This is a genomic window from Streptomyces sp. R302 (genome assembly GCF_012927245.1).
Lineage (GTDB): Bacteria > Actinomycetota > Actinomycetes > Streptomycetales > Streptomycetaceae > Streptomyces.
This window is the reverse complement of record NZ_JABBGE010000009.1, coordinates 283,301-340,482: the sequence shown is the minus strand read 5'-3', so window position 1 is coordinate 340,482 and position 57,182 is coordinate 283,301. Positions and strand designations below refer to the sequence as shown.

The 57,182-nt window shown below is 73.2% G+C and carries 47 protein-coding genes, 1 tRNA gene and 1 pseudogene (1 of these 49 cut by a window edge); 17 read left to right on the top strand and 32 right to left on the bottom strand.

The window, feature by feature from the left end:
* On the bottom strand, window positions 1–1,263 hold the 5' end (the start) of the coding sequence (locus HHL19_RS27960; protein ID WP_169093115.1) for a BTAD domain-containing putative transcriptional regulator. Its footprint begins 1,800 nt before the window's first position; only the first 1,263 of its 3,063 coding nucleotides appear in the window; its start codon is at window positions 1,261–1,263; its stop codon lies off the left edge, out of view.
* 677 nt (window positions 1,264–1,940) lie between these two features.
* Window positions 1,941–3,578 (bottom strand): serine/threonine-protein kinase, encoded by a 1,638-nt coding sequence (locus HHL19_RS27955; RefSeq protein WP_169117483.1) that lies wholly within the window; start codon window positions 3,576–3,578, stop codon window positions 1,941–1,943.
* A gap of 402 nt (window positions 3,579–3,980) precedes the next feature.
* Between HHL19_RS27955 and HHL19_RS27950 the strand changes: the two genes are divergently transcribed.
* From HHL19_RS27950 to HHL19_RS27940, 3 genes and pseudogenes are all read left to right on the top strand, one after another.
* Window positions 3,981–4,301, top strand: coding sequence for a hypothetical protein (locus HHL19_RS27950; protein ID WP_346768410.1), 321 nt, complete (start codon window positions 3,981–3,983; stop codon window positions 4,299–4,301).
* A gap of 7 nt (window positions 4,302–4,308) precedes the next feature.
* Complete coding sequence (locus tag HHL19_RS27945; RefSeq protein WP_169093112.1) at window positions 4,309–4,539, top strand: hypothetical protein; 231 nt, start codon at window positions 4,309–4,311, stop codon at window positions 4,537–4,539.
* 382 nt (window positions 4,540–4,921) lie between these two features.
* Window positions 4,922–5,364, top strand: a pseudogene (locus HHL19_RS27940) (methyltransferase domain-containing protein); the annotation flags it as partial.
* Window positions 5,365–5,608: 244 nt separating this feature from the next.
* On the opposite strand, the gene HHL19_RS27935 reads toward HHL19_RS27940, so the two are convergent.
* Window positions 5,609–6,604: a hypothetical protein gene (locus HHL19_RS27935; RefSeq protein ID WP_169093111.1), complete on the bottom strand. Its 996-nt coding sequence runs from the start codon at window positions 6,602–6,604 to the stop codon at window positions 5,609–5,611.
* 457 nt (window positions 6,605–7,061) lie between these two features.
* On the opposite strand from HHL19_RS27935, the gene HHL19_RS27930 reads away from it, so the two are divergent.
* Window positions 7,062–7,988, top strand: a complete 927-nt coding sequence (locus HHL19_RS27930) for a hypothetical protein (RefSeq protein ID WP_169093110.1) — start codon at window positions 7,062–7,064, stop codon at window positions 7,986–7,988.
* Window positions 7,985–9,424, top strand: coding sequence for a hypothetical protein (locus HHL19_RS27925; protein ID WP_169093109.1), 1,440 nt, complete (start codon window positions 7,985–7,987; stop codon window positions 9,422–9,424). The genes HHL19_RS27930 and HHL19_RS27925 overlap by 4 nt, the downstream gene beginning before the upstream one ends.
* Window positions 9,425–9,524: 100 nt before the next feature.
* On the opposite strand, the gene HHL19_RS27920 is transcribed toward HHL19_RS27925, so the two are convergent.
* The 11 genes from HHL19_RS27920 to HHL19_RS27870 all read right to left on the bottom strand — a co-directional run bounded on the left by HHL19_RS27920 (window position 9,525) and on the right by HHL19_RS27870 (window position 25,371).
* Window positions 9,525–9,598, bottom strand: a tRNA-Thr gene (locus HHL19_RS27920).
* Between the two features lie 96 nt (window positions 9,599–9,694).
* On the bottom strand, window positions 9,695–11,254 hold the full coding sequence (locus HHL19_RS27915; protein ID WP_169093108.1) for an alpha/beta hydrolase: 1,560 nt from the start codon (window positions 11,252–11,254) through the stop codon (window positions 9,695–9,697).
* Between the two features lie 153 nt (window positions 11,255–11,407).
* Window positions 11,408–12,610 (bottom strand): DNA polymerase III subunit delta', encoded by a 1,203-nt coding sequence (locus HHL19_RS27910; protein ID WP_169093107.1) that lies wholly within the window; start codon window positions 12,608–12,610, stop codon window positions 11,408–11,410.
* A gap of 100 nt (window positions 12,611–12,710) precedes the next feature.
* Window positions 12,711–15,947, bottom strand: a complete 3,237-nt coding sequence (gene tmk / locus HHL19_RS27905) for a dTMP kinase (RefSeq protein ID WP_169093106.1) — start codon at window positions 15,945–15,947, stop codon at window positions 12,711–12,713.
* Window positions 15,948–16,078: 131 nt separating this feature from the next.
* A complete protein-coding gene (topA, locus tag HHL19_RS27900; protein ID WP_169093105.1) occupies window positions 16,079–18,910 on the bottom strand; it encodes a type I DNA topoisomerase in 2,832 nt (943 codons plus the stop codon).
* A gap of 238 nt (window positions 18,911–19,148) precedes the next feature.
* Window positions 19,149–19,346 (bottom strand): hypothetical protein, encoded by a 198-nt coding sequence (locus tag HHL19_RS27895; RefSeq protein ID WP_169093104.1) that lies wholly within the window; start codon window positions 19,344–19,346, stop codon window positions 19,149–19,151.
* 151 nt (window positions 19,347–19,497) lie between these two features.
* Window positions 19,498–21,060 (bottom strand): methyltransferase, encoded by a 1,563-nt coding sequence (locus tag HHL19_RS27890; protein ID WP_169093103.1) that lies wholly within the window; start codon window positions 21,058–21,060, stop codon window positions 19,498–19,500.
* Between the two features lie 174 nt (window positions 21,061–21,234).
* Window positions 21,235–21,888, bottom strand: a complete 654-nt coding sequence (locus tag HHL19_RS27885; RefSeq protein WP_169093102.1) for a small secreted protein — start codon at window positions 21,886–21,888, stop codon at window positions 21,235–21,237.
* A 162-nt stretch (window positions 21,889–22,050) separates the two neighbouring features.
* Window positions 22,051–24,384, bottom strand: coding sequence for a sodium-translocating pyrophosphatase (locus tag HHL19_RS27880; RefSeq protein WP_169093101.1), 2,334 nt, complete (start codon window positions 24,382–24,384; stop codon window positions 22,051–22,053).
* 164 nt (window positions 24,385–24,548) lie between these two features.
* Complete coding sequence (locus tag HHL19_RS27875; RefSeq protein WP_169093100.1) at window positions 24,549–25,004, bottom strand: ATP-binding protein; 456 nt, start codon at window positions 25,002–25,004, stop codon at window positions 24,549–24,551.
* 13 nt (window positions 25,005–25,017) lie between these two features.
* Window positions 25,018–25,371: an STAS domain-containing protein gene (locus HHL19_RS27870; protein ID WP_030749286.1), complete on the bottom strand. Its 354-nt coding sequence runs from the start codon at window positions 25,369–25,371 to the stop codon at window positions 25,018–25,020.
* Between the two features lie 80 nt (window positions 25,372–25,451).
* On the opposite strand from HHL19_RS27870, the gene HHL19_RS27865 reads away from it, so the two are divergent.
* Window positions 25,452–27,914 (top strand): DEAD/DEAH box helicase, encoded by a 2,463-nt coding sequence (locus tag HHL19_RS27865; protein ID WP_169093099.1) that lies wholly within the window; start codon window positions 25,452–25,454, stop codon window positions 27,912–27,914.
* Here HHL19_RS27865 and HHL19_RS27860 read toward each other — a convergent pair.
* From HHL19_RS27860 to ssd, 7 genes are read right to left on the bottom strand one after another with little or no spacing between them, the layout of a single operon-like run.
* Window positions 27,911–28,390 (bottom strand): Rv3654c family TadE-like protein, encoded by a 480-nt coding sequence (locus HHL19_RS27860; RefSeq protein WP_169093098.1) that lies wholly within the window; start codon window positions 28,388–28,390, stop codon window positions 27,911–27,913. The genes HHL19_RS27865 and HHL19_RS27860 overlap by 4 nt on opposite strands.
* Window positions 28,387–28,776 (bottom strand): TadE family type IV pilus minor pilin, encoded by a 390-nt coding sequence (locus HHL19_RS27855; protein WP_169093097.1) that lies wholly within the window; start codon window positions 28,774–28,776, stop codon window positions 28,387–28,389. The genes HHL19_RS27860 and HHL19_RS27855 overlap by 4 nt, the downstream gene beginning before the upstream one ends.
* On the bottom strand, window positions 28,763–28,975 hold the full coding sequence (locus HHL19_RS27850) for a DUF4244 domain-containing protein (protein ID WP_206325213.1): 213 nt from the start codon (window positions 28,973–28,975) through the stop codon (window positions 28,763–28,765). The genes HHL19_RS27855 and HHL19_RS27850 overlap by 14 nt, the downstream gene beginning before the upstream one ends.
* 51 nt (window positions 28,976–29,026) lie before the next feature.
* Window positions 29,027–29,842, bottom strand: a complete 816-nt coding sequence (locus tag HHL19_RS27845; RefSeq protein WP_169093095.1) for a type II secretion system F family protein — start codon at window positions 29,840–29,842, stop codon at window positions 29,027–29,029.
* Window positions 29,832–30,704, bottom strand: coding sequence for a type II secretion system F family protein (locus HHL19_RS27840; protein ID WP_346768411.1), 873 nt, complete (start codon window positions 30,702–30,704; stop codon window positions 29,832–29,834). The genes HHL19_RS27845 and HHL19_RS27840 overlap by 11 nt, the downstream gene beginning before the upstream one ends.
* Window positions 30,701–31,909 (bottom strand): TadA family conjugal transfer-associated ATPase, encoded by a 1,209-nt coding sequence (locus HHL19_RS27835; protein ID WP_206325178.1) that lies wholly within the window; start codon window positions 31,907–31,909, stop codon window positions 30,701–30,703. Before HHL19_RS27835 ends, HHL19_RS27840 begins: the two co-directional genes overlap by 4 nt.
* Entirely contained in the window at window positions 31,906–33,051 is a 1,146-nt protein-coding gene (gene ssd / locus HHL19_RS27830; protein WP_169093094.1) for a septum site-determining protein Ssd, read from the bottom strand. The genes HHL19_RS27835 and ssd overlap by 4 nt, the downstream gene beginning before the upstream one ends.
* Before the next feature lie 450 nt (window positions 33,052–33,501).
* Here ssd and HHL19_RS27825 point away from each other — a divergent pair, with 450 nt between their 5' ends.
* Window positions 33,502–34,356, top strand: coding sequence for an HAD-IB family hydrolase (locus tag HHL19_RS27825; protein ID WP_169093093.1), 855 nt, complete (start codon window positions 33,502–33,504; stop codon window positions 34,354–34,356).
* Between the two features lie 347 nt (window positions 34,357–34,703).
* Here the strand turns inward: HHL19_RS27825 and HHL19_RS27820 are convergent, their stop codons facing one another.
* Entirely contained in the window at window positions 34,704–35,522 is an 819-nt protein-coding gene (locus HHL19_RS27820; protein ID WP_169093092.1) for a Fic family protein, read from the bottom strand.
* Between the two features lie 102 nt (window positions 35,523–35,624).
* Between HHL19_RS27820 and HHL19_RS27815 the strand changes: the two genes are divergently transcribed.
* The gene (locus HHL19_RS27815) at window positions 35,625–36,608 is read left to right on the top strand and encodes an ATP-binding protein (RefSeq protein WP_169093091.1); all 984 of its coding nucleotides are present in this window, start codon (window positions 35,625–35,627) and stop codon (window positions 36,606–36,608) included.
* A 78-nt stretch (window positions 36,609–36,686) separates the two neighbouring features.
* Here HHL19_RS27815 and HHL19_RS27810 read toward each other — a convergent pair whose 3' ends face one another.
* On the bottom strand, window positions 36,687–37,988 hold the full coding sequence (locus tag HHL19_RS27810; RefSeq protein WP_169093090.1) for a hypothetical protein: 1,302 nt from the start codon (window positions 37,986–37,988) through the stop codon (window positions 36,687–36,689).
* Window positions 37,989–38,215: 227 nt separating this feature from the next.
* Between HHL19_RS27810 and HHL19_RS27805 the strand changes: the two genes are divergently transcribed.
* From HHL19_RS27805 to HHL19_RS37770, 6 genes are all read left to right on the top strand, one after another.
* Window positions 38,216–40,603 (top strand): SulP family inorganic anion transporter, encoded by a 2,388-nt coding sequence (locus HHL19_RS27805; protein ID WP_169093089.1) that lies wholly within the window; start codon window positions 38,216–38,218, stop codon window positions 40,601–40,603.
* Between the two features lie 195 nt (window positions 40,604–40,798).
* A complete protein-coding gene (acs, locus tag HHL19_RS27800) occupies window positions 40,799–42,754 on the top strand; it encodes an acetate--CoA ligase (protein ID WP_169093088.1) in 1,956 nt (651 codons plus the stop codon).
* A 230-nt stretch (window positions 42,755–42,984) separates the two neighbouring features.
* Window positions 42,985–44,379 carry a Na+/H+ antiporter NhaA gene (gene nhaA, locus HHL19_RS27795; protein ID WP_169093227.1) on the top strand — a complete coding sequence of 465 codons (1,395 nt, stop codon included), beginning with the start codon at window positions 42,985–42,987 and terminating at the stop codon, window positions 44,377–44,379.
* Between the two features lie 54 nt (window positions 44,380–44,433).
* Complete coding sequence (locus HHL19_RS27790; RefSeq protein ID WP_169093087.1) at window positions 44,434–44,931, top strand: phage holin family protein; 498 nt, start codon at window positions 44,434–44,436, stop codon at window positions 44,929–44,931.
* The gene (locus HHL19_RS27785; RefSeq protein WP_169093086.1) at window positions 44,928–45,863 is read left to right on the top strand and encodes an alpha/beta hydrolase; all 936 of its coding nucleotides are present in this window, start codon (window positions 44,928–44,930) and stop codon (window positions 45,861–45,863) included. Before HHL19_RS27790 ends, HHL19_RS27785 begins: the two co-directional genes overlap by 4 nt.
* Before the next feature lie 180 nt (window positions 45,864–46,043).
* The gene (locus tag HHL19_RS37770; protein WP_169093085.1) at window positions 46,044–46,235 is read left to right on the top strand and encodes a hypothetical protein; all 192 of its coding nucleotides are present in this window, start codon (window positions 46,044–46,046) and stop codon (window positions 46,233–46,235) included.
* A 15-nt stretch (window positions 46,236–46,250) separates the two neighbouring features.
* Here HHL19_RS37770 and HHL19_RS27775 read toward each other — a convergent pair whose 3' ends face one another.
* From HHL19_RS27775 to nth, 3 genes are all read right to left on the bottom strand, one after another.
* Window positions 46,251–47,450: a MarP family serine protease gene (locus tag HHL19_RS27775; protein WP_169093084.1), complete on the bottom strand. Its 1,200-nt coding sequence runs from the start codon at window positions 47,448–47,450 to the stop codon at window positions 46,251–46,253.
* Between the two features lie 68 nt (window positions 47,451–47,518).
* Entirely contained in the window at window positions 47,519–48,223 is a 705-nt protein-coding gene (locus tag HHL19_RS27770; protein ID WP_169093083.1) for a CoA pyrophosphatase, read from the bottom strand.
* Window positions 48,224–48,311: 88 nt separating this feature from the next.
* Window positions 48,312–49,301 (bottom strand): endonuclease III, encoded by a 990-nt coding sequence (nth, locus tag HHL19_RS27765; RefSeq protein WP_346768424.1) that lies wholly within the window; start codon window positions 49,299–49,301, stop codon window positions 48,312–48,314.
* A 432-nt stretch (window positions 49,302–49,733) separates the two neighbouring features.
* Between nth and HHL19_RS27760 the strand changes: the two genes are divergently transcribed.
* Entirely contained in the window at window positions 49,734–50,408 is a 675-nt protein-coding gene (locus tag HHL19_RS27760) for a Crp/Fnr family transcriptional regulator (protein WP_030495802.1), read from the top strand.
* A 72-nt stretch (window positions 50,409–50,480) separates the two neighbouring features.
* On the opposite strand, the gene HHL19_RS27755 is transcribed toward HHL19_RS27760, so the two are convergent.
* The 5 genes from HHL19_RS27755 to HHL19_RS27735 form a co-directional block, all read right to left on the bottom strand.
* On the bottom strand, window positions 50,481–51,368 hold the full coding sequence (locus HHL19_RS27755) for a prohibitin family protein (protein WP_169093081.1): 888 nt from the start codon (window positions 51,366–51,368) through the stop codon (window positions 50,481–50,483).
* 186 nt (window positions 51,369–51,554) lie between these two features.
* Complete coding sequence (locus tag HHL19_RS27750; RefSeq protein WP_169093080.1) at window positions 51,555–52,385, bottom strand: MBL fold metallo-hydrolase; 831 nt, start codon at window positions 52,383–52,385, stop codon at window positions 51,555–51,557.
* Window positions 52,382–53,245, bottom strand: a complete 864-nt coding sequence (locus HHL19_RS27745; RefSeq protein WP_169093079.1) for an NUDIX hydrolase — start codon at window positions 53,243–53,245, stop codon at window positions 52,382–52,384. Before HHL19_RS27745 ends, HHL19_RS27750 begins: the two co-directional genes overlap by 4 nt.
* Before the next feature lie 108 nt (window positions 53,246–53,353).
* Window positions 53,354–53,824, bottom strand: coding sequence for a RidA family protein (locus HHL19_RS27740; RefSeq protein ID WP_169093078.1), 471 nt, complete (start codon window positions 53,822–53,824; stop codon window positions 53,354–53,356).
* Window positions 53,821–53,979: a DUF4177 domain-containing protein gene (locus tag HHL19_RS27735; protein WP_169093077.1), complete on the bottom strand. Its 159-nt coding sequence runs from the start codon at window positions 53,977–53,979 to the stop codon at window positions 53,821–53,823. Before HHL19_RS27735 ends, HHL19_RS27740 begins: the two co-directional genes overlap by 4 nt.
* A 122-nt stretch (window positions 53,980–54,101) precedes the next feature.
* On the opposite strand from HHL19_RS27735, the gene HHL19_RS27730 reads away from it, so the two are divergent.
* Window positions 54,102–55,067 (top strand): ArsA-related P-loop ATPase, encoded by a 966-nt coding sequence (locus HHL19_RS27730; RefSeq protein WP_169093076.1) that lies wholly within the window; start codon window positions 54,102–54,104, stop codon window positions 55,065–55,067.
* Window positions 55,064–56,485 (top strand): ArsA family ATPase, encoded by a 1,422-nt coding sequence (locus HHL19_RS27725; RefSeq protein ID WP_169093075.1) that lies wholly within the window; start codon window positions 55,064–55,066, stop codon window positions 56,483–56,485. The genes HHL19_RS27730 and HHL19_RS27725 overlap by 4 nt, the downstream gene beginning before the upstream one ends.
* 34 nt (window positions 56,486–56,519) lie before the next feature.
* On the opposite strand, the gene HHL19_RS27720 is transcribed toward HHL19_RS27725, so the two are convergent.
* A complete protein-coding gene (locus tag HHL19_RS27720) occupies window positions 56,520–56,864 on the bottom strand; it encodes a WhiB family transcriptional regulator (protein WP_030749207.1) in 345 nt (114 codons plus the stop codon).
* Between the last annotated feature and the right edge of the window lie 318 nt (window positions 56,865–57,182).

Genomic DNA, 57,182 nt, shown 5'->3' with positions numbered 1-57,182 from the left:
CTGGACCTGAGCGGCGTCGGAGGCGTTGTCGAGCAGCACCAGCATCCGGCGCCCCGCCAGTGCGGACCGCCATGTGGCGGTCCGGCCGGGCAGGTCCTCGGGTATGTGCTCGCTCGGCGTGCCGATCGCGCGCAGCAGGATGTCCAGTGCTGTCGATGCCGGTATGGGGAGCTGCTCACCGGGGGTGAACCCGCGCAGGTCCACATAGAGTTGCCCGTCGGGGAACTCCTCGGTCAGCTGGTGAGCGGCGCGTACGGCCAAGGAGGTCTTGCCCGCGCCGCCCATCCCGTCGATGGCCACGACCCGGGCGCTGTGCTCATCCGGCAGCGTCTCGGCCCGGACCCGGCTGAGCAGGACTGCCAGTTCCTTGTCCCGGCCCGTGAAATCCGGCAGCGCATACGGCAGTGTGGAAACCGGACCGCGTTGCTCAGCCGGCGTTCCGGAGGCAATGACGGGGGCACCCTCCTGCGGGGGTGTCAGCTCCGGACTCTCCCGCAGGATCCCCTCGTACAGCTTGACCAGTCGGGACCCCGGATCGATGCCGAGCTCGTCGACGAGCAACTCGCGTACCTTCCGGTACTCCTCCAGGGCTTCCGCCTGTCGTCCCGAGCGGTACAGGGCCAGCATGAGCTGGCCGCGCAGCGTCTCACGCAAGGGGTGCGCGTCGACGAGTGCCCGCAGACTCGCGACGAGCTCGCTGCTCGCGCCGAGTTCGAGGCGCAGTTCGTAGAGCTGTTCGGCTGCGGCGAGACGGCGCTCCTCCAGCGCGGTCGCCGCGCGGCCGATCACCGGGCCGCCCTCGCCCGCGAGGACGGGTCCACGCCACAGATCGAGAGCGCCCTGCAGCTCCGCGCAGGCATCGGTGAGCCTCCCGACGGCCACGGCTTGTGCCGCTGTCAGGATCCGTGCGTCGAAATCGAGAAGATCGAGCTGGCCGGCCGACGTGATCACCCGGTAGCCCGGGCCGTCCGTGCTGATCATCTCCCTGCCGGACGGCAGGCGTCGGCGGAGATCGGCGACAGCCTTGCGCACCTGGTGCGACGCGGTCGCAGGAGGGTCCTCCTCCCAGACGGCCTCAACCAGTCTGGCAATCGGTACGACCCGCCCGGGTTCGAGGAGCAGGGTGGCCAGAACTCGCTCTTGGATGGTTCCACCGAGACGCACTCGTATGTCACCGGCCCATACCTCAAGCGAGCCGAGTACATGGAACCTGGGTTCCTGTGCGGACGGAAACCCATTCTTTCCCGAGCCTGCGACTGTCATCGATCCTCTATCGCCCATGCAAATACCCCAGGTCAAAGGCTTGGTTCGGGGATCATAAGCCATCTGCCGCGCCGGTTGACAGCACTTAGCGGGTGTCTCATATGGCGGTCCACGGGGCCGAGGCAGGGCTTCAACGTAGTCGTGTGACGTCCTTGTTGTGATCCCGCGAGGCCGAGGAGGACGAGGCTCCGGGTGGCGTCGCGGGCGTTGCTGCGCGGCGATATTCATAACGCTGGCGAGTTTCAGACTATCGATGGCTGAAATATGTCAGGTCGCCATCGCGCGCGATGCGCTGTCGGTCCGCAACGGGGAGGCGTTCTCGGCCATCCCGTGAAAAGGCGCAGAGAACCGCGCCCGCCGCAAGGCGACGAAGGCCGCGATCGAAGCAATGCCGCCCTTCCACCGCGCCACAGGCCCTGCCCGCAAGCCTTCCGCCGATCCGGCTGCACGATCTGCGGCACGACGCGGCCACCCTCAGCTCGCCACCGGCACCGACACGGAGACCGCGTCCGACACCCTAGAGCACAGCGACTCCCGCGCCACGCAAGGCCGAGGCCGAGGCCGAGCACACAGCGGCCAGAAAACCCCAGGTCACAGACTGTGTGACGCCAGGCGCTCCATCTGCCCGCCGAAGCGCTTGCGCCTCGCCTCCCCGACGGTGCGCCTCGAAAGCAAGATCACCTACCTGTCCTGCCCGACGCCCCCGGGGCGGCCCGACGGACGGTGCGGGATCCGACCGGCTGACGGAAGGGCAGTAGGACGGTCAGCACGGCGGACGTGGCCATCCACGTAAGGACACCGAGAAGGACGGCGGTCAAGACCGGCAACTGCGTGCCGACGAGGAGTCCGGTCGTGAGCGTGGCGTCCACCATGCCGACACTGACCGCCATCTGCACTTCGGCGGGGTGCCGAGTGAACGTTTTGCTCAGCCTTCGCACGAGCGGCTTCTGCACCCCCCACAGGAGGGGGCACATCACCCAGCTCAGGATCAGCACGCCCCACCAGGGCATGGACGAGATGGTCAGAAGCAGCAGGCAGGAGATCACGGTCACGCCCATGGAGACGGAGAACCCACCTGCCCCGCCCGCGTCTTCGGCGGTGAGCTCGTCGAACTTCAGCCCGAGGGCCAGGAGCAGGGCTGCACCGATGGTGACCGGGATCGCCCAGGTCACGGACCAAGAGGCGAAAGCGACCAGTTGAAGCCCCACCAAGGCGCTTCCTGCCAGCACGCTGCGTCCCATGGCGGCAGACCCTGCCGCCTGCGGCTCCGCGGGTGCGGCTGTCGGCTCCGGCGAAGCGTCGATCGGCGCGGGCTCGCGTCGGGCCGGCACGGCGGCTTCCGGCGCGGGGGCGGGGGCGGGGGCCGCGTCGGGAACGGTCGGCGGGTGCGGCGTTGCAGGCTGCGACCGCCACGCGGTCATGGTCGGGGTGGAGGAGAACTCCGGAGCGACCGCTGAAGGTGAGGTGGGATGGTGGCGCTGTGCGGGTGCCGCGAGCAGCGTTTCGATAGCGTCGATGACGTGGGCGGCATCGGCGGGCCTGTCGGCGGCCTCCTTTGCCAGAAGGTGTAGGACGACCTCGTCCACCGTGGCGGGGATGGAGGGGCGGAGACTGCTGGGTGCTTCGGGCTGCCGAGTCAGGTGCTGGTGGAGGACGGCCAGCGGCGCTCCGGTGAAGGGTGGCTGACCGGTCAGGAGGGTGTAGAGCAGGCAGCCGACGGCGTAGAGGTCGGCTGCGGGGCCGATGTTCCGGTCACCTCGAGCCTGCTCGGGAGCCATGTAGGCAGCCGTCCCTATGGCGTGGCCGGTGCCGGTGAGAGCGAGGTCCTCGTAGAGGTGCTTGGCGATCCCGAAGTCGAGGATCTTGACGGCGCCTCCGGACAGGAGCATGGCGTTCGCGGGCTTGATGTCCCGGTGGACGAGGCCGGCGCGGTGGGCGGTGGCCAGGCCGGTGCACACCTGCAGGGTCCAGTCGAGAGCGTCCCGCACCGGGGGCGGGGCTCCCTGGGAGATGACCTCTTCCAGGGATTGCCCCTCGATGAGTTCCATGACGAGGAACGGTGCGCGGCCCTGGTCAGGGCCGGTGCGGCCGAAGTCGTGGATGGTCACGATATGCGGGCTGCTGAGGTTGCCGGCGGCCCTTGCCTCTGCAGCGAACCGCTCGACGTTGGCGGACACCGGGTCGGCGCCTGTCAACAGTTTCACCGCTACCGGGCGGCCGACCCGTTCGTCGAAGGCTCGCCACACCTGGCCCATGCCACCAGCGCCCAGGACTGATTCCAGGCGGTACCGACCGTCCAGCTTCGCTCCGTGCATGCCCACCCCGTCACGGTCTGAGAGCGCAGTTGGTCTGGGTGCGCTCCACCGGCCGTGCACTCTATCGAGCTGCGGTCCCTGAACCGCCCCCGCGATTCGAACCTCGCGCAACCGACCTTGGCCCCCTATCCATACGGTCGGTCAGCAAGCCAACCTGTTGATCACTCTTCGTAGTGGACCATCGCGTTGAGGCGAAACACGGGCTGGTCAGAGGCGTTCTCCGCTCTGCAGGGACACTCACCCAAAGGAGCATCAAGCATGCTTACCCGGCTCATGGCCCGCATCTCGACAGCTGTCGCTGGGGCATCCACACTCGCGCTTCTGCTCCCAGCCCAAGCCCACGCCACGGCCATCGGGTCCACACCTGTGGCCAGCTTCGACTACCAGGTCGGAGGCGTCACCATGAGGATCCCGACCGGCTGCATGTTCACGCACGTCATCCGCGGCGAGGGCAAGAAGATCACCTACCAGAACGCAGGCGTCGACTGCGGATTCGTCGGAGCCCTCAACGCCGGCTTCTGCAACTGGCGGATCGACTTCACCTACGCGGACACCCGCAACAAGACATACCGCACCTCCCGCGGCGCAACCCACACCGAGTGCAAGATCGACCCGATGCGGAACAACGCACCCCAGAAGCTTCCCCGCTACGGCAAGGCATGCGCCCACCTGAACATCAACGGTGTCCGCCGGGTCAGCCAATGCCACCACATCACGAAGTGAGCCGCACATGAGCCCCCAGCCCATGCCCGAGGACCCCGACCGGGAAGCCAAGCGCCGCCGCGCCGACATCGTCGCCTTCCTCGTCGGCGCGGCCGCAGCACTCGCCTTCTTCTCCTTCTTCCCCGGCCTCCCCCACGTCATCGACTGGGGCGCCATCCTCGCTTCCCTCGCCGTCGGAGCGCTCACCCGCTGGGCCTGGCGATCCCGACTCACGAAGAAGCGCGTCGGCTCCCGGTAGGAGCCGCACCGCGCCATCTGCTCGCCCCGGAAAGCCGTGGACGCCCGCGGGGACACCGAGAAGAAGGCTGGGGCCCCACTCACGCATCGCTCACGCAAAGAATCCACGGCGCCCGGCCGCGTCACCCGCCATGCTCCGAGTAACAGAAAGACCAGGTCAGACACCCTCTGACCTGGTCTTTCTCTGAGCCGCCTTCGGGATTCGAACCCGAGACCTGTCGACACCGACTTCACCGATTACGGGGCGACACCACCCGGGCAACGGCCTGGGGCCGTGGAGGATCGAGCAGCTCGGCACCCGAACCACCCGAACCACCTGAACCACCCACCACCGGCGACCCAGGAAGCAAGACACGCCGGCCACGCACGACGCCCAAGCCCACCCCGCCCAGGTCCAGATCGGTGGCGGCAGTCACCGCATCGAAGGCTTCTTCACCATCGACATCGTCCCGCCGGCCGACCTCCTGTGGGGACGTACGCGAGGGCCTGCCGCTCGCCGAGGCGAGCACCCAGGAGATCTTCTCGGAGCACTTCCTGGAGCACATCGACCACCCCCGCTCCGCCAAGACCTACACCCGTGAGGCGTTCCGCGTGCTCACGCCCGGCGGCCACCTCATCACCGGAGTGCCGGACGCGGCCCTTCGTGCTCAGCCAGTACCCGGCCGACCCGGAGCAGGCCGAGGAGATGATCGCCCGCTGGTACGCCAAGCGGGACTGCCGCAAGGACATCACCACCTACCTCGACGTGATCGACTACGTCTTCCGCGACCAGGACGACGACCCCACGTACAACCCGCACTACTGGGCCTACGGCTTCGAGAAGCTCAACCGGCAACCGCCGTCGGACCAGCCACCCCGCGGCGAACAGGCAAACACCGACGCCAAGACCGGCTCCTGCGCCGCCGTGAGTTCCCCGCCCCTGGCTACGTAGGCGACGTGCAGGAACGGTCGCAGCCGGATTCGGGGAACGGTCGCGGCTGGTTGGCGTGGGGAATACCGGCGAGATCCAGGAACAGTGCTGGCGGCTCGCAGCGGTGCCCGCCGGCCGAATCTGTCGCTCTTGGAACGGATCAGGAGAGCACCCATCGAGGCGGGTGTCCCGGGTCGGCCGGGCAGGTGAAGACGTGCAGGTCTCGGTCACGGCCGAAGCGGAGCCGGGTGGGCCGGGCGACGGACTGGCCGCCCCGGATCGAGGCCATCCCCTGTAGGGACGGATCGCGGTCTTCCATCGGCATCCAGCTGTGCGAGTCGCGGTCCATCTCGCCGCCCCCGGCCGTCAGCAGGAGCCGCATCGGGGCCGCGCAGGACGCGCAAGTGATGTCCATCGGGCCCGTGGACGCCCAGCTGGGAAAGCCGCCGACCCGCCAGCCGGGCGGGATCGAGAGAGCGCCCTGGTAGTTCGGTGCGTCGCGGCCGCCTTCCGCCGTCCGGGTATCGTCCCAGGCGTCGATGCGGTCGATCAGAGCCGCAGGCAGCGTGTCGTCCTCTGCCCACGGATAGGTGTCCACCTCCTCGGGGTGCACGACACAGGGTTCGGGGAGTTCGTCCTCCCGCCGGAGCAACGGCACTTCAGGCGCGGGGGCAAGGAAGCGGTCCGCTCGCTCCGTCTGCGCGGCCGGCCTCCACCGCAGGAGGTATCGGCGCTCGAGGTACGGGCCGTGGGTGCGCGGGCAACGGAAGAGCTGCACCAGGTCAGCGCCGCCGGGACCGACGGCCAGACCGGGGACGTCCCGGCCGAAGAACTGGGCGAGCCCCACGAAAGGGGTCGGCCCGTCCTCCCCCGGACTGCCGGCGCCGGACCACGGGCGGCTCCGAGGCCACACGCCCGCGGCCCGGGCGGCGCGGATCTCCTCTGGTGCGTACCCCTTGGTCTCGGGCTGGTGCGGCTCGCGGCAGACCGGCCACGGCTCGTCGCTGGGCCACAGCAGCGGCCCGCCGACATGGCTGTCGTGCCGCCCGGGCTGCCCCGGCCGCGGGTGCAGGCGGGTCGTCCGCCCCCGGTATGCCGCCAGTTCCGGGAACACAGCCTCCACTGCGACCGGCCTGGCCGGCGTTGTCCTGGTCATGGGCGGAACGTACGCGGCCGGGAGCATGCCACGCGAACGGGTTACCGCGATCCCTCCCACGAGGACACCGTGTCCGGCCAGATCAGCACGCCCCGGGCCGAGCACAACCACGGTCCTGACACAAACACGTAGGCGTTCCCGAATCTCGGCAACATCACTTCCCGGAGGAGGAGAGCGTTCCTAGGTGGAGGGGCGCCTTGGTGAGGGCGGGATGGGCGTCGTGTACCTCGCCCGGTCAGCGTCTGGGCGTCAGGCAGCACTGAAGGTCATCCGCCCTGAACTCGCCGGTGACAGCGAGTTCAGGGTTCGCTTCCGTCATGAGGTTGATGCCGCCCCATCGCACCTGCCTTGTGGCGTCCCCCGGGACGTCGCGCATCACGGACATGCCCTGGCGAGCACCCGAACGGCGATAGCCTGACGTCCAGTCAGTGCGACTGCCCAGGGGAGGGAATGCCGCATGGCCGTAGCCATGTACCGAGCCATCCTGCTCGCGCGAAGGAACGAACAGCGCAGTGAGAAGCTGAGTGCCCGCCGCAGGAAGCTCGACCGGCACGTCGTCCAGGAGAGTACGGCGCAGGAGAAGCAGCGGCAGGCCACCTACGATCGGGCCCTCGTCCCCTTCCGGGACGCTTTCGCGCGGCTCAAGCGGGTGGATCTGGCCGGACTTGCCCCGGTGGACCCGGCTGGGCACGCCACGGCCGACGTCGAACTGCAGGAGATACAGCGACTCGCGGTGTCCGCGGTCGGGTCGCTCATCGGGGGCGGAGCCGCCGGAGCGGGCATCGGCACGGCCACCTACCTGGCCGTCGGCGCCTTCGCCACCGCGTCCACCGGCACAGCCATCTCCGGGCTTTCCGGGGCCGCCGCGAGTAGCGCCACCCTGGCCTGGCTGGGCGGTGGTTCGCTGGCGGCGGGCGGCGGTGGCGTGGCCGCCGGGACGATGGTCCTGGCCGCGGTTGTCGCCGTACCAGCGCTCGTCGTGGGCGGTGTCCTCCTTGAATGGCAGGGCCGCTCGGCCCGCGAGGACCAGGAGAAGGTCGCCGAGGAACTGGGAGCGGCGGAGTCCGAACTGGCGGAGGCCCGCCGGACCCTGTCCGAGGTGTTCCAGCGCAGCCGGGAGATCCGCCTCGTACTCAAGGACCTCTGCGTGGCCATGGAGGAGCGGCTGCCGGCCTTCGCGGCACTGGCCGCCGACCATGACGACTACGGGGCGTACGACGCGGAGCAGCGAGCCCAGGTCAAGGAGGTCTTCGATCTCGCCTGCACGACGGTGAAGGTGATGGCAGCCCCGCCGGCCGGAGAGGACGGCCGGGTCGGCGAGCTGTCCGGCCGCGTCGTTGCGGACGCCCGGGCCCACCTTGCCGAACTGGCATCCGCCGCATGAGCCGTACGGTCCTGCCCGGCGCCGCCGACCAGGCCGCATGGACGGTCGCGGACGCCGCCACCCGCCGGCTGGCCGAGGCCACCGTCGAGACGTTGCGCACCCAGGAGACGGTGGAGCGGCTGGTCCGCCGGTACGTCGGCATCGGCAACGCCCAGCGTGCCGGACACCTCTTCGAGGTACGCCACGCACTCTCCTTCAACCAGAACGCGATCCGGGCCGGCGCGTCGGTCCGGGCTGTGGTCACGGAGTGGGCCGAAGGCGGCTCACAGACTGCCCCGGCCGATGTCTGGCTCGTCGACCGAGGCCGGATCGTGGGCCAGGCGCAGGCCAAGTTGATGGACAGCGTCCCGAAGACCGCTCACCAGGTGTCCCAGCCGCACTACGAGGGGATGGCGCGACTGGTGGCGGGCGACCGGGTCGCCGCCGTGGACAGTCTGCTGGAGCGCCGACTCGCCATGTCTCCCGAGGGAGTGCGGTTCGCCGACTACGCCGACGCCCACGCGCATCTGAAGGACCGGCTGAAGTACGGGAATGTCGCCTCCGACCCGATCGACCTGGCCGACGCGCACCGCTCGGCCCTCGACCCGATGCGCTGGGCGCGCGGTGAGGCGGTACGGGCGGCCGGCCGGGAGGCGGCGGCCGCAGCGGGAACGGCGGCGGCGGTCGGTGGTCTGGTCGCCGGGGCCGTGTCCGCCGCCGGACAGCTGGCCCGGGTGCGGGCGGGTGAGACCTCGGCCGCGTCGGCAGCCCTCACAGCAGCCGCGTCGGCGGCCCAGGCTGCGGCGCGGTCCGGGGCCGTCGCGGGGCTGGGATCGGTGATCCGTACGGCGTCGCGGGCCGGGCGTCTGCCTGCGGTGCTGGGCGGCGGAGACCTGGCGTTCGCGACGGCCGGTGCCGCGTACGCGGTGGCGGAGGCCGGTGTGGCACTGGCGCGCGGGCGGATCGACGCGGGTGAGTTCGCGGCCTGCAGCGCGGAGGCCACCCTGCGGACCGCTCTGGGCTGGGCATGCGGGGCGGTGACGCAGACAGTGATCCCGGTGCCGGTGGTCGGGGCACTGGTGGGCGGTCTGGTGGGCCAGGCAGCCGGCACGCTGATCGCGCAGGGCCTGCAGGCCGCTTTGGTGGCGGTCCGCGGCACCGGCGGGCCGGGCGCGCAGCTGCTGGAGCGGGAGCTGCTCACGGCGTCCCTGACCTCGGGGCTGCTGGGCTCAGCGGCGGCCGCCCTGGGCCCGGTGACGCGCGCGTCGGCCGTCGTGCTGCCCGAGCTGAAGGACGTACGGCAACGTCTCGCGGGCACCGATCCGGCGGCCGCGCTGTCCGGTCTGGCGGCGCTGACGGCTGCGGAGGCCAGCCGTCCCATCTTCCTGACACCGGAGGAGTTCGACGCCTGGATGGCGTCCGAGGATGCCCCGCTGGTCCTCGACCCCAACTGGTGAAGCAACGCGGGCACTCCCCCGGCGTTCCCATCACGCGACGCGCACCACCCGGGCATGAAAAAACCCCAGGTCACGGCGAGTGAGTCCTGGGGTTAATCCGAGCCGCCTTCGGGATTCGAACCCGAGACCTACGCATTACGAGTGCGTTGCTCTGGCCAACTGAGCTAAGGCGGCGCCGCGTGCAGCACCATGGTCGGTGCAGCAGCGTCGCCAAGTCTACACAGTTTCCGGGGGTGCTTTGACCAGGGGCGGAGGGGCGGCGCCGGGGGGCTAGGCGCAGCGCTTGCCGGCGGGGGGCGGGGTGCCTTCGAGGAGGTAGGTGTTGACGGCGGTGTCGACGCAGTCGCTGCCGCGGCCGTAGGCGGTGTGGCCGTCGCCCTCGTAGGTGAGGAGGGTGCCGGAGGAGAGCTGGCCGGCGAGGGACTGGGCCCACTTGTAGGGGGTGGCGGGGTCGCGGGTGGTGCCGACGACGAGGATCGGGGCGGCGCCGTCGGCGGTGATGCGGTGCGGGCGGCCGGTGGCCTCGGAGGGCCAGTAGGTGCAGTTCAGGGCGGCCCAGGCGAGGCCGGTGCCGAAGACCGGGGAGGCCTTGTCGAAGGAGGGGGCCGCAGCCTGCGCGCCGGCCGGGTCCCGGTAGGCGGGGGGCAGGTCGAGGCAGTTCACGGCGGCGTTGGCGAACATGAGGTTCGCGTACGAGCCGTCCGGCTCCCGCTCGTAGTAGCTGTCGGCGAGCGCGAGAAGCGCCGAGCCCTCGCCGCCGATCGCCCGGGTCAGGGCCTCCCGCAGCTGGGGCCAGGCGCCCTCGTCGTACATGGCCGCGATGACGCCGGTGGTCGCCAGGGACTCGCCGAGCTCGCGGCTCTCGCCGGTGGGGACAGGCGTGGTGTCGGTGGTGCGGAAGAACTTCTTGAGGGCGTTCCCGGCCGCCGCGACCGACTCGGTGCCGAGGGGGCAGTCGGGCCGGGTGACGCAGTCGGCGGCGAAGGCGCGGAAGGCGGTCTCGAAGCCGGCCGTCTGGTCCCGGTTGAGGTCGAGCGCCGAGAGGGAGGGGTCCATCGCGCCGTCGAGGACGAGCCGGCCGACCCGCCCGGGGAACAGCTCGGCATAGGTGGCGCCGAGGAAGGTGCCGTACGAGGCGCCGACGTAGTGCAGCTTCGCGTCGCCGAGGACCGCCCGCAGGATGTCCATGTCGCGGGCCGTCTCCACGGTGGAGACGTGCGGCAGGACCGCGCCGGTCCGCTGCTCGCAGCCGGCCGCGAACCGCCGGAAGGAGGCGGCCAGCGCCTCGACCTCCGCCGCGTCGTCCGGCGTCTGGTCGACCTGGGTGTACGTGTCCATCTCCGGGCCCGTCAGACAGTCGACGGGCTCGGAGCGGCCGACCCCGCGCGGGTCGACGGCCACCATGTCGTAGCGGGCCCGCACCGGCTCGGGGTAGCCGATGCCCGCGTACCCCTGGAGGTAGTCGACGGCCGAGCCGCCCGGCCCGCCCGGGTTCACCAGGAGCGAGCCGATCCGCTCGCCGGGCCCGGTGGCCCGCACCCGGGAGACGGCCAGCCGCACCTCGCGCCCGTCGGGCTTCGCGTAGTCGAGCGGGGCCCGGAGCGTCGCGCACTGGAAGCCGGGGACGCCGCAGTCCCGCCAGGACAGCTTCTGTCCGTAGTACTTCTTCAGCGCCTCGGGCGACGGCACCGGGGAGGCGGCCTGCCGCGCCGTGCCGGCCCCCGGGCGCTCGGGAGCGGCGGCGCCGCTCCCGCCCGTACAGCCGGAGAGGATCAGCCCGGCCGCGGCGAGCGCCGTGGCGGAGATGCGGAGGAGACGCCTGGAGTCCATTCCCGGAGCGTATCCGGACGGGTACGGACCGTGTCCAATCGCGTGGAGTCGGGTCGGTCGGGTTGGGTCGGTCGCGTCGGGTCTGGTCTGGCGCGCGGCCGCCGGGCGGGGTCGGGTAGGGGCGGGTGGGACCGGACCGGGCGGGTCGGGCGGTCAGTCGCGGAGGGCCATCGTCATCGCCTCGACCGCGAGCAGCGGCGCCACGTTCCGCTCCAGGGCCTCGCGGCAGGCGAGGACGGCCTCCACCCGGCGCAGCGTCCGCTCCGGGGTGGTGTCGCGGGCGATCCGCTCCACCGCGTCCCGCACGTCCTCGTTGGCCAGCGCGGAGCCGGTGGCCAGCTGGAGCGTCAGCACGTCCCGGTAGAAGCCGGTCAGGTCGGTCAGGGCGAGGTCCAGGCTGTCGAGCTGGGTGCGGCGGCCGCGGCGCTTCTGCTTCTCCTCCAGCTCCTTCATCATGCCGGCGGTGCCGCGCGGCATCCGCCCGCCCTGGACGGCCCCGAGCGCCGCCTTCAGCTCCTCGGTCTCCTTGGTGTCGACCTCCTCGGCGACCTGCTTCGCGTCCTCCGCCGCCGCGTCCACCAGCTCCTGCGCGGCCCGCAGGCAGCCGCCGATGTCCGCCACCCGCAGCGGCAGCTTCAGGACGACGGCGCGGCGGGCTCTGGCCCGCTCGTCGGTGGCGAGCCGACGGGCCCGGTCGACGTGGCCCTGGGTGGCGCGGGCGGCCGCGTGGGCGAGCTCGGGCTCGATGCCGTCGCGCCGGATCAGCACGTCGGCGACGGCCTCGACCGGCGGGGTGCGCAGGGTCAGGTGGCGGCAGCGGGAGCGGATCGTCGGCAGCACGTCCTCGACCGAGGGCGCGCAGAGCAGCCAGACGGTGCGCGGCGCGGGCTCCTCGACGGCCTTGAGGACGGCGTTGGCCGACTTCTCGTTGAGCCGCTCGGCGTCGGTGACGAGGATGATCTGCCAGCGGCCGGTGGCCGGGGAGGTGAAGGACTTGCGGACGGTGTCGCGCATGTCCTTGACGAGGATCTCGGTGCCGACGGCGGAGACCGTCGTCACGTCGGCGTGCGTGCCGACGAGGACCGTGTGGCAGCCGGTGCAGAAGCCGCAGCCGGGCGCCCCGCCGAGCGCCCGGTCCGGGCTGACGCACTGGAGGGCCGCCGCGAAGGCGCGGGCGGCGTCGACCCGGCCCGCGCCGGGCGGGCCGGTGAAGAGCCAGGCGTGCGTCATCTTCGACGCCTCGGGGCCGGGCTCGCCGGCGGCCTGGGCGGTGACCAGCGCGTCGGCGTCCCGTGCGGCGGCGGTGAGCTGCTCCTCGACCCGCTCCTGTCCGACCAGGTCGTCCCATACGGCCATGTCTGCCCCTCCCTGAAGGTACGTCCTCCATTGTGGGGCAGCCGACCGACAACCCGGCCCGGACGGCCCGGACGCCCGGACGGTCCGGACGGTCCGGGCCTCAGTCGTCCCGGTCGTCGTAGCCGCCGAACAGCTCGTCGGCGAGCGTCGGCAGATCGTCCAGCGGGGTCTCCTCGGCCCAGTCGGAACGGCGCCGCGGCCGGCCCTTGTCGTCCAGCTGCGGCAGCTCGCGGGTGACGTCGTTCGCCCCCTCCGAGTCGGTCCCGTCGCGGAAGAAGTCCTGCGGCACCCGGTCCGCCGGGTCCGCCGCCGGCCGCGCGTCCCGTACGGGCGGCAGCACGGCGGTCTCGTCGACCCCACGGTCGGCGATCTGCGGCAGGACGGCCGTCTCGGCCTCGGGCCGGCGCGGGTCCTCCGGCCGGACGACCGGCGTCGCCACGGTGACCTCGTCCGCCGAAGCCGAGGGCGAGGCGGCGGACGAGGAGGAAGCGGAGGAAGCGGAGGAGGAATCCTTGTCGAGCTTCACGACGGGCGTCTGGACGGTGACCTCGTTGGCCGAAGCCTCGGCCGCCGCCCGCTCGGCAGCGGCCCGCTCGGCAGCGGCCTTCGCCGCCGCGGCGCGCTCGGCGGCCGCGCGCTCGGCGGCGGCCTTCCGTTCCGCCGCCTCCGCCTCGGCCGCGGCCCGCTCCGCGGCGGCCCGCGCCGCCGCTTCCTCGGCCGCCTTCGCGGCGGCGGCAGCGGCCGCCGCCCGGCGGGCCTCCTCCGCGCGGAGCAGGGCCTCCTCGGCCTTGCGCTGCTTCTCCTGGCGGAGCGCCTCGGCCTCGGCGCGGAGCCGGGCCTCCTCCTCGGCCTGCTTGCGGAGGCGTTCCTGCTCCTCGCGGCGGGCCTTCTCCTCGGCGGCGAGCCGGCGGGCCTCCTCCTCGGCGGCGAGCCGGGCCTCCTCGGCCTTGCGCCGGGCCTCCTCCGCCTGCCGCTCGGCCTCCAGCCTGCGGGCCTCTTCCTCCTCGCGGCGCTTGCGCTCCTCCTCCTCGGCGCGCAGCTTGGCGAGCTGCTCCTGGCGCTCGCGCTCCAGGCGCTCCTCCTCGGCCTTGCGGGCGGCCTCTTCCTCGGCCTTGCGCCGGGCCTCCTCCTCGGCCTTCCGGCGGGCCTCCTCGGCGGCCTTCACCTCGGCCTCGGAGAGGGGCAGCATCCGGTCGAGCCGGTGGCGTACGACGGTGGTGACGGACTCGGGCTCCTGCCCGGCGTCGACGACGAGGTAGCGCGAGGGGTCGGCGGCGGCGAGGGCGAGGAAACCGGCCCGCACGCGCGCGTGGAACTCGGGCGGCTCCGACTCCAGCCGGTCGGGCGCCTCGGTGAACCGCTCCCGGGCGGTCTCCGGGGAGACGTCGAGGAGGACGGTCAGGTTCGGTACGAGGCCGCCGGTCGCCCAGCGGGAGATGCGGGCGATCTCGGTCGGCGACAGGTCGCGGCCGGCGCCCTGGTAGGCGACGGACGAGTCGATGTACCGGTCGGTGATGACGATGGCGCCCCGCTCCAGGGCGGGCCGGACCAGGGAGTCGACGTGCTCGGCGCGGTCGGCGGCGTACAGCAGCGCCTCGGCGCGGTTCGAGAGCCCGGCCGAGGAGACGTCGAGCAGGATCGAGCGGAGCCGCTTGCCGATGGGGGTGGCGCCGGGCTCGCGGGTGACGACGACCTCGTGGCCCTTGGCGCGGATCCAGTCGGCGAGCGCCTGGACCTGGGTGGACTTGCCGGCGCCGTCGCCGCCCTCCAGGGCGATGAAGAAGCCGGTGGCGGCCGGGGCCTGGGCGGGGTCGGCGCCGCGCAGCGCGTCGCGCAGGTCGCGGCGGAGCGGGACGCCCGCGCGGTCATCGGTCCTGGCCAGGACGAGCGCGGCGACGGGCAGCAGCAGCGCGCCGACGAGGGCGAGCGTGAAGGCGGCGCCGCCGTGGTCGAAGACGGACTTCCCCGGCTCGGAGACGAACGGGTACGGGCCGATCGCGGCGGCGAGCAGCGGCGCGGCGAGCGCGCCGACGGCGATGCCGACGCGCGCGGTGGCCTGGAGGTGCGCGGTGGTGCGCTCCCGGTCCGGCTCCTCGGTCTCCTGGTCGATCAGGACGTGCCCGGTGTTCGCGGCGACGCCGGCCGCGTACCCGGCGAGGGCGGCGAGGAAGAGCACGGTCGCGGTGTCGGGCACGAGGCCGACGGCGATCAGGGCGACGCCGGTGACGGCGACGGCGAGGGCGAGCAGCCGGCGCCGGGAGAGCACCGGGAGCACGGAGCGGGCGGTGCGGATGCCGACGGCGGTGGCGCCGCTGAGCGCGAGGACGAGCAGCGCGTACGTGACGGGCCCGCCGCCGAGGTCGAAGGCGTGCAGCGCGGCGAGCGAGGCGGCCGCGCCGATGGCGCCGGCGACGGTGGCGCAGGCCAGGACGAGCAGCGGTACGGCTCCGGTGCGGCCCTTGCCGGCCGTTCCGGTGCGGCGCAGGCCCTCCAGGGGCGAGCGGGGGCGCGGGGTCTGTCCGCCGGGCAGGGTCATCGCGGCGAGGACGCTGACGGAGGCGGCGAAGAGGCCGGCGGCGACGTAGGCGCCGAGGGCGGCCTGGTGCAGCGAGAACCAGTCGATGCCGGAGCCCAGCAGGTTGCCGATCAGGGTGGCGCCGAGCAGGACGGCGGCGGCGGCCGGGACGGCGAGGAAGGCGGTGCGCTGGGTGAGCGTGCGCAGCGCGCCGAGGTGGTCGGGGAGCGGCCGGATCGCGTCGCCCTCGACGGGCGCTGCGGGCAGCAGCGCGGGCGCGGCACCGTCGCGGCAGACGGTCCAGAGGCGTTCGGCGGCACCGGTCAGGAAGACGGTGCCGAGCAGGAACCACAGGGCGCTGCCGGGGGTCCAGTCGATCCACAGGGGCGCGATGACGAGGAGCGCGATCCGCAGCCCGTCGGCGCCGATCATGGTCCACCGCCGGTCGAGGACGGCGCCGGGCGCGGTCAGGGTGGTGAGCGGGCCGAGCAGGACGGCGCCGAAGAGGACGGTGGCGAGCAGCCGGGCGCCGACGACGGCGGCGACGGCGAAGGCCGCGCCCCGGTAGCCGCCGCCGAGGGCGCCCTCGGTCACCGCGACCTGGAGGCCGAGCAGGACCAGGACGAGGAGGGCGAGGGCGTCGCCGACGCCGCCGACGACCTGCGCGCTCCACAGCCGGCGCAGCGGCTGGTGGCGTACGAGGGCCTTCACAGCCCGCTCCCGGGAATCCGCGACGAGGGCCGCGTCGAAGACGGGGGCGGCGCCGGGGGCGGGTGCGGCTTCGGAGTCGCCCAGAGGCTCTGGCTGCTCTGCTCGCGTCATCCGTCCACCCTATCCGGACGGCCTGGCTCACCGGGGCCTCGGCCGAACAAACGTGGGAAGGGCGGGAGCCTCGCTCCCGCCCTTCCCACGTACGACCAACGCGCGCGACCCGCACGCACGACCCGCGCGGACTACTCCGGCTTGGCCGCCGCGGCCTTCTTCGCCGTGGTGGTCTTCTTCGCCGTGGTCGTCTTCTTGGCGGCCGTCGTCTTCTTCGCCGCGGTCTTCTTCGCCGCGGTCGTCTTCTTCGCCGCCGTCTTCTTGGCCGCGGTCTTCTTCGCCGGGGCCTTCTTGGCGGTCTTCTTCGCCGGGGCCTTGGCGCGCTTCTCGGCGAGCAGCTCGTAGCCGCGCTCCGGCGTGATCGTCTCGACGCTGTCGCCGGTGCGCAGGGTCGCGTTGGTCTCGCCGTCCGTCACGTACGGGCCGAAGCGGCCGTCCTTGACGACCACGGGCTTCTCGCTGACGGGGTCGGTGCCGAGCTCCTTCAGCGGCGGCTTGGCGGCGGCCCGGCCACGCTGCTTGGGCTGGGCGTAGATCGCCAGGGCCTCCTCCAGCGTGATGCTGAAGAGCTGGTCCTCGCTGGTCAGCGACCGCGAGTCGGTGCCCTTCTTGAGGTACGGGCCGTACCGGCCGTTCTGCGCGGTGATCTCGACGCCCTCGGCGTCGGTGCCGACGACGCGCGGCAGCGACATCAGCTGGAGGGCCTCCTCCAGGGTGACGGTGTCCAGGGACATCGTCTTGAAGAGGGAGGCGGTGCGCGGCTTGACCGCGTTCTTGCCGGTCTTCGGGGTGTCCTCGGGGAGGATCTCCGTCACGTACGGGCCGTACCGGCCGGCCTTGGCGACGATCTGGTGGCCGCTGACCGGGTCGGTGCCGAGCTCGAAGTCACCGCTCGGCTTGGCGAGCAGCTCCTCCGCGTACTCGACGGTGAGCTCGTCGGGCGCGAGGTCCTCGGGGACGTCGGCCTTCTGGTAGCCCTCCTGCTCGCGCTCGCCGCGCTCGACGTAGGCGCCGTAGCGGCCGACGCGGAGCACGATGCCGTCGCCGACGGGGAAGGAGGAGATCTCTCGGGCGTCGATGGCGCCGAGGTCGGTGACGAGCTCCTTGAGGCCGCCGAGGTGGTCGCCGTCGCCGTTGCCGGCGTCGGCCGCGCCGCCGGAAACCTCGCCCTCGCCGAAGTAGAAGCGCTTCAGCCACGGCACGGACTGGGCCTCGCCGCGGGCGATGCGGTCGAGGTCGTCCTCCATCTTGGCGGTGAAGTCGTAGTCGACGAGCCGGCCGAAGTGCTTCTCCAGGAGGTTGACCACGGCGAAGGAGAGGAAGGACGGCACGAGGGCCGTGCCCTTCTTGAAGACGTAGCCGCGGTCGAGGATGGTGCCGATGATCGAGGCGTACGTCGACGGGCGGCCGATCTCGCGCTCTTCCAGCTCCTTGACCAGGGTGGCCTCGGTGTAGCGGGCGGGCGGCTTGGTGGCGTGGCCGTCGGCGGTGATCTCCTCGGCGGCGAGCGCGTCGCCCTCGGCGACCTGCGGGAGGCGCCGCTCGCGGTCGTCGAGCTCCGCGTTCGGGTCGTCGGCGCCCTCCACGTAGGCCTTCATGAAGCCGTGGAAGGTGATCGTCTTGCCGGAGGCCGAGAACTCGGCGTCGCGGCCGTCGGCGGAGGTGCCGCCGATCTTGACGGTGACCGAGTTGCCCGTGGCGTCCTTCATCTGGGAGGCGACGGTCCGCTTCCAGATGAGCTCGTACAGCTTGAACTGGTCGCCGGTGAGGCCGGTCTCGGCCGGGGTGCGGAAACGATCGCCCGAAGGCCGGATCGCCTCGTGCGCCTCCTGCGCGTTCTTGACCTTGCCGGCGTAGACGCGCGGCTTCTCCGGCAGGTAGTCGGCGCCGTACAGCTGCGTCACCTGGGCGCGGGCGGCGGCCACGGCGGTGTCGGAGAGCACGGTGGAGTCCGTACGCATGTAGGTGATGAAGCCGTTCTCGTACAGCTTCTGCGCCACCTGCATGGTCGCCTTCGCGCCGAAGCCGAGCTTGCGGCTGGCCTCCTGCTGGAGGGTGGTGGTGCGGAAGGGCGCGTACGGGGAGCGGCGGTACGGCTTCGACTCGACCGAGCGGACGGCGAAGCGGGTGTCGGCGAGGGCGGCCGCGAGCGCGCGGGCGTTCGCCTCGTCGAGGTGGAGCACGCTGTCGCTCTTCAGCCGGCCGTCGGCGCCGAAGTCACGGCCCTGCGCGACGCGCTTGCCGTCGACCGCGGCGAGGCGGGCGGTGAGGGAGGACGGGTCGGAGGGGTCGCCGGCGCGGCCGGTGGAGAAGGTGCCGGTGAGGTCCCAGTACTCGGCGGAGCGGAAGGCGATGCGCTCGCGCTCGCGCTCGACGACGAGCCGGGTGGCGACGGACTGCACGCGGCCGGCGGAGAGGCCGCGCATGACCTTCTTCCACAGGACCGGGGAGACCTCGTAGCCGTAGAGCCGGTCGAGGATGCGGCGGGTCTCCTGGGCGTCGACCATCCGCTTGTTCAGCTCGCGCGGGTTGGCGACGGCGGCCTGGATCGCGTCCTTGGTGATCTCGTGGAAGACCATCCGGTGGACGGGGACCTTGGGCTTGAGGACTTCCTGGAGGTGCCACGCGATGGCCTCGCCCTCGCGGTCCTCATCGGTGGCGAGGAAGAGCTCGTCGGACTCGGCGAGCAGGTCCTTGAGCTTCTTGACCTGCGCCTTCTTGTCCGCGTTGACGACGTAGATGGGCTGGAAGTCGTGCTCGACGTCGACGCCGAGGCGGCGCACCTCGCCGGTGTACTTCTCCGGCACCTCGGCGGCGCCGCTGGGGAGGTCACGGATGTGCCCGACGCTCGCCTCGACGACATAGCCGGGGCCGAGGTAGCCCTTGATCGTCTTCGCCTTGGCAGGCGACTCGACGATGACGAGTCGGCGGCCGCCGTGTGCGGTCTCGCTGGTCGGGGACAACTTCGCTCTTCTCTCCGGTCGACGCGGTCTGCGCTGGCACGCACGTCAGCGACACGCACGGTGACGCTGGCGTCGCTGCGGAGTGTGACGGTACAACCCGCCCCCGTGTCAAACAGGGAAAGCCCGCAACGGCCACTCGAACGGTAACCCGACTCCTGCCCTTCCTGCCGCCCGGACTGCCGGACCGGCGGGGCGGTTCACTGTGGGGCGGGTCTCAACGGGTGGTGCGGGCGGCGGCTCAGACGCGGCCGAAGCACCAGAGGCCGAGGCCGAGGAAGAGCGCCCCGGCGAGCCCCGCGAAGGCGGCGGCGGCGCGCGGCGCGACGCCGAGCGCGACCGGCTCGCCCTGCCGGACCCGGACGGTCGTCCACAGCAGCAGCGCGCCTCCGAACAGCGTGAACGCCGCCCCCGCGAAGATCGCCGGCCCGCTCTCCATGCCCGTACCCGCTTTCCGTCCCGGCGCCGGCCCGGCGCGACGTGTGTCTCCCTAGGGGAGGCTGACACCTCACGGCGTCCCGGACGCGAATTCCGGGTGAACGACGCGGGCCGGGCCGTCCGGTTTCACGAAGATGGCCGGTAGTGCCCCACTACTCCGGAGCCGGCTTCTCCCCCGGAAGGAGGGACTCCGGGGTGAGGAAGCCCTCCTCGACGAGGAGCCGGATGGCCTGCGGCGTGCGGTCCCGCAGCAGCACCGGGTCCTCGCCCATGAGCTGGGCGATCGCGTCGAGGATCCGTCCGGCGCTGAGGGTGCCGTCGCAGACGCCCGCGAAGCCGGCGCCCACGTGGTCGACCCGGGTGGCGCGGCGCATGCCCCGGTTCTGCCGCAGGACGACGTGCTCGGGGTCCTCGGCGCCGGGCAGCCCGACCTGCTCCTGGACGACCTCGGGGGCGAGGGTGAAGCTGTCCGCGAGCAGCGCGGCGTCGTCGCGGGTCCGCAGGTAGTCCTGGCGCTCGAAGTGGGCGCGGACCGTCGGGCCGAGCGGCTGCTCCACGGGGTGCGGCCACTCCTCGATCACGATCGACGGCTCGGCCTCGCCCGCGGCCACCGCCGGGTGGCGCCGCAGGGTGATCCAGCCGAAGCCGATGGCCTTGGTGCCGCTCGCCTCGAAGGCGTCCAGCCAGCGGTCGTACGCCGCCCGGTACGCCTCGGGGTCGCCCCGGTGGTCGCCGCTGTCCCGCAGCCACAGCTCGGTGTACTGGGTGATGTCCTGCACCTCGCGCTGGACGATCCAGGCGTCGCAGCCGCGCGGCACCCAGGAGCGGAGCCGGTCCTGCCACTCCTCGCCGTCGACGTGCTGCCAGTTGGCGAGGAACTGCGCGAACCCGCCGTCGTTCAGCCGCTCGCCGGCCTGCTGGACGAGGGTCCGGCACAGGTCGTCGCCGCTCATCCCGCCGTCCCGGTAGGTGAGTCCGGCGCCGGGGGAGATCACGAACGGCGGGTTGGAGACGACCAGGTCGTACGTGTCGCCGTCCACCGGCTCGTACAGCGAGCCCTCCAGGAGCTCGGCCTCGCGCGCCCCGGAGAGGGCGAGCGTCAACCTTGTGAAGTCCAGCGCCCGGGGGTTGAGGTCGGTGGCGGTGACCAGGGTGGCGTGCCGGGCGGCGTGCAGGGCCTGGATGCCGGAACCGGTGCCGAGGTCGAGCGCGGCGGCGACCGGGGTGCGGACGGTGATGCCGGCCAGGGTCGTGGAGGCGCCGCCGACCCCGAGGACGACCCCCTCCTCCTTGGAGCCGATCCCGCCGGCGCCGCCGACGGCGCAGCCCAGGTCGGAGACGATGAACCAGTCCTCGCCCTCGGGACCGCCGTACGGCCGCACGTCGACGGTGGCGCGTACGGCTCCGGCCTCCTCGACCACCCAGCCGTCGGCCAGCGCCTCCTGAAGCGGGAGGGCGGCGGCGGCACGGGCGGGCTCGACGGACTCCTGGAGCAGGAAGAGCCGGACGAGGGTCTCCAGCGGGGAGTCGCCGCGGGTGGCGCGCAGGGCGGGCACGGTCTCGCTGCGGGCGAGCGCCGCGTAGGCGGGGGCGCCGAGCCGGTCGAGCAGACCGTCGGCGGTGAAGTCCGCGGCGAGCAGGGCCTCGCGCAGTCGGGCGGCGTGCGCGGGCACCGGGAGGCTGGTGGTCAGGCTGGTCGTACTCACGTGCTCCATTGTGACGGCCGCCCCCGACATCCCGGTCAGCGACAGCCCGGCAAGGGGCAGTCCGGCAAGGAGCAGTCCGTCGGTGACAGCCCGGCGAGGGGCAGCCCGGCGGCGACAGCCCGGCGGCCGGCACCGGGTCGCCCGATACCGGCCGTCGCGAACACCTGTACGGAGGTGCGGCGGTCAGGACTCCCCGGACGCCGAGGCGGACGCCTTCGGCGAGGCCGAGGTGGTGGGCGTGGCCGTGGCGCCCGCCTTCGGGGAGGCGGAGGCGGACGGCGTCTTCGGGACCGACGGGGTCGGCTTCTGGCAGCCGGGCTGCTTCGCCATGGCCTGGCCCAGCTCGCCGCTCTCCAGGTTGGCCAGCGCCTTCTGGTCCATCTTCTCGATCTTGGTGAGGCCGTCGGCGACGTCCTTCAGGCCCTCGGCGAACTTCTGCTGGTTCGTCGGGTCCAGCGCGTCGACCTGCTTCTTCAGCCCGTCGTAGGCGACGGCGGTCGCGTTGAGCTCCGCGATGACGTCCTTCTGGACCTTCTCGCCGTTCTCGATCGGCGGCACGCCGGCGCTCTCCACGGCCTTGGCCAGCGCCCGGTCGGCGTCCGCGATGTCCTTGAACGCCTTGGAGTCGGCGGCCTGGATCTCCGCCGGACGGCTGTCCGCCGCGGTCGAGATGATGATCTGGTGGGCGTCGGCCCGCTTCTGGATCTGCGGCTTGGCCTGGTCGCAGAACGACTTGGCCCAGTCGCCGACCTTGTCGCCCTCGTCCTCGCTGCAGCCGGACAGCACGAGCACCAGTACCGCACCGCCGGACAGCGCTGCCGCAAGCTTCTTGTTCACCGGATCGGTCCCTTCCAAGACTCTCGGCCCCGGAACATACACGGCGCGCGGGCGACTTCCACCTTTCGTACGAGCGATTCCTCCCGTGTTGAATCCGTTTGACCCAAGGGACGCCCGGCCCCCGGGCGGTCCGCACGTCCGGGAAATGAGACGGACGCCACGTCAGGCGACGGCCACCGGGCGGCGTTTGGAGGCGCGGACCGCGACGGTCACCACGAGCAGCGCGAGGACGGCGATCCCGGCCCGCGCCCAGGCGTTCGCGTCCTCGCCGTGGCCGAAGCGCACCACGGCCGGGGCGATCAGCAGCGCCACCAGGTTCATCACCTTCAGGAGCGGGTTGATCGCCGGCCCCGCGGTGTCCTTGAACGGGTCGCCGACGGTGTCGCCGATCACCGTCGCCTCGTGCGCCGGGCTGCCCTTGCCGCCGTGGTTGCCGTCCTCGACCAGCTTCTTGGCGTTGTCCCAGGCGCCGCCGGAGTTGGCGAGGAAGACCGCCATCAGCGCGCCGGTGCCGATCGCGCCGGCGAGGTACGCGCCGAGCGGGCCGACGCCGAGCGCGAAGCCGACCGCGACGGGGGCGGTGACGGCGAGCAGTCCGGGCGTGGCGAGCTCGCGCAGCGCGTCCTTGGTGCAGATGTCGACGACCCGGCCGTACTCGGGGAGCTCGGTGCCGTCCATGATCCCGGGGTGCTCGCGGAACTGCCGCCGCACCTCGTACACCACCGAACCGGCCGACCGGGAGACCGCGTTGACGGCCAGTCCGGAGAAGAGGAAGACGACGGCCGCGCCGAGGATCAGCCCGACGAGGTTGTTCGGCTGCGAGATGTCCATGGAGAGTGTCAACTCCCCTGCCTTGGCGCCGACCTCGGCGACGGAGGTGGCGATGGCGTCGCGGTACGAGCCGAAGAGCGCGGCGGCGGCGAGGACGGCGGTCGCGATCGCGATGCCCTTGGTGATCGCCTTGGTGGTGTTGCCGACGGCGTCGAGTTCGGTGAGGACCTGCGCGCCGGCGCCCCTGACCTCCCCGGACATCTCGGCGATGCCCTGCGCGTTGTCGGCGACCGGGCCGAAGGTGTCCATGGCGACGATCACGCCGACCGTGGTGAGCAGCCCGGTCCCGGCGAGTGCGACCGCGAACAGCGCCAGCATCACGGAGGCGCCGCCGAGCAGGAAGGCCCCGTACACGGCGAGGGCGATGAGCAGCGCCGCGTACACCGCGGACTCCAGGCCGATGGCGACGCCGGCGAGGACGACGGTGGCGGGGCCGGTGAGCGCGGAGCGGCCGATGTCCTGGACGGGGCGGCGGCCGGTCTCGGTGAAGTAGCCGGTGAGCCGCTGGATGAGCGCGGCGAGGAGGATCCCGATGGCGACGGCGACCAGCGCGAGGACCCGGGGGTCGCCGTCGTGCTCGTCGAGCCCCGGTTCGGTGACGCCGGCCAGCTCGGCGTAGGAGGACGGGAGGTAGACGAAGGCGGCGACGGCGACGAGGGCGAGGGAGACGACCGCGGAGACGAAGAAGCCCCGGTCGACGGCGCGCATCCCGCCGCGGTCGGAGCGCCGGGGCGCGACGGCGAGGACGCCGACGACGGCGGTGAGGACGCCGATCGCGGGCACGACCAGCGGGAAGACCAGGCCGTGGTCGCCGAAGGCGGCCTTGCCGAGGATGAGGGCGGCGACCAGGGTGACGGCGTACGACTCGAAGAGGTCGGCGGCCATGCCCGCGCAGTCGCCGACGTTGTCGCCCACGTTGTCGGCGATGGTGGCGGCGTTGCGCGGGTCGTCCTCGGGGATGCCCTGCTCGACCTTGCCGACGAGGTCGGCGCCGACGTCGGCGGCCTTGGTGAAGATGCCGCCGCCGACCCTCATGAACATGGCGATGAGGGCGGCGCCGAGGCCGAAGCCCTCCAGGACCTTCGGCGCGTCGGCGGCGTACACGAGGACGACGCAGGCGGCGCCGAGCAGGCCGAGCCCGACCGTGCACATGCCGACGACGCCGCCGGTGCGGAAGGCGATGCGCAGGGCCCGGTGGGCCGCCTCCACGGGGTCCCGGCCGGGTTCGCCGGGGGCCGGGGCGGCCTCCCGCGCGGCGGCGGCGACCCGGACGTTGGCCCGGACCGCGAGCCGCATCCCCACATAGCCGGTGACCGCCGAGAACAACGCCCCGACCAGGAAGAACAGCGAGCGCCCGGCCCGCTGCGACCAGGAGTCGGCGGGCAGTGCCAGGAGCAGCAGGAAGACGACGACGGCGAAGAGCGCGATGGTACGCAGCTGGCGGGCGAGGTAGGCGTTGGCGCCCTCCTGCACGGCGGCGGCGATCCGCCGCATCGCCGGGGTGCCCTCGTCGGCCTTGAGCACCTGCCGGCCGAAGAGCCGGGCGGTGACCAGTGCGGCGAGGGCGACCCCGGCGATGACGGCGACGATCGTCCGGTTCCCGCTGGTGAGCACCGCCGCGGCGAGGGCGGCGGGGGCCTGGGCCAATTCCGGTTCCGGGTGCATGGGCACGGATCATAGGCAGCCGAAGCCGGACAAAAGGGATCACAGGGATGGCACCCCGCCGGAATCCATCGATTGCCCCTGAGAACGGCCGCCGGGAACGGAGAAGCGGAAGAGGCCCTGCCACTGGGGCAGAGCCTCTTCCGGTACGTCTCTGGGGCCGCGGGTCAGGACAGGATGTCCGCGTCCGCGTCCGCCGGGGTGGTGGGCCAGCTCATCCGGATGGTGCCGCCGTCCTCGCCGGCGGTCACCTCGACGTCGTCGACGAGCCCGCGGATCACGGCGAGACCCATCTCGTCCTCGCCGTCGGCCTCGTCGGACTCCTCCACCGGGGCCCCGGCGCGCGCGCCGGGGACACCGGCGGCGCCCGAACCGGGCACTTCGTCCCCGACCTCGATGGAGAACGTCTTCTCCTCCTCGGTCAGCACGACCCGGATGGGCGTGGTCACACCGCCGAGGCGGTGCAGCCCGACCGCGCGGGAACACGCCTCGCCCACGGCGAGACGCACCTCGTCGAGGACCGCCTCGTCCACCCCGGCCCTGCGGGCGACCGCGGCCGCCACCAGGCGGGCCGTGCGGACGTGCTCGGGCTGGGCGCTGAAGCGGAGTTCAACGGTGGCCATGGGATCCCCCCGGTCAGTCGACCGCGTTGACGGCCTCGTCGACCGAGGTGTGGATCGGGAAGACCTTGGTGAGGCCCGTGATCCGGAAGATCTTGAGGATGCGCTCCTGGTTGCAGACCAGACGCAGCGAACCCTCGTGCGCACGCACACGCTTCAGGCCACCCACGAGCACACCGAGGCCGGTGGAGTCGAGGAAGTCCACTCCCTCCATGTCGACGACCAGGTGGTAACTGCCGTCGTTCACCAACTCGACCAACTGCTCGCGCAGCTTGGGCGCGGTATAAACATCAATCTCGCCACCGACCTCGACGACCGTACGGTCGCCGCCAGCTCCGGGCACAGTGCGAGTCGACAGGGACAGGTCCACGGATCCTCCAGCACCTTGCTATCGGGCGTTCGCCCCCTCGGATCTCCCGGGCGGAGTCGGAGAACGAATCACCAGCCGCGATGGCATTCAATCACTTACCAGCAGCCATGCACGACGCCTTGGAAGCATTGTCCGTCACGCCGGTGACACACTCGGTGCCGATGGCCAAGAATCACCGCACCGCTCGACCCGCCGGGGACACGGGCAGCCGCCCCTCCCCGCACCGGGTCCTCGAACGGCTCGCCTCGGGCGAGAGCCGCGCCGCGCGCATCACTCATATGGAGCACATGCCCGCTCGGACGGGCCGCCATGCCGTCTGGCCGGACCGTATCCGCTCCGAGGTGATCGCCGCGATCCAGGACGCCGGCATCGAGCACCCCTGGGCCCACCAGGCCGAGGCCGCCGAGCACGCCCTCGACGGCGAGTCCGTGGTGATCGCCACGGGCACCGCCTCCGGCAAGTCGCTCGCCTACCTCGCCCCCGTCCTCTCCACCCTCCTCGACGGCGCCGAGGCCGCGAACGGCCGCGGCACGACCGCCCTCTACCTCTCCCCCACCAAGGCCCTCGCCACCGACCAGCGGCGCGCCGTCCGCGAGCTCGCCGCCCCGCTCGGCAACCGCATCCGGCCCGCCGTCTACGACGGCGACACCCCCGTCGAGGAACGCGAGTGGGTCCGCCAGTACGCGAACTACGTGCTCACCAACCCCGACATGCTGCACCGGGGCATCCTGCCCGCCCACCCCAGGTGGTCCTCCTTCCTGCGCTCGCTGCGCTACGTCGTCATCGACGAGTGCCACACCTACCGGGGCGTCTTCGGCTCCCACGTCGCCCAGGTCCTGCGCCGGCTGCGCCGGGTCTGCGCCCGGTACGGCTCCGATCCGGTCTTCCTCCTCGCCTCCGCCACCTCCGCCGACCCGGCCCGCGCCGCAGGGCGCCTCACCGGCCTGCCCGTCACCGAGGTCTCCGACGACGCCTCCCCGCGCGGCGAACTGGTCTTCGCCCTGTGGGAGCCGCCCCTCACCGAACTCCAGGGCGAGCGGGGCGCCCCGGTCCGCCGCACCGCCACCGCCGAGACCGCCGACCTCCTCACCGACCTCACCCGGCAGGGCGTCCGCACGGTCGCCTTCGTCCGCTCCCGGCGCGGCGCCGAACTGATCTCGGTGATCGCCCAGGAACGGCTCGCCGAGACCGACCGGGCCCTCGCCCGCCGGGTCGCCGCCTACCGGGGCGGCTACCTCCCCGAGGAGCGCCGCGCCCTGGAGCGGGCCCTGCACTCCGGGGAACTCCTCGGCCTCGCCGCCACCACCGCCCTGGAACTGGGCGTGGACGTCTCCGGCCTCGACGCCGTCCTCATCGCCGGCTACCCCGGCACCCGGGCCTCGCTGTGGCAGCAGGCCGGCCGGGCGGGCCGCTCCGGCGAGGGCGCCCTCGCCGTCATGATCGCCCGCGACGACCCGCTGGACACCTTCCTCGTCCACCACCCCGAGGCGATCTTCGACCAGCCGGTCGAGTCGACCGTCCTGGACCCCGACAACCCCTACGTCCTCGCCCCCCATCTCTGCGCCGCCGCCTCCGAACTCCCCCTCACCGAGGCCGACCTCGCCCTCTTCGGCCCCGCCGCGCCCGGCCTCATGCCGCAGCTGGAGGGCGCCGGGCTGCTGCGCCGCCGCGCCGGCGGCTGGTACTGGACCCGCCGCGAGCGGGCCGCCGACCTCGCCGACATCCGGGGCGGCGGCGGCAGCCCGGTCCGGATCGTCGAGGAGGGCACCGGCCGGCTCCTCGGCACGGTCGACGAGGCCGCCTCCCACGCCTCCGTCCACGAGGGCGCCGTCCACCTCCACCAGGGCCGCACCTACCTGGTCCGCACGCTGGACCTGGAGGACTCCGTCGCCCTCGTCGAGGAGGCCGTCCCGCCGTACTCGACCGTCGCCCGCGACACCACCTCCATCCGCGTCCTGGAGACCGGCACCGAGCTCCCCTGGGGCGCGGGCCGCCTCTGCTACGGCTCCGTCGAGGTCACCAACCAGGTCGTCTCCTTCCTGCGCCGCCGGCTGATCACGGGCGAGGTGCTGGGCGAGACCAAGCTCGACCTGCCGCCCCGCACCCTGCGCACCCGGGCCGTGTGGTGGACGGTCACCGAGGACCAGCTCGACGCCGCCCGGATCACCCCGGAGATCCTCGGCGGCGCCCTGCACGCCGCCGAGCACGCCTCCATCGGCATGCTGCCGCTCTTCGCCACCTGCGACCGCTGGGACATCGGCGGCGTCTCCGTCCCGCTCCACCCGGACACCCTGCTGCCGACCGTCTTCGTGTACGACGGCCACCCGGGCGGCGCCGGCTTCGCCGAACGCGCCTTCCACACCGCCCGGTCCTGGCTCGCCGCCACCCGCGAGGCGATCGCCTCCTGCGAGTGCGAGGCCGGCTGCCCGTCCTGCATCCAGTCCCCCAAGTGCGGCAACGGCAACGACCCCCTCCACAAACGAGGCGCCATCCGCCTCCTCACCGAACTCCTCCGCGAAGCCCCCACGGAGCCCGCCCCCTAAGGCCCTGCCCCGTCCGAAGCGAGCCCGGACACCGGAGGACCGGGCACGGACGGCGCGGACACGGGCACGGGCGGCGCGGGCGCGGGCGGCGGGGGAGCGGACACGGGCGGCACGGGCGGCGGGGGCACGGGCGCGGGCGGCGCGGCGGGGCCCGCGCGGGATCTCGCCGTCGGGGCCCACGGTCCGGCGGCCACCCGGGCCGTCACCTCCGCCTCGGCGCCGGTCAGCCGGCAGTGGAGCAGCTCGGCGCCCTGCGCGGTGGTGACCCGGCGGGCCGCCGCGCACGCCTCCGGCTCGCCCCAGAGCGCCCGGTCGGCGGCGGCGAGGGCCGCGAGATCCGCGGCGCCCCCGGCCCGGTGCCGGGCGGCCACCGCCTGTCCGAGCGCCAGCACCGCCCCGAACACCACGCACAGGGCGCAGGCCGCGAAGGCCGTCCACACGCTCGCGACACCCCGGTCGCCATGTCCGCGCCTCACACCGGTCCCCCTCCCCCGAGCGTGTCCTCGGCGAGGGCCGCCGCCCCGGCCCGCAGGGTCACTCCCAGGCCGCCAGGCCCGGGTGCCGCGGACTCCACGGTCACCCGCCACAGCTCGCCCTCCCGCGCCACCGCCACCCGGGCCCCCTCGGGCGCGGCGGCCCTGGCCGCGGCCACCACGGCCTCCGCGGGCTCCGAGCGGGCCGCCGCCCGCGCCCCGGCCCTGGCCGCGTCCACGCACCGGATCTGCGCGGCGGACGCGGCCAGCGCCCACAACAGCGCCATGGCGAAGAGCGCGAGCACCGGCAGCACCACCGCCGCCTCCACGGTCACCGAACCCCGGTCCCGGCCCCGGCCCCAACCCCGGCCCGGGTCAGAACGGCGCATCGAGTGCCTTCGTGACCAGGGATTCCAGGGCTCCCGAGACGGACCCTCCGGTCACCACCTTGTAGAACACGGCGGCCAGGCCGGCCGCCGTGAGCGTGCCCAGCGCGTACTCGACCGTGCTCATGCCGCTGTCGGTCCGCAGAGCCGCCCGCCGGGCCGCCCAGAACCCCCGCAGCGCCGCCCGCACCCACACGTACATCGTTCCCATCTCTCTTCTCCTTCGCCGGTTCGGTTCATGTCGTGTCGTCGTTCAGGGCCCGAGCAGGCCCTTCGCCAGGCCGATCACCACCGGGGCGACCCCCACCGCGAGGAACGCGGGCAGGAAGCACAGCCCCACGGGAGCGCTGATCAGCACCTCGGCCCGGCGGGCCCGGGCGGCGGCCGCGCGGGCGGTCGCCGCCCGCAGTCCGGCCGCGTGCCGGGCCACCGCCTCGGCGGCGGGCGCCCCGGAGGCGTCGGCCCGTTCCAGGCAGCGGGCGAGCCCCTCGGCGCCCGGTATCGCGCCGAACCTCCCCCACACCTCCGCCGGTTCACCGCCGAGCCGCAGCTCGGCGGCGGTCCGCAGCAGCCGCTCCCCGAGCGGCCCGCCCAAGGACCGGCCGACGGCCTCCGCCGCCTCTCCCGGCCCGGCTCCGGCGGAGGCACAGGCCGCGAGGAGGTCGGCGGCCAGCGGGAGCCGCGCCACCGCCTCCCGGTCCACCGCCGGCTCCCGGGAGGCACCGGCCCGCCGCAGCCACCACCGGGCGCCGAGCACTCCGCCGACGCCCGCGAGCAGCGCCGCGACCGCCCCGAGAAACACCCCCGCGCCGAGCACCGCGCCCACGACCGCCGCCCGCACCGGCACCGGCACCTCCCGCAGCCCGGCGGTCAACCGCGCCCACCGCCGCCTCCGCGTCTCGGCCCGGGCCCCGGAGGGCCCGCCGCCCGCGTCGGTCAGCAACGCGCCGAGCCGTCGCCGGGCGCCCCTCCCGCCGCGTACCCGCGCCAGTCGCGGCCAGGCCCGACCGAGCAGCCAGCAGCCCAGGAGCAGCAGTGGGGCCGACCTCGCCAGCAGTTCACTCCGCATCGCCGGTACCTCCCCGCACGATCCGCGCGGCCCACCACAGCCCGGCCGCCTCCAGCGCGCCGCCGAGCACCAGGCAGGCCCCTCCGGCGGGGGTGTGGAGCAGCACCCGCAGCGGCTCCGCTCCCATGACGGCGCCGAGGCCGATCCCGGCCGCCGGGAGGGCCGCGAGCACGGCCACCGTGGCCCAGGCCCCGGACAGTTCGGCCCGCAGCGCCTCGCGCCGCTCGTCCTGCTCCCGGAGGGCGGCCTCCAGCCGGTCGAGGCCCGCGGCCAGTCCGGCGCCGCTGTCGACGGCCACCTGCCAGCAGGCGGCCAGGCCCGCGAGCCCTTCGGCGCCCTCGCGGCGGGCCGCTCTCCGCAGCGCCTCCGGCACGTCGCCGCCGAAGCCGACCGCGGCGAGGACCCGCGCCTCCTCCGCGCCGAGGGCCCCGGTGCGGCGGGCCGCGTAGGCGAGGGCGTGGCCCGGCTGGCGGCCGGCCCGCAGTTCGCCGCCGGCGGCCTCGCAGAGCGCCACCACCCGCCCGGCCAGCGCCTCGCGCTCCTTGCGCGCCCCGGCCGCCCGCAGCCGCCGCCGCACGAGCGGGACGGCCAGGGCGCCCGCGGCGAGCGGCAGCGGTGACCCGCCCGCCAGCGCGATCAGCCCGGCGGCGGGCAGACACAGCCACTCCGGTCGCCCACGGACGGCCGCCCGCCAGCGGCCGAGGGCCACCCGGCCGAAGCCCCCGCTCCCGTACCCGGCGCCCTGCCCGGGGAGCAGGGTCCGTGCCCGGAGGACCGCGCGGCGGCGCCCGGCGGCCTGCCGGAGGGCGGGCACGGCGCCGACGGCCAGGAGACAGAACCCGGCGTACAGCCCGACCGTCACGGGGCACCTCCGACGAGCGCGCGCAGTCGGGGCCAGCCCCGCTCCCGCTCGAAGCCGGACGGGTCCCAGCGGAGCGCGGGCACCGTCCGCACGAGACCGTCCCGGTCCCGCTCCAGGACGTGGACCTCGGCGATCCGGCGCCGCCCGTCGGGATCCCGCACCAGGTGCAGCACGGCGGAGAGTCCGGCGCCCAGCTGGCTGTGGAGGGCGGCCCGGTCGAGTCCGGCGGCCGTGCCGAGCGCTTCGAGCCGGGCGGGCACGTCGGAGGCCGTGTTGGCGTGGAGCGTGCCCGAGCCGCCCTCGTGTCCGGTGTTGAGGGCCGCCAGGAGGTCGACGGCCTCGCCGCCGCGGACCTCGCCGACGACCAGCCGGTCGGGCCGCATCCGCAGGGCCTGGCGGACCAGGTCCCGGAGGGTGACGAGGCCGGCGCCCTCCTGGTTCGGCGGCCGGGCCTCGAGCCGCACCACATGGGGGTGGTCCGGGCGCAGCTCGGCCGAGTCCTCGGCGAGGACGATCCGCTCCCGCTCCCCGACCAGGCCGAGCAGGGCGGCGAGGAGCGTGGTCTTGCCGGTGCCGGTGCCTCCGCTGACGAGGTACGACACCCGGGCCTCGATCAGCGCGCGCAGGACCCGGTCGCCGCCGGGCGGCACGGTCCCCGCGGCGGTGAGCTCCTCCAGGGTGAAGGCGCGGGGGCGCATCACCCGCAGCGAGAGGCAGGTGGAGCCCACAGCGACGGGCGGGAGGACCGCGTGCATGCGGGTGCCGTCGGGCAGCCGCGCGTCCACCCACGGCCGGGCGTCGTCGAGGCGGCGCCCGGCCACGGCCGCGAGCCGCTGGGCGAGCCTGCGGACGGCGGTGGCGTCCGCGAAGACGACGGGCGCCCGCTCCAGGCCCGCGCCCCGGTCGACCCACACCCGGTCGGGCGCCGAGACGAGGACATCGGTGACGTCGGGGTCGGCGAGGAGGGCCTCCAGCGGTCCCGCGCCGGTCAGCTCGCACCGCAGCTCCTCGGCGGCCCCCAGCACCTCGGTGTCCCCGAGCAGACGCCCCTGGGCCCGGAGGGCGGCCGCCACACGGGCCGGGGTCGGCTCGGCGCCGCTCGCCGCGAGCCGCTGCCGCACGGCGTCGAGGAGCCCGGCTCCGCCCGCCCGCGCGGCCGGAAGCACGCCGGGCGGGGCTGTCTCCACCGCGCCGGTGCCGGTCATGCCGCACCGCCGGAGGGCAGCGCCTGCTCCCAGAATGCGGCGCAGAAGCGGCCGAGCGGGCCCCGGGGATCGGCGCCCGGCGGGGCGCCCTCGTCCTGGTCGGTCACGATGGCGGGGTCGTAGGGGAGTTCGCCGGCGAGCGGCAGCCGCAGCGCGTCGGCGACCCAGCGCTCGTCGAGCCCGGCCGCGTACGGCCCGCGGACCACGGCCCGCAGGTCGCGGACGCCGAGGGAGAGGGTGCCGGCGATCCGGTGGGCGGCGGCGACCGCCCGCAGTTCGCCGGGGACGACGAGGAGGCCGAGGTCGAGCTGGGCCAGGGCCTCGGCCCCGGCCTCGTCCACGGCGCGCGGCAGGTCGACCACGACGACCCCGCCGCCGCGGCGGGCCGCGGCGAGCACGGCCCGGACCGCGTCGGGCGGCACGGCGCCGGTGGGCTCCCGGCCCCAGCTCAGCACCCGCACGCCCCGGGCGGCGGGCAGCGACTCCGCGAGGGCGCCGCCGGCCAGCCGCCCCTTCGAGGCGGTGAAGTCGCTCCAGCGCCTGCCCTCCTCCCGCTCGGCGCCGAGGAGCACGTCGAGCCCGCCGCCGAGCGGGTCGCCGTCGACGAGCAGGGTCCGCCGGCCCGCGCGGGCGGCGGCGAGCGCGAGTCCGCAGGCGAGGGTGGAGGCGCCGGCACCGCCGCGTCCGCCGACGACGCCGACGGTCAGCGCCGCCCGGCCGCCCCCTTCGGCGGCGTCGGCGATCCGCTCGACGAGCCGGGACTCGGCGCCCGGCAGCCTGAGCACGCTGTCGGCGCCGACCTCGACGGCGAGCCGCCACACCTCCGGGTCGTCCGGGGCCCGTCCGACGAGGACGACCCCGGGCCGGCGCACGGAGCCCCGGCAGCGGGCCGCGACGTCCGCCCCGACCAGGACGAGCGGGGGATCGGTCCAGCTCGCCCGCCGCTCGGGCACCCGGTGGTGCACCTCGGGCTCGACGCCGGCCGCGGCGCACAGCCGCAGCAGATCGTCGAGGAGGACGACGTCCTCGGTGACGATCAGCGGGCCGGGCCCGCGCACCCCTTCCCCGTCCCGCGCCGTGGACGCGTCCCGCGCCGTGGACTCGTGCTCCGCTCCCGTGCGGGAGACCGTCGGCTTGTGCATCGCGCACACCCCTCTCGTGATTCCTGCGGGCCGCGAACTTCGCGACGGGAATCACCGTGAGGCCGAGCGGGAAATCGTGCGGAGCCCACCGAAAAACTGTGGACAATCCCCTGCCTGTGAATATCTCGACCACCCGTCCGAGGACTGTCCGGAACGCAGCCCGCCGGTTACTCTGGGTGACGAATCGAGGGATGTCGCGCCCCGGGCAGCCGGACGCGCGCCGGCGGAAGAGAGGGGAGCGAGCCATGGCCCAGCAGGCGAAAACGGCTCCGGACATGCGACGACCCCCGCCGGGGGGGAGAGCGGGGGTCGTCTTTCCGGCCGACTCGGGGGGGGGAGGAGCCGGTCCGGGTTAGCACGGTCGCGAACGATCCGTGACTTCCATGGTGTACCCGAGAGCCCTCTCAGGCAAACCCACGCGCCCGAGCGTACGCCGAATGGCGGGCACCTATGCTCAGCGTTGTGGAAAACCACTCCTTGCCGCGCGCAGCCGCCTTCTTCGACCTGGACAAGACGGTCATTGCGAAGTCCTCGACCCTGACCTTCAGCAAGTCCTTCTACCGGGGCGGACTGATCAGCCGCCGTGCCGCCCTACGGACGGCCTACATCCAGTTCGTGTTCCTGATCGGCGGGGCCGATCACGACCAGATGGAGCGGATGCGCGAATATCTTTCCGCGCTCTGCAAAGGCTGGAACGTGGCCCAGGTCAAGGAACTCGTCGCCGAGACCCTGCACGACCTGATCGACCCGATCATCTACGACGAGGCCGCCTCCCTCATCGAGGAGCACCACGCCGCCGGCCGCGACGTCGTGATCGTCTCCACCTCCGGCGCCGAGGTGGTCGAACCGATCGGGGAGATGCTCGGGGCGGACCGGGTCGTCGCCACCCGCATGGTGGTCGGCGAGGACGGCTGCTTCACCGGGGAGGTGGAGTACTACGCCTACGGCCCGACGAAGGCCGAGGCGGTCCGCGAGCTGGCGAAGTCGGAGGGGTACGACCTCTCCCGCTGCTACGCCTACAGCGACTCGGCGACCGACCTCCCCATGCTGGAGGCGGTCGGGAACCCGTACGCGGTCAACCCCGACCGGACGCTGCGCCGCGAGGCGGTCGCCCGGGAGTGGCCGGTGCTGGCGTTCGACCGCCCGGTGCGGCTGAAGCAGCGGCTTCCGGAGTTCCGGATGCCGCCGCGTCCGGCGCTGATGGCCGCGGCGGCCGTGGGCGCGGCGGCGGCGACGGCGGGGCTCGTCTGGTACGCCGCCCGGCGGCGTCACCGGGCCGCGGCGGCGGTCCTCGCCGGGAGCTGACCGCTTGTCCCGTTTTCGGGCGATCCGGTTCCGAGGATCCGGAAAGAGCGGAAAGAAGCGGACCCACCACTTTCGCTTACCGGCGGACAGGAGTAGAAAGGAATCAGGCCCGCGAGACCTGGGACATCCGAGAGGATCACCTGTTGAGCATGTAGGCCCCACGGACCTGACGCACAAAAACCTGGCACCCACGCGACGTCGACCCGTCGATTACGGGCCAGCCGCACCAGGCGAAGGGCAAAGCACCCCGCCTGATGGGCACATATCGAGGACGCTTGGTAACTGGGTGGACGTGCCAGCGGCGGTACTGAAGGTTGGTACCGCCGCAACCCATGTCCGGGGGCTTTTCAGGCGGCGCCGCGCTGGAGCGCCTCGCAGACCGCCGTCGACTCCCGGACGCCGAGTTCCACCGCGCGCCCGCAGTGCGCGATCCAGGCGCCGACGCCCTCCGGGGTGCCGGTGAGGTACCCCTCGAAGGCGGCCGCGTAGGCGGCCCGGCCCTGTTCCGCGTGGCCGACCTCGGCCGGGCAGATGCCCTTCGGGTCGAGACCGCTGCCCTCCAGCACGATCCGCTCGGCGGTCCTGGCGACCAGGCCGTTGTGCGAGGTGAAGGGGCGCAGGGCGAGCAGTTCGCCGTGGACCACGGCGGAGACGACCAGCGCGGGGGCCTCGCTGCCGGCGACGACGAGCTCCGCGAGGCCGTCGAGGCGGGCGGCGACCTCGTCCGGGGTGGGCAGCGGGGCCTCGATCAGCGGCTCGGTCACGGTCTCGCCGGCCTGCCGGGGGCGGCCGGTCGACTGCTCGTGCTCGCCGGCGGCGACCAGGTGCAGCCGGGCCAGCACGCGGAGCGGCGACTGGCGCCAGATGGAGAGCAGTTCGCCCGCCTCGGCGCTCAGGCGCAGGGCGGCGCCGACGGTGCGGGCCTCGGGGTCGGCGCTGAAGTCGGTCCGGCGGCGGACCTCTTCCAGGGCCCAGTCGGCACCGGCGAGCGCGGCCGAGCCGCGGGCGCCGCGGAGCGCAGCCTCGTGGGCGATCTCGTTGCTGCGGCGGCGCATCACACGGTGGCCGTAGACCCGGTCGACGGCCTTGCGTACGGAGTCCACCGCGTCGGCGACGCCCGGCAGGGTACCGAGGGCGGCCAAGGGGTCAGAGGCGTGCGTACTCATAGGTAAGGAGGCTACGCGCCCCGGGGGCCCGCCCCACGAAGGAGTGGTCTTCTTCATAGACCTTGACCACTCAGTGCGTTCATGCCACTACGCTAGGTGAACATGAAGATCGCTTTCGTCGGGAAGGGCGGCAGCGGCAAGACGACGCTGTCCTCGCTCTTCGTCCGCCACCTCGCCGCCACCGAGTCGCCGGTCGTCGCCGTCGACGCGGACATCAACCAGCACCTGGGGGTCGCGCTCGGCCTCACCGAGGCGGAGGCGGCCGCGCTGCCCGCGATGGGGGCGCACCTGCCGCTCATCAAGGAGTACCTGCGCGGCAGCAACCCCCGGATCGCCTCGGCCGAGACCATGATCAAGACGACGCCACCCGGGGAGGGTTCGCGGCTGCTGCGGGTCCGCGAGGAGAACCCGGTGTACGAGGCGTGCGCCCGGCGGGTGCGGCTCGACCCGGGCGAGGTGCGGCTGATGGCGACCGGGCCGTTCACCGAGGCGGACCTCGGCGTCGCCTGCTACCACTCGAAGGTCGGCGCGGTGGAGCTGTGCCTGAACCATCTGGTGGACGGGGCCGGCGAGTACGTGGTGGTCGACATGACGGCCGGTTCGGACTCCTTCGCGTCCGGCATGTTCACCCGCTTCGACATGACCTTCCTGGTCGCCGAGCCGACCCGCAAGGGGGTGTCGGTGTACCGCCAGTACAAGGAGTACGCCCGGGACTTCGGCGTCGCGCTGAAGGTCGTCGGCAACAAGGTGCAGGGCCCGGACGACCTGGACTTCCTGCGCCAGGAGGTCGGCGACGACCTGCTCGTCACGGTCGGCCACTCCGACTGGGTCCGCGCCATGGAGAAGGGCCGCCCGCCGCGCTTCGAGCAGCTGGAGCCCGAGAACCACCGGGCGCTGCGGACCCTGTGGGAGGCGGCGGACGCCTCGTACACCCGCCGCGACCGGCACCGCTACACGAGCCAGATGGTCCACTTCCACCTCCGCAACGCGGAGAGCTGGGGCAACGCGAAGACGGGGGCCGACCTGGCGGCGCAGATCGACCCCGACTTCGTCCTCGGCGAACCGATCGCCGAACCGATCGGCTGACCCGATCGGCTGACCCGATCGGCTGACCCGATCGGCTGACCCGATCGGCTGGGCTCTCGCCGTCGTCGGTCGGTTCGGCTACTTGCGGGTGGGCTGCTTCGCGGGGGCGGGGGCCGGGGGCTGGGCCGCCAGGAAGGCGGGCCAGCCTCCGGTGGGGGCTTCGCCGACCTTCAGGGTGCGCATCTTGGCGATGACGGCGGGGTCCTGGGCGTCGAGCCAGTCCGCGAGCTGGCGGAAGGAGACGCACTCGACGTCCTTCTGGACGCAGACCGTGGCGATGGTCTCCTCGACGGCGCGCATGTAGGTGCCGCCGTTCCAGGACTCGAAGTGGTTGCCGATGATGACCGGCGCCCGGTTGCCCCGGTAGGAGCGTTCGAAGGCCTCGACGAGGCCGTCGCGCATCTGGTCGCCCCAGTAGCGGTGCATGCCCGGGTCGCCCTGGGTGGTGCCGGGCGACTGGTTGACCAGGAAGTTGTAGTCCATGGACAGGGTCTGGAAGGCGCGGCCCGGCACCGGGACGAGGTGCATGGACAGGTCCCAGAGGCCGTGGTCCTTCTTCGGCCAGATCTGGTCGTTGACGCCGCTGGTGTCGTAGCGGAAGCCGAGCTCGGAGGCGGCCTTCACGAAGTTGGCGCGACCCTCCAGGCAGGGGGTGCGGGCGCCGACGAGCTCCTTGTCGTAGTCGAAGGGGAGCGGCTGCTCGGCGCGCAGGCCCGCGTTGGTCTTCCAGTTCTTGACGAAGGACTTGGCCTGCCGGATCTCGCTCTTCCACTCCTCCACGGACCAGGTGCCGACGCCGCCCTCGGCGCCGCAGAAGTGGCCGTTGAAGTGGGTGCCGATCTCGTTGCCCTCCAGCCACGCGCCGCGCAGTTCGCGGACGGTGTCACGGATGCCCTCGGTGTCGTTGAAGCCGATGTCGGAGCGGCCGGCGGAGTGCTTCGGCGGGTCGTACATCGCCCGCTTCTCCTCCGGCAGGAGGTACACGCCGCTGAGGAAGTACGTCATGCTCGCGTCGTACTTCTTGCCGACCTTCCGGAAGTGGGAGAAGAGCTTCTGGCTGTCCTCTCCGGCGCCGTCCCACGAGAAGACGACGAACTGCGGCGGGGCCTCTCCGGGCTTCAGCTTCTTCCAGGTCGGCTGGTGCGGCTGGGCGCCGGTGTAGGCGGTGGAGCCGTCGCCGATCAGCCGGACCGGGTTCTCCGGCGCGGCGGCGGGGCCCTTCTTGGCCGCCGTCCCCGCTCCCGGCGCGCCCTTGGTGGCGCCGGGACCGGGGGAGGCGGGCTCCGAGCAGCCCGCCAGGCCGCCGATCAGGGCGACGGTCAGGGCGCCGGCGGCCAGCGCCTTCCCGCGGAACGTACTTCCTCGCACGGCGGCTGACATCCGCCCACCTCTCCTCTGGCGACGACGACTCTCACGAACTGCGAGCGGCGTCAACCTCGCACCCGACCCGCCGGGGCGATGAAACGACAAGCGGCAATACGCCACCCGTTCACCGGAACCGGTGAACCATTGCCCCGTTTGCCCCGAAAATAATGCCGGAGACTTTACTCTCCATTACGATTCGTTTACTAAGAGTTGAGGTACCCGTTCGGCCCCGAGGAGACCGGATGACCCTCTGCACCCCCGCCCGCACGCCCAACCGACCACGTGTCCAGCGGCCCCACAGCCCGCCCGGAGGAGCCCGCCGCCTCCTCCCCGCCGGCGCGGACGTCTCCGCGTCGATCGCCGTCTTCCTGATCGCGCTGCCGCTCTCGCTCGGTATCGCCCTCGCCACCGGAGCCCCGCTCCAGGCCGGACTGGTCGCCGCCGCCGTCGGCGGCCTGGTCGCCGGCCGGCTCGGCGGCTCCCCGCTCCAGGTGAGCGGACCCGCCGCCGGCCTCACCGTCGTCACCGCCGAGCTGATCCAGCGGTACGGCTGGCGCGCCACCTGTGCCATCACGGTCCTCGCCGGACTCGCCCAACTCGCCCTGGCCGCCCTCAGAGTGGCCCGGTCGGCGCTCGCGGTCTCGCCCGCGATCGTGCACGGCATGCTGGCCGGCATCGGCGTCACCATCGCCCTGGCCCAGCTCCACATCGTCCTCGGCGGCACCCCGCAGAGCTCCGTGACGGCCAACGTCCTCGGTCTGCCGGCGCAGTTGGCGAACGTCAGACCCGCCGCGCTCGCCATCAGCGCGCTCACCGTCGCCGTCCTGCTCGGCTGGCCGCGGCTGCCCGGCCGCGCGGGCCGCCTCGCACGCAGAGCGCCGGCCGCGCTGGTCGCCGTCGGCGGCGCGACCCTGCTCGCCGCGACCGCCGGGCTCACCGTGCCCCGCGTCGACCTGCCCTCCTGGAGCAGCCACGCCCTGCCGGGGCTGCCCGAGGGTCCGGTCCTCGGCATCGCCGCCGGTGTGCTGACCATCACCCTGGTCACCAGCGTGCAGTCGCTGCTCTCCGCGGTCGCCGTCGACAAGCTGGTCGCCGCCCGCCCCGACCGCGGTCACGGCGTCCCGCGCTCCCGCCTCGACCGCGAGCTGGCCGGCCAGGGCGCGGCCAACATGGTCTCGGGAGCGCTCGGCGGCCTCCCGGTCGCCGGGGTCGCGGTCCGCAGCGTCGCCAACGTGTCGGCGGGCGCCGTCAGCCGCGCGTCCACGATGCTGCACGGCCTGTGGATCGTGCTGGCCGCGCTGCTGCTCGTACCGGTGCTCGACCTGATCCCGCTCGCCGCGCTCGCCGCGCTCGTCATGGTCGTCGGCATCCAGATGGTGAGCATCACCCACATCCGCACGGTCACCCGCCACCGCGAGGTCGTGGTGTACGCGGTGACGCTGACCGGGGTCGTCGCGATCGGCCTCCTGGAGGGCGTCGCCCTCGGGATCGCCGTGGCGGTCGCGGTCTCGATGCAGCGGCTCGCCCGCACCCGGATCACCCGGGAGGAGCGCGACGGGCGCCAGCTGCTGCGCGTGCGCGGGCAGTTGACCTTCCTCGCCGTCCCACGGCTGAGCCGGGCCCTGCACCAGATCCCCGCCGGTTCGGCGGTGACGGTGGAGCTCGACGGCTCGTTCATGGACCATGCCGCGTACGAGACGCTGAACGACTGGACGGCCGCCCACCAGGCCCATGGCGGCGCGGTCGAGCTGACCGGCCCCACCGGAGGCCGTATCTCCGAATCCCCCGGCGCCCCCTCACCCGCGGCGGACCCCGGTACGAGCTCCGCGCCGCCCCCGGCACCGGAGCACCCCTGCTGCCGCCCCTGGACCCCCTGGCACAACCACCAGTGCGCCGAGCTGCCCGCGCCGCCGCTCGCCCCGGCCGAGAAGCCTCCGGTGCGGACGGGGCATCAGCTCGCGCACGGCATCGGCAAGTTCCAGCGGAACACCGCGCCGCTGGTCCGCGACGAGCTGGCCCGGCTCGCCCGGGAGGGCCAGAGACCCTCCCAGCTCTTCCTCACCTGCGCCGACTCCCGCCTGGTCACCAGCATGATCACCTCCAGTGGCCCCGGCGACCTCTTCACGGTGCGCAACGTCGGCAATCTGGTGCCGCTGCCCGGTGAGGAGAGCGGGGACGACTCGGTGGCCGCGGCGATCGAGTACGCGGTGGACGTCCTGCGGGTGCAGTCGATCACCGTCTGCGGCCACTCCGGCTGCGGTGCCATGCAGGCGCTGCTCGGCGCCGGGCCGGACGATCCGGCGACGCCGCTGCGCCGCTGGCTGCGGCACGGCCGGCCGAGCCTGGAGCGGATGGCGAGCCGCCGCCACGCCTGGGCGCGGATCTCCGGACGGCTGCCGGCGGACGCGGTCGAGCAGCTGTGCCTGACCAACGTGGTGCAGCAGCTGGAGCATCTGCGGGCGTACGAGTCGGTGGCGAGACGGCTCGCCGACGGCAGCCTCACCCTGCACGGGATGTACTTCCACGTGGGCGAGGCGCAGGCGTACCTGCTCTCCGGGGACGAGGTGCGCGGCTACGACGACGTCTTCGACAGCGTCCCGCCGGCGACCCTCGCCGCCCGCGCGTCCTGAACCTTTCCCGTCGCCGCTCCGTGAGACTGTGTGGCCCCTCCGTCCCCCCGCTCGGGAGGGAGGGGCTCCCACCCGTCAAGACACTCACAGGTCTAAACCAATTCCCCGGAGACTCTTGTCACCCGGGGCCTCGGGCTGATGAGGTATGACGCGGGACACATACGCACAGAGGACGCCCTGGGAAAGGGAGATGTCGTGAGCAACGAGAGCCTGGCCAATCTGCTCCGGGAAGAGCGCCGCTTCGCGCCGCCCGCCGAGCTGGCCGCGCACGCCAACGTGACGGCGGAGGCGTACGAGCAGGCCGAGGCGGACAGGCTGGGCTTCTGGGCCGAGCAGGCCAGGCGCCTGACCTGGGCCACCGAGCCGACCGAGACCCTCGACTGGTCGAACCCGCCGTTCGCCAAGTGGTTCGCCGACGGCGAGCTCAACGTGGCGTACAACTGCGTCGACCGGCACGTCGAGGCCGGGCACGGCGACCGGGTCGCCATCCACTTCGAGGGCGAGCCGGGCGACAGCCGGGCGATCACCTACGCCGAGCTCAAGGACGAGGTCTCCAAGGCCGCCAACGCCCTGACCGAGCTGGGCGTCCGCAAGGGCGACCGGGTCGCCGTCTACCTGCCGATGATCCCCGAGGCCGCGATCACGATGCTGGCCTGCGCCCGCGTCGGCGCCGCCCACTCGGTCGTCTTCGGCGGCTTCTCCGCCGACGCCGTCGCCTCCCGCATCCAGGACGCCGACGCCAAGGTGGTCGTGACCGCCGACGGCGGCTACCGCCGCGGCAAGCCGTCCGCCCTCAAGCCGGCCATCGACGAGGCCGTCGCCAAGTGCCCGACCGTCGAGCACGTCCTGGTCGTCCGCCGCACCGGCCAGGACACCGCCTTCGCCGAGGGCCGCGACGTGTGGTGGCACGACATCGTCGGGCGCCAGTCCGCCGAGCACACCCCCGAGGCGTTCCCGGCCGAGCACCCGCTCTTCATCCTGTACACCTCGGGCACCACGGGGAAGCCGAAGGGCATCCTGCACACCTCCGGCGGCTACCTCACCCAGGCCGCGTACACCCACCACGCCGTCTTCGACCTCAAGCCGGAGACCGACGTCTACTGGTGCACGGCCGACATCGGCTGGGTGACCGGCCACTCGTACATCGTCTACGGCCCGCTGGCCAACGGCGCCACGCAGGTCATGTACGAGGGCACCCCGGACACCCCGCACCAGGGCCGGGTCTTCGAGATCGTGCAGAAGTACGGCGTCACCATCCTCTACACGGCGCCGACGCTGATCCGCACGTTCATGAAGTGGGGCGACGACATCCCCGCGAAGTTCGACCTGACCAGCCTCCGCGTGCTGGGCTCGGTCGGCGAGCCGATCAACCCCGAGGCCTGGGTCTGGTACCGCAAGCACATCGGCGCCGACCGCTGCCCCATCGTCGACACCTGGTGGCAGACGGAGACCGGCGCGATGATGATCTCGCCGCTCCCCGGCGTCACCGAGACCAAGCCGGGCTCCGCCCAGCGCCCGCTGCCGGGCATCTCCGCCACCGTCGTCGACGACGAGGCGAACGAGGTGCCGGACGGCGGCGGCGGCTACCTGGTGCTCACCGAGCCGTGGCCGTCGATGCTCCGCACCATCTGGGGCGACGACCAGCGCTTCATCGACACCTACTGGTCCCGCTTCGAGGGCAGGTACTTCGCCGGCGACGGCGCCAAGAAGGACGACGACGGCGACATCTGGCTGCTCGGCCGCGTCGACGACGTCATGCTGGTCTCCGGCCACAACATCTCGACCACCGAGGTCGAGTCCGCGCTCGTCTCCCACCCGGCGGTGGCCGAGGCGGCCGTCGTCGGCGCCGCCGACGAGACCACCGGCCAGGCGATCGTCGCCTTCGTGATCCTGCGCGGCACCGCCAGCCAGGACGAGAGCCTCGTCGCCGAGCTGCGCGACCACGTGGGCGCCACGCTCGGTCCGATCGCCAAGCCCAAGCGGATCCTGCCGGTGGCCGAGCTGCCGAAGACCCGCTCCGGCAAGATCATGCGCCGGCTGCTGCGCGACGTGGCGGAGAACCGCCAGGTCGGCGACGTCACCACGCTGGCCGACTCCTCGGTCATGTCGCTCATCCAGACGCAGCTGCCCGCCGCGTCCAGCGAGGACTGAGCGCCCCGGCACCCGCACCGCGAAGGCCCGCCCCGACACCCGGGGCGGGCCTTCTCCGCGAGAAGAAAGCCGCATAACGCCCTAAAGTGAACCCCGCCGGACGCAGCCCGAGCTCGTTAGGTAAGGTAAAGATCGCGCCAGGGTCAGGTCAGTGGCGCGACAGGAAGACCTAGGTGCGCCGGGAAGTCTGGTCGGCAAGTGCTTTGTGCTGCCCACCCGACCGGAGGTTCCTGGTGTCCACCCCGACGAACGACCGCAAGTTCCTCGGCCGGCTCTCCCTCCCCGAGAGCCGCTTCGTCGCCGACGCCCTGCGCACCGAGACCGTCGGTGGTGTCCTCCTGCTCGTCGCCGCCGTCACCGCGCTCGTCTGGGCCAACGTCCTCCCCGACAGCTACGAGTCGGTCTCCCACTTCCACATAGGCCCCGCCTCCCTCGGCCTCGACCTCTCGGTCGCCCACTGGGCCGCCGACGGCCTCCTCGCGATCTTCTTCTTCGTCGCCGGCATCGAGCTCAAGCGCGAACTCGTCGCCGGCGAGCTGCGCGACCCCAAGGCCGCCGCCCTCCCCGTCATCGCGGCGATCTGCGGCATGGCCACCCCGGCCCTGGTCTACGTGCTGGTCAACGCCGTCGGCGGCGGCTCCATGGACGGCTGGGCCGTGCCCACCGCCACCGACATCGCCTTCGCGCTCGCCGTCCTCGCGGTCATAGGCACCTCGCTGCCCTCCGCCCTGCGCGCCTTCCTCCTCACCCTCGCCGTCGTCGACGACCTCTTCGCGATCCTGATCATCGCGGTCTTCTTCACCGACGGCCTGAACTTCGCCGCCCTCGGCGGCGCCGTCGCCGGCCTCGTCCTCTTCTGGTTCCTGCTCCGCAAGGAGGTCCACGGCTGGTACGTGTACGTCCCGCTCGCCCTGGTGATCTGGGGCCTGATGTACAACAGCGGCGTCCACGCCACCATCGCCGGCGTCGCCATGGGCCTGATGCTCCGCTGCACCACCCGCAAGGGCGAGGAGCACTCCCCCGGCGAGCACATCGAGCACCTGGTCCGGCCGCTCTCCGCCGGCCTCGCCGTCCCCCTCTTCGCGCTCTTCTCGGCCGGCGTGAGCGTCTCCGGCGGGGTGCTCGGCGACGTCTTCACGAAGCCCGTCACCCTCGGCGTGGTCCTCGGCCTGGTCGTCGGCAAGGCGATCGGCATCTTCGGCGGCACCTGGCTCTCCGCCCGCTTCACCAAGGCGGAGCTCAACCCCCAGCTGTCCTGGCCGGACGTCTTCGCCGTCGCCACCCTCGCCGGCATCGGCTTCACCGTCTCGCTCCTCATCGGCGAGCTCGCCTTCGAGGGCGACGCGGCCCTCACAGACGAGGTGAAGGCCGCCGTCCTCATGGGCTCGCTCATCGCCGCCGTCTGCGCCTCCTTCCTCCTCAAGCTGCGCGTCCGGAAATACCAGGCCCTCGTCACCGAGGAGGAGCGGGACGAGGACGAGGACGGCATCCCGGACGTGTACGAGGAGGGCACCGAGGCGTACCACCTCCGGATGGCCGAGATCTGCGAGCGGAAGGCCGCCGAGCACCGGGAGCGCGCCCGACTGGCGGGGGCACCGCGCGACGGGGCCGACCGTCCGGCATGATCTGAGGCGGACCGTACACAGAGTCTCGGACCGTACAAGAGGAGAGGGAGAGCGATGAGCGACCCGTTCGACGGAACCGAGCGCAGCCTCGGCCAGCTGGTCGCCTCGGCGACCGCCGAGATGTCCGCACTGGTGCACGACGAGATCGCCCTGGCCAAGGCCGAGCTCCGGCAGGACGTGAAGCGCGGCGGCATGGGCGCCATCCTCGGCATCGGCGCCTTGGTGGTGCTGCTGTTCTCGCTGCCGATGCTGAGCTTCGCGCTCGCGTACGCGATCAACACCTGGACCGGCGGGCACAACGGCAACGGCGGCTGGAACCTCGTCTGGTGCTTCCTGCTGTCCTTCGCCTTCAACGTGATCGTCGCCGGTCTCCTCGGCTTCGTCGCGGTCTCGAAGTTCAAGAAGGTCAAGCCGCCGGAGAAGTCCATCGCCTCCGCCAAGCAGACCGCCGCGATCATGCAGAACGCGAAGCCGCACCCCCGTCCGGAGGGTGTCCCGGCCGCCGAGGTGACGATGACCAAGGCCCAGTCTGTGGCACGCTCGTCCGTATGACCCTCCCCGAGAGCAGCACCCCCGGCGGCGGGCCCGTACGCCTCGACGGTCCGTGGACCCACCGTGACGTCGCGGCCAACGGCGCCCGTTTCCACATCGCCGAGATGGGTGACGGCCCCCTGGTGCTGCTGCTGCACGGCTTCCCGCAGTTCTGGTGGACCTGGCGCCACCAGCTGCCGGCGCTCGCCGAGGCCGGCTTCCGGGCGGTCGCGATGGACCTGCGCGGGGTCGGCGGGAGCGACCGCACCCCCCGGGGTTACGACCCCGCCAACCTCGCCCTCGACATCACCGGCGTGGTCCGCTCGCTCGGTGAGCCGGACGCGGCGCTCGTCGGCCACGACCTGGGCGGCTACCTCGCCTGGACCGCCGCCGTCATGCGGCCCAAGCTGGTCCGCCGGCTGGTGGTCTCCTCGATGCCGCACCCGCGCCGCTGGCGCTCGGCGATGCTCTCCGACTTCGCCCAGTCCCGGGCCGGCTCGCACATCTGGGGCTTCCAGCGGCCGTGGCTGCCGGAGCGTCAGCTGGCCGCCGACGACGCCGAACTGGTGGGGCGTCTGATCCGGGAGTGGTCGGGCCCGCGCCCGGTGGAGGACGAAGCGGTGGACGCGTACCGGCGGGCGATGCTCGTGCCGTCCACGGCGCACTGCTCGATCGAGCCGTACCGCTGGCTGGTCCGCTCGCTGGCCCGGCCGGACGGCATCCAGTTCAACCGGCGCATGAAGCGGCCGGTGCGGGTGCCGACGCTGCACCTGCACGGCTCGATGGACCCGGTGATGCGGACCCGCAGCGCCGCCGGTTCGGGCGAGTACGTGGAGGCGCCGTACCGCTGGCGGCTCTTCGACGGCCTGGGGCACTTCCCGCACGAGGAGGACCCGGCCGCCTTCACGACCGAGCTCGTGAACTGGCTGAAGGACCCCGAGCCCGACCGCTGAACCCGGATCCCGACCGCTGAACCCGGAGCCAGACCGCTGAACCCGGAGCCAGACCGTGGGCCTCCCGGACGGGCACGCGCCCGCACGGGTTTGCGTCGAACGGCCATGTGCCGGGCGCATACTCCGATTGGCGGGCCCCGGAACGGTTACCGAGCCCGGACCCCGGGCACACGTCCGGGTATGGGCTGGACGCACGACTACGGTGACACGGCACGCGACCGCCGCTCGGCCTCCGGGCCGGGCTCACGCGAGCGGGGAGGCCCGCCGGAGCAGGGCCGCGCTCCCGGCGGGCAGGTCGGGATCTCACGCATCCTCAGACGGCGGGCCCGCTGGGTCTCGGCGCGCCTCCGCCACCCACGCGACACCGCGTAGCCCCTCCCGGGGGGGTCAGAGGGCGCAGCTGTCGGAGTCGACCTGCTGGTTCGCGGTACGGCCGAGCTCGATGTCCTCGCGGATCTCCTGGACCGTCAGCGCGTACCCGGTGTCGGCGTCGTCACGGGAGCGGGCGAAGATCACGCCCGAGACCGTGCCGTCCTCGGTGAGCAGCGGGCCGCCTGAATTGCCCTGGCGGACCGTCGTGTACAGCGAGTAGACCTCCCTGCGCACCTCGCCCCGGTGGTAGATGTCGGGGCCGTCGGCGCTGATCCGGCCGCGGACGCGGGCGGAGCGGACGTCGTACGAGCCGTTCTCCGGGAAGCCGGCGACGATGGCGTCGTCCCCGCTGCGCGCCTCGCGCTCGGTGAAGCGGAGCGGGGTGGCCTTGAGGTCCGGCACGTCGAGGACGGCGATGTCGCGGCGCCAGTCGTAGAGCACGACCTTGGCGTCGTACAGCCGGCCCTCGCCGCCGATCTGCACGGTGGGCTCGTCGACGCCGCCGACCACGTGCGCGTTGGTCATCACCCGGCGCTCGGAGAAGACGAAGCCGGTGCCCTCCAGGACCTTGCCGCAGCTGGGGGCGGTGCCGACGACCTTGACGATGGAGCGCTGGGCGAGGGTGGCGACGGGGCTGCCGGCGAGCGCCGGGTCCGGCGGGACCACCTCGGTGATGGGCTCGTCGGCGAAGGGGCTGAAGACCTGCGGGAAGCCGCTGCGGGCGAGGGTGGAGCTGAAGTCGGCGAACCAGGCGCCGACCTGATCGGGCATCACCCGGGAGACGCCCTGGAGCACCTTGGAGCCGCGCACCTCCTTGCCCAGGGTGGGCAGCGAGGTGCCGGCGAGCGCCGAGCCGATCAGCCAGGCGACGAGCAGCATGGCGACCACGTTGACCAGCGCGCCGCCGGTGGCGTCGAGGGCGCGGGCCGGGGACCAGGTGATGTGGCGGCGGAGCTTGTTGCCGAGGTGGGTGGTGAGCGCCTGGCCGACGGAGGCCGAGACGATGACCGCCATCACGAAGATCACGGTGACCGTGGTGGTGACCTCGCTCTTGTCGGTGAGCTGGTCCCACAGGATCGGCAGCAGCCACATGGCGAGGAGTCCGCCGCCGAGGAAGCCGACCACGGAGAGGATGCCGACCACGAAGCCCTGGCGGTAGCCGATGATCGCGAACCACACGGCCGCGAGCAGCAGCAGGATGTCCAGCACGTTCACGGTCGTCAGCCTCGCAGATTCGTTCTTCCGGTCGCCGTTCCGTCTCCGGCCTCCGGGGGGTCAGCCTGTCATGACCGCCAGTCGAGCGGGACCTTCCGCGAGGTGTCCCAGGGGCGCTCCCAGCCCGCGAAGTGGAGCAGCCGGTCGATCACTCCGGCGGTGAATCCCCAGACCAGAGCGGATGCGACGAGGAAGGCCGGGCCCGCGTGGCCGGCCGGGTGGACGGCCATCGCGCGGTTCGCCGGGTCCGTGAGATCCGCCACGGGCACCGTGAAGACCCGGGCGGTCTCGGCGGGGTCGACGGCCCCGACCGGGGTCGGCTCGCGCCACCAGCCGAGGGCGGGCGTGACGACGAAGCCGCTGACCGGGATGTAGAGCCGGGGCAGCACGCCGAAGAGCTGGACGCCGGCCGGGTCGAGGCCGGTCTCCTCCTCGGCCTCCCGCAGGGCGGCGCGCAGCAGGCCGCCGTCGGCCGGGTCGCCGTCCTCGGGGTCGAGGGCGCCGCCGGGGAAGGAGGGCTGCCCGGCGTGCGACCGGAGGCTGCCGGACCGCTCCATGAGGAGCAGCTCGGGCCCGCGCTCGCCCTCGCCGAAGAGGACGAGGACGGCGGACTGGCGGCCGGCGCCGCTCTCGGGCGGCAGGAAGCGGCTCAGCTGCTCGGGCGCGACGGTGCGCGCGGCGCGGTCGACCGGCGCGAGCCAGTCGGGCAGGCCGTCCCGGTCCAGCAGGCCGCCGGTGCCGGGGCCGTAGATCTCTTCGTCCGTGCGCGTCATGAGCACCCCCGACTCGTCCAACGCCGTCGCCCCGCCTCTTCGTTCCCGGCGCGTCGTGGATCGCAGCCCGCGAAGGGCCTCGCCGCGCTCACCGCGCGCCGGAGGGCCGCTGTACGGCCCCGGGGGCCACGCCGGGCGCGGGCGGGGCCGGGCGGCCGGGGTAGTCGGCGGGCGGGTTGAGCCGCTGGCCGGGGTAGCCGCCCTTCTCGTACTTGAGCAGCTTCTCGGCCTTCTCCGGGTCGGTCTCGCCCTCGCCGTAGGCGGGGCAGAGGTGGGTGATCGGGCAGGCGCCGCAGGCGGGCTTGCGGGCGTGGCACATGCGGCGGCCGTGGAAGATCACCCGGTGCGACAGCATCGTCCAGTCGCTCTTCGGGAAGATCTCGGCGACCTCGGCCTCGATCTTCACCGGGTCGTCGGACTCGGTCCAGCCGAAGCGGCGGGCGAGGCGCATGAAGTGGGTGTCGACGGTGATCCCGGGGACGCCGTAGGCGTTGCCGAGGACGACGAAGGCGGTCTTGCGGCCGACGCCCGGCAGCTTGACCAGGTCCTCCAGGCGGCCGGGGACCTCGCCGCCGAAGTCGTCCCTGAGGGCGGCGGCCAGGCCCATGATCGACTTGGTCTTGGCGCGGAAGAAGCCGGTCGGGCGGATCAGCTCCTCGATCTCCTCGGGGACGGCGGCGGCCAGGTCCTCGGGGGTCGGGTACTGGGCGAAGAGCGCGGGCGTCGTCTGGTTCACCCGCAGGTCGGTGGTCTGCGCGGAGAGGACGGTGGCGACGAGGAGCTCGAAGGGGTTGCGGAAGTCGAGCTCGGGATGGGCGTACGGGTACACCTCGGCGAGCTCCCGGTTGATCCGCCGCGCCCGCCGCACCATCCCGAGCCGCGACTCGGCCGTGCGGGCCTTGGCGGGTGCGACGGTCGCGACGGCCTTCTCGGGAGCGGCGGTCTTCTTCGGGGCGGCCGCCTTCTTCGCGGCGGCGGCCTTCTTCGCCGGAGCCGCCTTCTTGGCTGCGGGCGCCTTCTTCGCCGGAGCCGCCTTCTTCGCTGCGGGTGCCTGCTTCGCTGCGGGTGCCTGCTTCACCGTGGTCGCCTGCTTCACCGTGGTCGCCTTCTTCGCTGCGGCCGCTTTCGTCCCTGCGGGCGCCTTCTTCGCTCCGGTCGTCCGCTTCGCCGCAGGCGGCTCCGCGGGGCGCTCGGCCGACGGCGAATCATTCCGATTCACGGCTTTCGACCGCTTCGACGCGCCGTGTTCGCCCACGGCGGAATTACCTTCGGCCGACACTCTTCCAGCCCCCTTGGCCTGCGTTCTCACCGGTGAGTTGGACACCCGGCCAGCCTAGGGGCCGGGGCCGACATCCGCCCCGCTCACCGCCGATCGGACCCCGATCGGGCCCCTGACGTTCGGCAATGGCGCCCGGTGCGTCAAACTTGTTGTGATTGATCGCACTGTTTGGCACGTCCGGCATCATGGGAGCCAGGTTCCCGTGAGCAGGTCGACAGTAGGAGTGAACTCGTGGACGACGTTCTGCGGCGCGCCCCGCTCTTCGCGGCGCTCGATGACGAGCAGGCCGCCGAGCTGCGCGCCTCGATGAGTGAGGTGACGCTCGCCCGTGGCGACGCGCTCTTCCACGAGGGCGACCCCGGCGACCGCCTGTACGTGGTCACCGAGGGCAAGGTGAAGCTGCACCGCACCTCCCCCGACGGCCGCGAGAACATGCTGGCGGTCCTCGGCCCCGGCGAGCTCATCGGCGAGCTGTCCCTCTTCGACCCGGGCCCGCGCACCGCGACCGCGACGGCGCTGACCGAGGTCAAGCTGCTCGGCCTCGGCCACGGCGACCTCCAGCCCTGGCTGAACGCCCGTCCCGAGGTGGCCGGCGCCCTGCTGCGCGCCGTCGCCCGCCGGCTGCGCAAGACCAACGACCAGATGTCCGACCTGGTCTTCTCCGACGTGCCGGGCCGCGTCGCCCGCGCGCTCCTCGACCTGTCGCGCCGCTTCGGCGTGCAGTCGGAGGAGGGCATCCACGTCGTGCACGACCTCACCCAGGAGGAGCTGGCCCAGCTGGTCGGCGCCTCCCGCGAGACCGTGAACAAGGCGCTCGCCGACTTCGCCCAGCGCGGCTGGCTGCGCCTGGAGGCCCGCGCGGTGATCCTCCTCGACGTGGAGCGCCTCGCGAAGCGCTCCCGCTAGGGATCCGTACGCACGAGAAGGGGGCCGCCCGGTCGAACCGGGCGGCCCCCTTCCGTATCGGCGGGCGCGGGCCTAGCGCTTGCTGCCGTCCACGATCACCGGGGTCGAGCCGGCGCCGCTGCCGCAGGGCACCGCGTAGACCGGGTTCTTCGCCGCGGCCTCCTTGAAGGCGTCGATGCACTGGTTGGCGAGGACCTTGTCCGTCAGCGAGTCGTTGAGGATCTTGTTGGCGCGGGCGATGCCCTCCGCCTCGATGCGGCGCCGGTCGGACTCCGCCTTGGCCGTACGGGCCGCCTCCAGGGCCCGCTCGGTGGCCTGCTGCTGCTGGATCTTGCGGTCGATCTGGCCCTGGAGCGCGTCCGAGGGCTTCACGTTCCGCAGGTTCACCGTGGTGACGACGATGCCGCGCGGCTCCAGGCGCTCCGTGACGAGCTTGGCGATCTCGGCGTTGATCTTCTCGCGGTCGGAGGCGTACCCCTGCTCGCTGGTGTAGCGGGCGAAGACGTTGCGGACGATCTCGCGGCTGTCCGGGTAGACCAGCCGCTGCTGGATGGCGTCCTCGCTGCCCGCGAGCTTGTAGAGCTCGACGGCCTTGGACGGGACCACGGCCCACTTCACCGTGACCTCGGCGTACATGACACCGCCCTGGGAGGAGCGGACCTCGACCACGTCCTTGTCGGAGAGGTTGAGGTCGACCGGGCGGGTGGAGAAGGTGGTGACGTCGGTGAACGGCGACTTCACGTGCATGCCGGACGTCATCGGCGAACCGACCTTGCCGAAGGCGACCGGGACGCCGACCTCGTACGCGCTGACCACGTAGGTCATGCTCACGATCGCGGAGAAGGCTCCGGCGACCAGCGCGCCGACGGCACCCATCTTGAAGCCGGTCGAGTCCTGCGACCGGCCGACCAACCAGAGCACCACCGCGGCGATGACCAGCAGGATGGCTATGACGAACATGGGCATTCCCCCGAGAGCTGCGGCCTGATGTAAGCGGAGCGTAAGACACGCGGGGAGGCAGCGGAGTTCCCGGGGTCGGCAATTCTCGCCGCTCCGGAGTGCCTGGAGTCGGCCATTCGCCCCACCCCGGGGCTCCGGTCGGAGCCTGGAGCCGGCCCTTCGCCCCGCCGCCGGGTTCCGGACGCGTCAGAGCGCGCCGCGCTCCCGCAGGTACTCCAGCTGGGCCCGTACGGAGAGTTCCGCCGCCGGCCACAGCGAGCGGTCCACGTCCGCGTAGACGTGCGCCACCACCTCCGGCGCCGTCCGGTGCCCGGCCGCGACCGCCGCCTCCACCTGTGCGAGGCGGCTCTTCCGGTGCGCCAGGTAGAAGTCCACGGCCCCCTGGGCGTCCTCCAGGACCGGCCCGTGGCCCGGCAGGACCGTGTGCACGCCGTCGTCGACGGTCAGCGAGCGCAGCCGCCGCAGCGAGTCCAGGTACTCGCCGAGCCGCCCGTCCGGGTGCGCCACCATCGTGGTGCCGCGCCCCAGGACCGTGTCGCCGGTCAGCACCGCCCGGTCGGCGGGCAGGTGGAAGGAGAGCGAGTCGGAGGTGTGGCCGGGCGTCGGCACCACCCGCAGTTCCAGGCCGCCGACGGTCACCACGTCGCCCTCCCCCAGGCCCTCGTCGCCGAGGCGGAGCGCCGGATCGAGCGCGCGGACGGACGCGCCGGTGAGCTCGGCGAAGCGGCCCGCGCCCTCGGCGTGGTCCGGGTGACCGTGGGTCAGCAGGGTCAGCGCGACCCGCTTGCCCAGCTTCTCCGCCGTGTCGAGCACGCGCCGGAGGTGGCCCTCGTCGAGCGGGCCCGGGTCGACGACGACGGCGAGGTCCGAGTCCGGCTCGGACAGCAGCCAGGTGTTGGTGCCGTCCAGGGTCATCGCGGACGGGTTGGGCGCGAGCACGTTCACGGCCCGCTCGGTCGCGGCCCCCGAGGTGACGACCCCGCGCGGCTGACCGGGCAGGGATGCGGCGTCGGTCACGGGGTGCCTCCCTCGACCCGCTTGGTGAACTCGTCGTGCCCCGGCCAGGTGAGCACCACCTGATCGCCCTCCACGCGCGCGTGCGCCAGGACCGGGGTCAGGTCCTGCTTCCCGGCCGCCGCGAGGGCCTCCGCGGCCGTGGCGCAGGGCTGGACGGAGCGCAGGGTCGCGATGGTCGGCGGCATCATCGTCAGCTCGCCCCGGTCGTAGCCGTCGGCCGCGTCCGCCGGGCGGGTCCACACGGTGCGGTCGGCCTCGCCGGAGACATCCCGGGTCCGCTGCCCGGCCGGCAGGGCGGCCACGAAGAACCAGGTGTCGTACCGGCGCTGCTCGAACTCGGGGGTGATCCAGCGGGCCCAGGCGCCGAGCAGGTCGGAACGGAGCGCGAGGCCGCGGCGGTCGAGGAAGTCCGCGAAGGACAGCTCGCGGGCGACCAGCGCCTGCCGGTCGCGCTCCCAGTCCTCGCCGGTGGTGTCGCCGACGACGGTGTCCGCGGTCTCCCCGGCGAGCAGCACGCCCGCCTCCTCGAAGGTCTCCCGGACGGCGGCGCAGACCACCGCCTGCGCCTGCGCCGGCTCGTCGAGCCCCAGCCGCTCCGCCCACTCCTCCAGCGGGGGCCCGGCCCAGCGCACCGGCTGCTCGTCGCGCGGGTCGACCCCGCCGCCCGGGTAGGCGTACGCGCCGCCCGCGAAGGCCATGGAGGCGCGGCGGCGCAGCATGTGGACCTCGGGCCCGCCCTCCGCGTCGCGCAGCAGGAGCACGGTGGCGGCGCGCCGGGGCGTCACCGGCACCAGCTCGCCGGCGGCGAGGGCGCGGATGCGGTCGGGCCATTCCGGCGGGTACCACTGACCATTCGACATGGGCGGATGCTATGCGCAACGAACGGAATGCACGAGGGCCCGCCGGAACGCACGAGAGCCGGCCGCCCCGGGTGGGGCGGCCGGCTCACGGCATGCCGTACGGCAGGATCAGGCCTCGGTCAGCTCGACCTGGACCTCGACCTCGACGGGGGCGTCGAGCGGGAGGACGGTCACGCCGACGGCGCTGCGGGCGTGCACGCCCTTGTCGCCGAGGATCTCGCCGAGCAGCTCGCTGGTGCCGTTGATGACGCCCGGCTGGCCGGTGAAGTCGGGGGCGGAGGCGACGAAGCCGACCACCTTCACGACACGCTTGATCCGGTCGAGGTCGCCGACGACCGACTTCACGGCCGCGAGCGCGTTCAGCGCGCAGGTAGCGGCGAGCGCCTTGGCCTCCTCGGGGGTCACCTCGGCACCGACCTTGCCGGTCACCGGAAGCTTGCCCTCCACCATCGGGAGCTGGCCCGCGGTGTAGACGTACACGCCCGACTGCACGGCCGGCTGGTAGGCGGCGATCGGCGGGACGACCTCGGGCAGCTTCAGGCCCAGTTCGGCGATCCGCGCCTCGACGGCCCCGCTCACGACAGCGGCCGCTTCATGTAGGCCACCAGCTGCTCCGGGTTGTTGGGCCCGGGCACGACCTGGACGAGCTCCCAGCCGTCCTGGCCCCAGTTGTCGAGAATCTGCTTGGTCGCGTGCACCAGAAGCGGCACCGTGACGTACTCCCACTTGGTCATGGGCCCGACTGTAGCCGCTGCGCCAGGGTGCTCCGCCGAGGCTCCCCCCAGGGTCCCGGCTCGGGGGCTTCTCCGGGGCGGTCCACTGCTTGCGCGGGCCCGCCAGTGGTTAGGCTCGACGCGTGAGCAGGCTCCAGGTCGTCAGCGGCAAGGGCGGTACCGGTAAGACGACGGTCGCCGCCGCCCTCGCCCTCGCCCTCGCGACGGAGGGGAAGCGCACGCTCCTCGTCGAGGTCGAAGGCAGACAGGGCATCGCACAGCTCTTCGAGACGGAGGCGCTTCCCTACGAGGAGCGCAAGATCGCCGTGGCTCCGGGCGGCGGCGAGGTGTTCGCGCTGGCCATCGACGCCGAGCGTGCCCTCCTCGACTACCTCCAGATGTTCTACAAACTGGGCGGCGCGGGCCGCGCCCTGAGGAAGCTCGGGGCGATCGACTTCGCGACGACGATAGCGCCGGGGGTGCGGGACGTCCTGCTCACCGGGAAGGCGTGCGAGGCGGTCCGGCGGCGGGAGCGCGACGGCCGGCCGGTGTACGACCACGTGGTGATGGACGCGCCGCCCACCGGCCGCATCACCCGCTTCCTCAATGTGAACGACGAGGTGGCGGGGCTGGCCCGGATCGGCCCGATACACAACCAGGCGCAGGCGGTGATGAAGGTCCTCAAGTCCCCCGAGACGGCGGTGCACCTGGTGTCCCTCCTGGAGGAGATGCCGGTCCAGGAGACGGCGGACGGCGTCGCCGAGCTGCGCGCGGCGGGGCTGCCGGTGGGCCGGGTGGTGGTGAACATGGTCCGCCCGCACGTCCTGGACGGCGCGGCGGTACGGGCCGCCTCCGGCGGTCACCGCGAGGCGATCACGCGGGCCCTGGCCTCGGCGGGGGTCCCGGGCGGCGCCGCCCTGGTGGAGCCGCTGCTCGACGAGGCGGCCGAGCACGCGCGCCGGGTGGAGCTGGAGCGGGAGCAGCGGGCGGTCCTGGACGGCCTGGGCCTGCCCGCGTACGAGCTGCCGTATCTGGGCGACGGGGCGGACATCGCGGGCCTCTACCGCCTGGCGAAGGAACTGCGGAGGCAAGGGGTGGGTGCGGCGTGACGGAGAAGACCCCCGGCCCGGCGAAGGCCGGCGGCCTGGACGCGGCGCCCTTCCTGGAGGTCGATCCGATCCTCGACGACCGGGGCACCCGGATCATCGTCTGCTGCGGCTCGGGCGGCGTCGGCAAGACGACGACGGCGGCGGCGCTCGGCGTGCGGGCGGCGGAGCGGGGCCGCCGGGTGGTGGTCCTCACCATCGACCCGGCGCGCCGGCTGGCCCAGTCGATGGGCATCGACGCGCTGGACAACACCCCGCGCAAGGTCGACGGCGTCAAGGGGCCGGACGGCGGCGAGCTGCACGCCATGATGCTGGACATGAAGCGGACCTTCGACGAGATCGTCGAGGCGCACGCGGAGCCCGCGCGGGCGCGGGCGATCCTGGAGAACCCCTTCTACCAGTCCCTGTCGGCCGGTTTCGCCGGTACGCAGGAGTACATGGCGATGGAGAAGCTGGGGCAGCTGCGGGCGCGGGACGAGTGGGACCTGATCGTCGTCGACACCCCGCCGTCGCGTTCGGCCCTGGACTTCCTGGACGCGCCGAAGCGGCTCGGGTCCTTCCTGGACGGGAAGTTCATCAAGCTGCTGATGGCGCCGGCGAAGGTGGGCGGCCGGGCGGGGATGAAGTTCCTCAACGTCGGCATGTCGATGATGTCGGGGACGCTGGGGAAGCTGCTCGGCGGTCAGTTCCTGGGCGACGTGCAGACCTTCGTCGCCGCGATGGACACGATGTTCGGCGGCTTCCGGACGCGGGCGGACGCCACGTACCGGCTGCTGCAGGCGCCGGGGACGGCCTTCCTGGTCGTCGCGGCGCCGGAGCGGGACGCGCTGCGGGAGGCGGCGTACTTCGTGGAGCGGCTGGCCGCGGAGGGCATGCCGCTGGCGGGGCTCGTCCTCAACCGGGTCCACGGCAGCGGGGCGGTGGGGCTCTCGGCCGAGCGGGCGCGGGCGGCCGCGGAAAATCTTGACGAGGGCCGCATGGTGGATCAGGGGCCCGGGAAGACTGGAGGGCGTGGCGTCCCGGCCACGTCGTCCGAGCCGTCGTCCTCCGCCACCGCCGCCGAATCCCCCGCACAGCCCCCTGCCGCGCCCGAGGCTGCCCCCACAGCCGACGCGACCGAAGACCACAGCGGCACCGCCGACCCGGAGACGGGTCCGGACGCCGGCACCGTTCCCGAGACCGTTCCCGCGACCGATCCCGAGACCGATCCCGACATCGCGCGGCTCACCGCGGGTCTGCTGCGGCTGCACGCCGAGCGGATGCGGGTGCTCGCGCGCGAGCAGCACACGCGTGACCGCTTCACGGCCCTCCATCCGGAGGTGCCGGTGACCGAGGTGGCCGCCCTGCCCGGCGATGTGCACGACCTCGCCGGGCTGCGGGCCATCGGTGAGCGCCTCTCGTCCCCGCGCGACCGGTCCTGACGGGGACCTCGCGCGCGTACGGAACGGGGCGCGGCTATCCGACCGCGGCGTACTCCTCGTACGTCGCGTCGTCCTGCATGGCCACGGGCAGCAGGCCCGCGCCGCGCTCGTACTCGGTGCGGGCGGTCTCCAGGAGCCGCCGCCACGAGGTGACCGTGGGGCGCCGGCGCAGCAGGGCGCGGCGCTCGCGCTCCGTCATGCCGCCCCACACGCCGAATTCCACGCGGTTGTCCAGGGCGTCGGCGAGGCACTCGGTGCGTACCGGGCAGCCGGTGCACACCGCCTTCGCCCTGTTCTGTGCCGCTCCCTGCACGAAAAGTTCATCCGGATCGGTAGTGCGGCAGGCCGCCTGCGCACTCCAGTCAGCTACCCAGCCCATACCGGCGCCGTCCTCTCCCGAATCGAGGCTCCCCCACGGCGGCAGCGGCATATTCACCGCTGCCAGTTGGGACGTTACGGAAGGCGGGGACAGCGCAACACCCCCTTCGGGCCCAATCTTGAATGGCCCGAACGGACTATGCGTGCGCGTCAGATCACCCAGGGGAGTGATCGAAGGACATGCGTGTATTAAAGGGCATCCCCTGACACACGCGCCGGAATCGGACATGCCGTCGCCGCGTATTCGGGACGCGGAACTCATGCCGGAATCAGGCGGATGTCACGCACGGGGGTTGATGCCGGACCGCACTCCTGTGAC

Bases quoted from the DNA above. Each gene is read 5' to 3' on its own strand.
- HHL19_RS27845 (WP_169093095.1), bottom strand. From the start codon at position 29,842: ATGCGGAGTGAACTGCTGGCGAGGTCGGCCCCACTGCTGCTCCTGGGC.
- HHL19_RS27835 (WP_206325178.1), bottom strand. From the start codon at position 31,909: ATGACCGGCACCGGCGCGGTGGAGACAGCCCCGCCCGGCGTGCTTCCG.
- HHL19_RS27925 (WP_169093109.1), top strand. From the start codon at position 7,985: ATGAGCCGTACGGTCCTGCCCGGCGCCGCCGACCAGGCCGCATGGACG.
- HHL19_RS27895 (WP_169093104.1), bottom strand. From the start codon at position 19,346: ATGGAGAGCGGGCCGGCGATCTTCGCGGGGGCGGCGTTCACGCTGTTC.
- HHL19_RS27785 (WP_169093086.1), top strand. From the start codon at position 44,928: ATGACCCTCCCCGAGAGCAGCACCCCCGGCGGCGGGCCCGTACGCCTC.
- HHL19_RS27755 (WP_169093081.1), bottom strand. From the start codon at position 51,368: ATGTTCGTCATAGCCATCCTGCTGGTCATCGCCGCGGTGGTGCTCTGG.
- HHL19_RS27880 (WP_169093101.1), bottom strand. From the start codon at position 24,384: ATGCACCCGGAACCGGAATTGGCCCAGGCCCCCGCCGCCCTCGCCGCG.
- HHL19_RS27790 (WP_169093087.1), top strand. From the start codon at position 44,434: ATGAGCGACCCGTTCGACGGAACCGAGCGCAGCCTCGGCCAGCTGGTC.
- HHL19_RS27930 (WP_169093110.1), top strand. From the start codon at position 7,062: ATGGCCGTAGCCATGTACCGAGCCATCCTGCTCGCGCGAAGGAACGAA.
- HHL19_RS27955 (WP_169117483.1), bottom strand. From the start codon at position 3,578: ATGCACGGAGCGAAGCTGGACGGTCGGTACCGCCTGGAATCAGTCCTG.
- ssd (WP_169093094.1), bottom strand. From the start codon at position 33,051: ATGCACAAGCCGACGGTCTCCCGCACGGGAGCGGAGCACGAGTCCACG.
- HHL19_RS27910 (WP_169093107.1), bottom strand. From the start codon at position 12,610: ATGGCCGTATGGGACGACCTGGTCGGACAGGAGCGGGTCGAGGAGCAG.
- HHL19_RS27935 (WP_169093111.1), bottom strand. From the start codon at position 6,604: ATGACCAGGACAACGCCGGCCAGGCCGGTCGCAGTGGAGGCTGTGTTC.
- HHL19_RS27950 (WP_346768410.1), top strand. From the start codon at position 3,981: ATGAGGATCCCGACCGGCTGCATGTTCACGCACGTCATCCGCGGCGAG.
- HHL19_RS27855 (WP_169093097.1), bottom strand. From the start codon at position 28,776: ATGCGCCGTTCTGACCCGGGCCGGGGTTGGGGCCGGGGCCGGGACCGG.
- HHL19_RS27890 (WP_169093103.1), bottom strand. From the start codon at position 21,060: ATGGAGCACGTGAGTACGACCAGCCTGACCACCAGCCTCCCGGTGCCC.
- HHL19_RS27805 (WP_169093089.1), top strand. From the start codon at position 38,216: ATGACCCTCTGCACCCCCGCCCGCACGCCCAACCGACCACGTGTCCAG.
- HHL19_RS27745 (WP_169093079.1), bottom strand. From the start codon at position 53,245: ATGTCGAATGGTCAGTGGTACCCGCCGGAATGGCCCGACCGCATCCGC.
- HHL19_RS27720 (WP_030749207.1), bottom strand. From the start codon at position 56,864: ATGGGCTGGGTAGCTGACTGGAGTGCGCAGGCGGCCTGCCGCACTACC.
- HHL19_RS27850 (WP_206325213.1), bottom strand. From the start codon at position 28,975: ATGTACGTGTGGGTGCGGGCGGCGCTGCGGGGGTTCTGGGCGGCCCGG.
- HHL19_RS27825 (WP_169093093.1), top strand. From the start codon at position 33,502: ATGCTCAGCGTTGTGGAAAACCACTCCTTGCCGCGCGCAGCCGCCTTC.
- HHL19_RS37770 (WP_169093085.1), top strand. From the start codon at position 46,044: ATGGGCTGGACGCACGACTACGGTGACACGGCACGCGACCGCCGCTCG.
- HHL19_RS27945 (WP_169093112.1), top strand. From the start codon at position 4,309: ATGAGCCCCCAGCCCATGCCCGAGGACCCCGACCGGGAAGCCAAGCGC.
- HHL19_RS27770 (WP_169093083.1), bottom strand. From the start codon at position 48,223: ATGACGCGCACGGACGAAGAGATCTACGGCCCCGGCACCGGCGGCCTG.
- HHL19_RS27875 (WP_169093100.1), bottom strand. From the start codon at position 25,004: ATGGCCACCGTTGAACTCCGCTTCAGCGCCCAGCCCGAGCACGTCCGC.
- HHL19_RS27735 (WP_169093077.1), bottom strand. From the start codon at position 53,979: ATGACCAAGTGGGAGTACGTCACGGTGCCGCTTCTGGTGCACGCGACC.
- HHL19_RS27815 (WP_169093091.1), top strand. From the start codon at position 35,625: ATGAAGATCGCTTTCGTCGGGAAGGGCGGCAGCGGCAAGACGACGCTG.
- HHL19_RS27820 (WP_169093092.1), bottom strand. From the start codon at position 35,522: ATGAGTACGCACGCCTCTGACCCCTTGGCCGCCCTCGGTACCCTGCCG.
- HHL19_RS27810 (WP_169093090.1), bottom strand. From the start codon at position 37,988: ATGTCAGCCGCCGTGCGAGGAAGTACGTTCCGCGGGAAGGCGCTGGCC.
- HHL19_RS27915 (WP_169093108.1), bottom strand. From the start codon at position 11,254: ATGGACTCCAGGCGTCTCCTCCGCATCTCCGCCACGGCGCTCGCCGCG.
- tmk (WP_169093106.1), bottom strand. From the start codon at position 15,947: ATGACGCGAGCAGAGCAGCCAGAGCCTCTGGGCGACTCCGAAGCCGCA.
- HHL19_RS27865 (WP_169093099.1), top strand. From the start codon at position 25,452: ATGGCATTCAATCACTTACCAGCAGCCATGCACGACGCCTTGGAAGCA.